Origin of the sequence: Methylophaga sp. UBA2513 (assembly GCF_002341285.1) — a bacterium.
In the GTDB taxonomy this organism is placed as follows: domain Bacteria; phylum Pseudomonadota; class Gammaproteobacteria; order Nitrosococcales; family Methylophagaceae; genus Methylophaga; species Methylophaga marina.
The window spans coordinates 90,635-141,596 of record NZ_DDNT01000019.1 but is presented as its reverse complement, the minus strand read 5'-3'; the positions used below and the strand labels follow the sequence as shown (position 1 = coordinate 141,596).

At 43.3% G+C, this 50,962-nt stretch carries 46 protein-coding genes, 1 tRNA gene and 2 pseudogenes; 35 read left to right on the top strand and 14 right to left on the bottom strand.

Going from position 1 to position 50,962, the window contains the following annotated elements:
• Positions 1 to 32: 32 nt before the first annotated feature.
• The 7 genes and pseudogenes from B3V56_RS11705 to B3V56_RS11675 all read left to right on the top strand — a co-directional run.
• Positions 33 to 125: pseudogene (locus B3V56_RS11705) on the top strand (copper-binding protein); the annotation flags it as partial.
• Positions 126 to 262: 137 nt separating this feature from the next.
• Complete coding sequence (locus B3V56_RS11700; RefSeq protein WP_273152475.1) at positions 263 to 550, top strand: hypothetical protein; 288 nt, start codon at positions 263 to 265, stop codon at positions 548 to 550.
• A 516-nt stretch (positions 551 to 1,066) separates the two neighbouring features.
• The gene (locus B3V56_RS11695) at positions 1,067 to 1,390 is read left to right on the top strand and encodes a hypothetical protein (RefSeq protein WP_008290369.1); all 324 of its coding nucleotides are present in this window, start codon (positions 1,067 to 1,069) and stop codon (positions 1,388 to 1,390) included.
• Between the two features lie 64 nt (positions 1,391 to 1,454).
• Complete coding sequence (locus tag B3V56_RS11690; RefSeq protein WP_289284322.1) at positions 1,455 to 2,753, top strand: TolC family protein; 1,299 nt, start codon at positions 1,455 to 1,457, stop codon at positions 2,751 to 2,753.
• 5 nt (positions 2,754 to 2,758) lie between these two features.
• Complete coding sequence (locus B3V56_RS11685) at positions 2,759 to 3,907, top strand: efflux RND transporter periplasmic adaptor subunit (protein ID WP_273152484.1); 1,149 nt, start codon at positions 2,759 to 2,761, stop codon at positions 3,905 to 3,907.
• A gap of 13 nt (positions 3,908 to 3,920) precedes the next feature.
• The gene (locus B3V56_RS11680; RefSeq protein WP_289284321.1) at positions 3,921 to 7,034 is read left to right on the top strand and encodes an efflux RND transporter permease subunit; all 3,114 of its coding nucleotides are present in this window, start codon (positions 3,921 to 3,923) and stop codon (positions 7,032 to 7,034) included.
• A 97-nt stretch (positions 7,035 to 7,131) separates the two neighbouring features.
• Positions 7,132 to 8,019: a cation diffusion facilitator family transporter gene (locus B3V56_RS11675; RefSeq protein ID WP_286304709.1), complete on the top strand. Its 888-nt coding sequence runs from the start codon at positions 7,132 to 7,134 to the stop codon at positions 8,017 to 8,019.
• Between the two features lie 14 nt (positions 8,020 to 8,033).
• Here B3V56_RS11675 and B3V56_RS11670 read toward each other — a convergent pair whose 3' ends face one another.
• Together B3V56_RS11670 and B3V56_RS11665 are read right to left on the bottom strand one after the other, a co-directional pair.
• Positions 8,034 to 8,867, bottom strand: a complete 834-nt coding sequence (locus B3V56_RS11670) for a cation transporter (RefSeq protein ID WP_036310922.1) — start codon at positions 8,865 to 8,867, stop codon at positions 8,034 to 8,036.
• A 198-nt stretch (positions 8,868 to 9,065) separates the two neighbouring features.
• Positions 9,066 to 9,680 (bottom strand): SHOCT domain-containing protein, encoded by a 615-nt coding sequence (locus B3V56_RS11665; protein ID WP_008290363.1) that lies wholly within the window; start codon positions 9,678 to 9,680, stop codon positions 9,066 to 9,068.
• Positions 9,681 to 9,830: 150 nt separating this feature from the next.
• On the opposite strand from B3V56_RS11665, the gene cadR reads away from it, so the two are divergent.
• Together cadR and B3V56_RS14755 are read left to right on the top strand one after the other, a co-directional pair.
• Entirely contained in the window at positions 9,831 to 10,235 is a 405-nt protein-coding gene (gene cadR / locus B3V56_RS11660; RefSeq protein ID WP_008290384.1) for a Cd(II)/Pb(II)-responsive transcriptional regulator, read from the top strand.
• Between the two features lie 492 nt (positions 10,236 to 10,727).
• Positions 10,728 to 10,855 (top strand): annotated as a pseudogene (locus tag B3V56_RS14755) (IS3 family transposase); the annotation flags it as partial.
• Positions 10,856 to 10,870: 15 nt separating this feature from the next.
• Here the strand turns inward: B3V56_RS14755 and B3V56_RS11655 are convergent.
• The 7 genes from B3V56_RS11655 to B3V56_RS11625 all read right to left on the bottom strand — a co-directional run bounded on the left by B3V56_RS11655 (position 10,871) and on the right by B3V56_RS11625 (position 20,524).
• Entirely contained in the window at positions 10,871 to 11,248 is a 378-nt protein-coding gene (locus B3V56_RS11655) for a TnsA endonuclease N-terminal domain-containing protein (protein ID WP_286304706.1), read from the bottom strand.
• Positions 11,249 to 11,623: 375 nt separating this feature from the next.
• A complete protein-coding gene (locus B3V56_RS11650; RefSeq protein ID WP_286304705.1) occupies positions 11,624 to 12,220 on the bottom strand; it encodes a TnsA endonuclease N-terminal domain-containing protein in 597 nt (198 codons plus the stop codon).
• Positions 12,221 to 12,675: 455 nt separating this feature from the next.
• Positions 12,676 to 13,842: a ribonucleotide-diphosphate reductase subunit beta gene (locus tag B3V56_RS11645; protein ID WP_289282690.1), complete on the bottom strand. Its 1,167-nt coding sequence runs from the start codon at positions 13,840 to 13,842 to the stop codon at positions 12,676 to 12,678.
• The gene (locus B3V56_RS11640; protein ID WP_289284320.1) at positions 13,842 to 16,745 is read right to left on the bottom strand and encodes a ribonucleoside-diphosphate reductase subunit alpha; all 2,904 of its coding nucleotides are present in this window, start codon (positions 16,743 to 16,745) and stop codon (positions 13,842 to 13,844) included. The genes B3V56_RS11645 and B3V56_RS11640 overlap by 1 nt, the downstream gene beginning before the upstream one ends.
• Positions 16,746 to 17,097: 352 nt before the next feature.
• Positions 17,098 to 17,625: a hypothetical protein gene (locus B3V56_RS11635; protein ID WP_289282693.1), complete on the bottom strand. Its 528-nt coding sequence runs from the start codon at positions 17,623 to 17,625 to the stop codon at positions 17,098 to 17,100.
• 98 nt (positions 17,626 to 17,723) lie between these two features.
• A complete protein-coding gene (locus B3V56_RS11630; RefSeq protein WP_289284319.1) occupies positions 17,724 to 19,847 on the bottom strand; it encodes a methyl-accepting chemotaxis protein in 2,124 nt (707 codons plus the stop codon).
• Between the two features lie 209 nt (positions 19,848 to 20,056).
• Positions 20,057 to 20,524, bottom strand: a complete 468-nt coding sequence (locus tag B3V56_RS11625; RefSeq protein WP_286304701.1) for a peroxiredoxin — start codon at positions 20,522 to 20,524, stop codon at positions 20,057 to 20,059.
• 119 nt (positions 20,525 to 20,643) lie between these two features.
• Between B3V56_RS11625 and dapA the strand changes: the two genes are divergently transcribed.
• The 5 genes from dapA (at position 20,644) to B3V56_RS11600 (ending at position 25,180) form a co-directional block, all read left to right on the top strand.
• Positions 20,644 to 21,522: a 4-hydroxy-tetrahydrodipicolinate synthase gene (gene dapA / locus B3V56_RS11620; protein ID WP_286304700.1), complete on the top strand. Its 879-nt coding sequence runs from the start codon at positions 20,644 to 20,646 to the stop codon at positions 21,520 to 21,522.
• A gap of 24 nt (positions 21,523 to 21,546) precedes the next feature.
• Positions 21,547 to 22,578, top strand: a complete 1,032-nt coding sequence (bamC, locus tag B3V56_RS11615; protein ID WP_289282695.1) for an outer membrane protein assembly factor BamC — start codon at positions 21,547 to 21,549, stop codon at positions 22,576 to 22,578.
• Positions 22,578 to 23,345 carry an MBL fold metallo-hydrolase gene (locus tag B3V56_RS11610; protein ID WP_286304698.1) on the top strand — a complete coding sequence of 256 codons (768 nt, stop codon included), beginning with the start codon at positions 22,578 to 22,580 and terminating at the stop codon, positions 23,343 to 23,345. Before bamC ends, B3V56_RS11610 begins: the two co-directional genes overlap by 1 nt.
• 10 nt (positions 23,346 to 23,355) lie before the next feature.
• A complete protein-coding gene (gene purC / locus B3V56_RS11605; RefSeq protein ID WP_289245314.1) occupies positions 23,356 to 24,066 on the top strand; it encodes a phosphoribosylaminoimidazolesuccinocarboxamide synthase in 711 nt (236 codons plus the stop codon).
• Between the two features lie 151 nt (positions 24,067 to 24,217).
• Positions 24,218 to 25,180 (top strand): GGDEF domain-containing protein, encoded by a 963-nt coding sequence (locus B3V56_RS11600; protein ID WP_289284318.1) that lies wholly within the window; start codon positions 24,218 to 24,220, stop codon positions 25,178 to 25,180.
• 1 nt (position 25,181) lies between these two features.
• On the opposite strand, the gene pyrC is transcribed toward B3V56_RS11600, so the two are convergent.
• Positions 25,182 to 26,231 (bottom strand): dihydroorotase, encoded by a 1,050-nt coding sequence (gene pyrC, locus B3V56_RS11595; protein WP_289282699.1) that lies wholly within the window; start codon positions 26,229 to 26,231, stop codon positions 25,182 to 25,184.
• A gap of 165 nt (positions 26,232 to 26,396) precedes the next feature.
• On the opposite strand from pyrC, the gene B3V56_RS11590 reads away from it, so the two are divergent.
• The 10 genes from B3V56_RS11590 (at position 26,397) to argF (ending at position 36,015) form a co-directional block, all read left to right on the top strand.
• Positions 26,397 to 28,139: an acetolactate synthase 3 large subunit gene (locus tag B3V56_RS11590; RefSeq protein WP_289282700.1), complete on the top strand. Its 1,743-nt coding sequence runs from the start codon at positions 26,397 to 26,399 to the stop codon at positions 28,137 to 28,139.
• A 2-nt stretch (positions 28,140 to 28,141) separates the two neighbouring features.
• On the top strand, positions 28,142 to 28,636 hold the full coding sequence (ilvN, locus tag B3V56_RS11585; protein WP_286304693.1) for an acetolactate synthase small subunit: 495 nt from the start codon (positions 28,142 to 28,144) through the stop codon (positions 28,634 to 28,636).
• 48 nt (positions 28,637 to 28,684) lie between these two features.
• Positions 28,685 to 29,698, top strand: a complete 1,014-nt coding sequence (gene ilvC, locus B3V56_RS11580) for a ketol-acid reductoisomerase (RefSeq protein WP_289282739.1) — start codon at positions 28,685 to 28,687, stop codon at positions 29,696 to 29,698.
• 113 nt (positions 29,699 to 29,811) lie between these two features.
• Entirely contained in the window at positions 29,812 to 30,561 is a 750-nt protein-coding gene (pssA, locus tag B3V56_RS11575; RefSeq protein ID WP_289245318.1) for a CDP-diacylglycerol--serine O-phosphatidyltransferase, read from the top strand.
• Positions 30,562 to 30,595: 34 nt separating this feature from the next.
• Positions 30,596 to 32,128 carry a 2-isopropylmalate synthase gene (locus B3V56_RS11570; RefSeq protein WP_286304691.1) on the top strand — a complete coding sequence of 511 codons (1,533 nt, stop codon included), beginning with the start codon at positions 30,596 to 30,598 and terminating at the stop codon, positions 32,126 to 32,128.
• On the top strand, positions 32,128 to 32,589 hold the full coding sequence (locus B3V56_RS11565) for a DNA polymerase III subunit psi (protein WP_289282701.1): 462 nt from the start codon (positions 32,128 to 32,130) through the stop codon (positions 32,587 to 32,589). The genes B3V56_RS11570 and B3V56_RS11565 overlap by 1 nt, the downstream gene beginning before the upstream one ends.
• A gap of 11 nt (positions 32,590 to 32,600) precedes the next feature.
• The gene (gene rimI, locus B3V56_RS11560; protein ID WP_289282702.1) at positions 32,601 to 33,071 is read left to right on the top strand and encodes a ribosomal protein S18-alanine N-acetyltransferase; all 471 of its coding nucleotides are present in this window, start codon (positions 32,601 to 32,603) and stop codon (positions 33,069 to 33,071) included.
• 98 nt (positions 33,072 to 33,169) lie between these two features.
• The gene (gene sodB, locus B3V56_RS11555) at positions 33,170 to 33,751 is read left to right on the top strand and encodes a superoxide dismutase [Fe] (RefSeq protein ID WP_289245321.1); all 582 of its coding nucleotides are present in this window, start codon (positions 33,170 to 33,172) and stop codon (positions 33,749 to 33,751) included.
• A gap of 156 nt (positions 33,752 to 33,907) precedes the next feature.
• Positions 33,908 to 35,107 carry an aspartate aminotransferase family protein gene (locus B3V56_RS11550; RefSeq protein WP_289282704.1) on the top strand — a complete coding sequence of 400 codons (1,200 nt, stop codon included), beginning with the start codon at positions 33,908 to 33,910 and terminating at the stop codon, positions 35,105 to 35,107.
• A 2-nt stretch (positions 35,108 to 35,109) separates the two neighbouring features.
• On the top strand, positions 35,110 to 36,015 hold the full coding sequence (gene argF, locus B3V56_RS11545) for an ornithine carbamoyltransferase (RefSeq protein ID WP_289282705.1): 906 nt from the start codon (positions 35,110 to 35,112) through the stop codon (positions 36,013 to 36,015).
• A gap of 1 nt (position 36,016) precedes the next feature.
• On the opposite strand, the gene murU is transcribed toward argF, so the two are convergent.
• Together murU and B3V56_RS11535 are read right to left on the bottom strand one after the other, a co-directional pair.
• The gene (murU, locus tag B3V56_RS11540) at positions 36,017 to 36,688 is read right to left on the bottom strand and encodes an N-acetylmuramate alpha-1-phosphate uridylyltransferase MurU (RefSeq protein WP_289282706.1); all 672 of its coding nucleotides are present in this window, start codon (positions 36,686 to 36,688) and stop codon (positions 36,017 to 36,019) included.
• Entirely contained in the window at positions 36,685 to 37,683 is a 999-nt protein-coding gene (locus B3V56_RS11535; RefSeq protein ID WP_289282707.1) for an aminoglycoside phosphotransferase family protein, read from the bottom strand. Before B3V56_RS11535 ends, murU begins: the two co-directional genes overlap by 4 nt.
• A 190-nt stretch (positions 37,684 to 37,873) precedes the next feature.
• Here B3V56_RS11535 and B3V56_RS11530 point away from each other — a divergent pair, with 190 nt between their 5' ends.
• Positions 37,874 to 38,287, top strand: coding sequence for a hypothetical protein (locus tag B3V56_RS11530; RefSeq protein ID WP_289282708.1), 414 nt, complete (start codon positions 37,874 to 37,876; stop codon positions 38,285 to 38,287).
• Between the two features lie 13 nt (positions 38,288 to 38,300).
• Here B3V56_RS11530 and B3V56_RS11525 read toward each other — a convergent pair whose 3' ends face one another.
• Both B3V56_RS11525 and B3V56_RS11520 read right to left on the bottom strand, forming a co-directional pair.
• Positions 38,301 to 38,891 (bottom strand): Maf family protein, encoded by a 591-nt coding sequence (locus B3V56_RS11525; RefSeq protein WP_289282741.1) that lies wholly within the window; start codon positions 38,889 to 38,891, stop codon positions 38,301 to 38,303.
• 15 nt (positions 38,892 to 38,906) lie between these two features.
• Positions 38,907 to 40,541, bottom strand: coding sequence for an alpha-D-glucose phosphate-specific phosphoglucomutase (locus tag B3V56_RS11520; RefSeq protein WP_289284317.1), 1,635 nt, complete (start codon positions 40,539 to 40,541; stop codon positions 38,907 to 38,909).
• Between the two features lie 81 nt (positions 40,542 to 40,622).
• Between B3V56_RS11520 and B3V56_RS11515 the strand changes: the two genes are divergently transcribed.
• From B3V56_RS11515 to B3V56_RS11470, 10 genes are all read left to right on the top strand, one after another.
• Entirely contained in the window at positions 40,623 to 41,516 is an 894-nt protein-coding gene (locus B3V56_RS11515; RefSeq protein ID WP_289282710.1) for a cation diffusion facilitator family transporter, read from the top strand.
• Between the two features lie 130 nt (positions 41,517 to 41,646).
• The gene (locus B3V56_RS11510) at positions 41,647 to 42,180 is read left to right on the top strand and encodes a nuclease-related domain-containing protein (RefSeq protein ID WP_289245328.1); all 534 of its coding nucleotides are present in this window, start codon (positions 41,647 to 41,649) and stop codon (positions 42,178 to 42,180) included.
• Positions 42,181 to 42,183: 3 nt separating this feature from the next.
• Positions 42,184 to 43,095, top strand: a complete 912-nt coding sequence (locus B3V56_RS11505; RefSeq protein WP_414673344.1) for a 5'-nucleotidase — start codon at positions 42,184 to 42,186, stop codon at positions 43,093 to 43,095.
• 6 nt (positions 43,096 to 43,101) lie between these two features.
• The gene (locus B3V56_RS11500; protein WP_289284316.1) at positions 43,102 to 44,535 is read left to right on the top strand and encodes an HDOD domain-containing protein; all 1,434 of its coding nucleotides are present in this window, start codon (positions 43,102 to 43,104) and stop codon (positions 44,533 to 44,535) included.
• Between the two features lie 70 nt (positions 44,536 to 44,605).
• A tRNA-Leu gene (locus B3V56_RS11495) sits at positions 44,606 to 44,690 on the top strand.
• A gap of 62 nt (positions 44,691 to 44,752) precedes the next feature.
• On the top strand, positions 44,753 to 46,054 hold the full coding sequence (gene tig / locus B3V56_RS11490) for a trigger factor (RefSeq protein WP_289245330.1): 1,302 nt from the start codon (positions 44,753 to 44,755) through the stop codon (positions 46,052 to 46,054).
• An 88-nt stretch (positions 46,055 to 46,142) separates the two neighbouring features.
• Positions 46,143 to 46,775: an ATP-dependent Clp endopeptidase proteolytic subunit ClpP gene (gene clpP, locus B3V56_RS11485; protein WP_289282714.1), complete on the top strand. Its 633-nt coding sequence runs from the start codon at positions 46,143 to 46,145 to the stop codon at positions 46,773 to 46,775.
• 49 nt (positions 46,776 to 46,824) lie between these two features.
• A complete protein-coding gene (clpX, locus tag B3V56_RS11480; RefSeq protein ID WP_286304675.1) occupies positions 46,825 to 48,096 on the top strand; it encodes an ATP-dependent Clp protease ATP-binding subunit ClpX in 1,272 nt (423 codons plus the stop codon).
• A gap of 176 nt (positions 48,097 to 48,272) precedes the next feature.
• Positions 48,273 to 50,654 carry an endopeptidase La gene (gene lon / locus B3V56_RS11475; protein WP_320167384.1) on the top strand — a complete coding sequence of 794 codons (2,382 nt, stop codon included), beginning with the start codon at positions 48,273 to 48,275 and terminating at the stop codon, positions 50,652 to 50,654.
• A gap of 18 nt (positions 50,655 to 50,672) precedes the next feature.
• Positions 50,673 to 50,962 (top strand): hypothetical protein (locus B3V56_RS11470; protein WP_289284314.1); only part of this gene is annotated, 290 nt, incomplete at its 3' end.

Below are 50,962 nucleotides of genomic sequence, written 5' to 3'. Positions count from 1 at the left end.
TCCGGGATCAGTAAACCACTACAGTTAAAGATGAGGCTTTACTCACTAAGCTTAAGGTGGGAGAAACTGTTGATTTCGAGTTTATGAAAGTAGAACAAGGTTATGTCATCACTGAAGTCAAGTAACTGACAATATGCAGGGCTGATTAAAAAATCAGCTCTGCATTAATTAATGCACACACTACGGAATGAGCGATTAAAAATAATTGTCTAAAAGAATAGGAAAACTGGGTCTTGCACCCATTAACTCGAGGTAAATAACCATGAAAACACAGTTTAAATATTGGGCTGGAATGTTCTTAGGTATTTTATTGACGATGTCTTACAGTATTGTCAATGCTGACACTTCACGCAGCTCATCGACAAATTCTGACAAAGTAATTATTCAACCTGCCGAGGCAAAACATAAGCATCCGTATGGTCCACCCGGGAAAGGTCCCCGCCGTTACATGGAACACAAAACTGAAAAGGGCCAACAATCAAAATCTGACGCCAAAACCAAGAGTATTAGGCGTGGCCCCCCAGGTAAAACACCTTATAGAGGGCGTTGAGCAGTTGAATAAGTGCCGTGGTCTTAGAAATGTGTTCCACACTGAGGTGCCGGAATGGGTGGCTTGATCATTATTGGTGCTCCAGTAAACCTTAAACAAATCAAAAATGCCGATGCCAAGGGCGCTGCCGACCGACTTGCCAGAAAAGCAATCAAAGCAGCTAAATAGCGCTGAGCAAGTCATGAAGCTTAAAAATTCGGACTTGGCTGAGCACCATTCCTGATGGTGCTCAGTCTTGTATCCCTGTAGGAGTTCAATCAGCACCAACCTGACTCATAACAATGTTCAGCGGCTATTTTTATTGACGTATATTAATGAAAAGCAAAGTGTGTCGTAAATAGCATGATTCGATTACAAACTAGCGTATTAGCAAAAAAACCTAGACAAGCAGAGAAAAATCAAAAAAGTTGTATTCATAGTTGGAACTGATTCATAATAGGCATGTCGTAGAGATAATTGTGATCATAAATAGCTAAACTAATGTCAGTCCATTCTTTCGTAAAAGTGCTTATTCTGATGATTGTCATTCAATCAGGCATTGTTGCGGCTGACGTTCACAATGTTGTGCCAGAGCATGCATCTGAGCAACACCTTAGCAATAATGAATTCAATGACAGCCACCAAGACCAGGTTCAACTCGGCGGTGAACACAATTCACCCTCTTCTGATCCTGCTGAGAGTTGTGTTTTGTGTATGCACTGCCACTGCTCACACTTTATCGCTATAAACACCAATTCAAACATCGAAGTTTATCCGAGTCCGGAAAACTTTTATTATCCCTACCAGCTAGCTTCTGTCACTGACTTTTCAGTCAGTATGTACCGCCCTCCTAAATCCTGATCTGCTGACATTTCACGCGGACTCGATCTGAGTCCGTTGTTCACAGATATACAGGATTTCTTTCATGAAAAAGCAATATGATTGCGTGCAGAGTTCACGTAAGCCCGTTGTGCTTGCTTTGGTTTGTTACTTGCTCCCAGCAGCGATGGCGCCGCTTACCTATGCTGATGCCGGGCAACAAGAAAAGGCATTGGGTCTGAGGGAAGCGATGCAACAAACGCTACAACAGCATCCTTCCTTACAGGTTTTTCCTCTACGACAACAAGGTCTGGAAGCGCAGAAAAAAACTGCCAACCTTAAACCGGCTTATGTGGTCGGTGCTGAAGTCGAAAATGTCGCCGGAACAGGGGAGCTAAGCGGTATCAAAGCCCTTGAAACACGGGTCACATTATCATCTGTTTTGGAGCTAGGCGATAAACGCCAGTCACGTGTCGATTTGGTTGAACAACAAAGCGATGTTGTTCGTGTCGATCGCAAAGTCAAAGCACTGGATTTACTGGGGCAAGTGACAAGAAGATTCATCAACGTGCTCAACAGCCAGGAGCGAGTAAAACTAGCAGAAGTAGGACTGGAACTCGCGCAAACGACATTAAAAGAAGTCAACCGGCGTGTCAGTGCTGCTGTGGCGCCTAAGGCCGACCTGGGCCGTGCTGAAGCTTCAGTTCAACAAGCAGAGTTGACCCTGCTTGCAGAGCAGCGACAGTTTGAGTCGCACCGAATGGCACTGGCTAACTTGTGGGGCAGCTACCAGCCTGCTTTCGATGAGGTATCAGGATCACTCTATTCCTTTAATGAAGCGATGCCGTTCGATGCCTTATTCTCTAAAGCACAACAAAATCCACAGATCGAAATGTTTGCTGCCGAGGCGCGGGTTCGTGATGCCGAAGTCCGACTGGCTCGCACCCAGCAAGTTGCTGATCTGACCTGGTCAGTCGGGATACGACGAGATGAAGGTATTGATGATTCAGCCCTGGTTGCAGGCATTTCTATGCCCCTGTTCAGCCAGGAGCGAGCTCAGAGCAGGATAGAAGCAGCACTGGCGGCCAGAAATGAAGTGACCTATCGGCGTCAGGACGTGTTGCTGCAACTTCATACGGAATTGTATCGCGCCTATTCAGGGCGTAGTCAGGCCATTACCAGCATTCAGAGGCTGCAACAACACATCATCCCTAAACTTAATACCAGCCTGGAGCAGACACGCGTCGGTTATCAGCGTGGACTCTATAGTTATTTGGATTTACTCACTGTCAGGCAGGATTTGCTCAACGCCAGACGAGCTGTTATCGAGGCTGCCACAGCAGCGCTCAAATACGAAGCTGAAATTGAGCAACTGACAGCAGAGCCACTGGCTAAAACGGAGTAAACAAAATGTATCAGAACAAAATGTTTGAAAAACGATGGATTAACTTTTCCTTGAACAGCAGTCTATCAATTCTGTCGGCACTATTGCTGATAATTCTAGCATCACCTGTTATCGCTCAAAACGAGCATGAACATGGTGATAAGCAAACTGAACAACACAAATCAGAAGATGCCCATAAGCATGATTCAGCGTCTGAAAGTTCTATGCACAAAGAAGACGACTCGCATAGTACCGACCAGCATCAGCATGACGAACAAACGCATAATTTAACTGAATCTCAGAGTGAGCAGACGTCACCCGCGAACGCTAATGAGGATGAGCACGGGCACGGGCATGAAGGTGAAGACGAAAACCACGTCGAAATTGATGATGAGATGGCTCGTCAACAAGGCCTCGCTACTGCGAAAGCCCTGGCCGGAGAGGTATCACTGACGACCAAGCTTTATGGCAGGATTGTACTTTCACCTGATCAGGTGAGTCAGGTCAGAGCCCGTTTTCCTGGCCGAATTACCCGCGTTAATGTGAACTTTGGTGATGAAGTTAAAAAAGGGCAGTTATTGGCGAGTGTGGAATCCAATAACAGTTTGCAGAGCTACAATTTGCATGCCCCTATCTCTGGCACTATTACAGCAAAAGAAGCCAGCACAGGCGAGGTTGCCAATGATCAAGCCCTATTCACCATCACCAATACTAATTCACTGTGGGCGGAGCTTAAAGTGTTCCCTGAGCAGGCCTCTGAAATAAAAGCTGGGCAGAAAGTTCAGTTGCTCAACGGCGATCGAAAGTTTGAGTCCAGCATCAAGCAACTGTTGCCAAATAATCAGGCCCAGCCTTACCGAATTGCCCGTGTTCCCATTGAAAGTACTGAAGCAACCCTATTTCCGGGCTTATTAGTGGAAGCACAAGTCATTATCCAGCAAGAAACCGTAGACATCAGAATCCCCAACAGTGCCATTCAACGTTATGAAGGCTCACAAGTTGCCTTTCTCAAAGCGGATGGAAAATATCAGGTCAAACCTTTGAATTTGGGTATTTCTGATGGCAGATATAGTGAAGTGTTATCCGGACTCCGGCAAGGCGATGAAATCGTCGTAGAGAACAGCTATCTCATCAAAGCTGATCTGGAAAAAGAAGGCGCGGCACACGCCCACTAATACGGAGTTAAACATGCTAAATAACATTCTATCGCTCTCAATTGAGAGACGGGGCCTGATGTTGTCCCTGATATTACTCATCATCGGTCTGGGTGTATGGAGTTACCAGAAACTGCCGATTGATGCGGTACCTGACATCACCAATGTACAAGTACAAATCAATACCAAAGCGCCCGGCTACTCGCCACTTGAAGCAGAGCAGCGGATCACTTACCCGGTAGAAAGGGCGATTGCCGGCCTGCCAAATCTTGATTATACCCGCTCAATATCGCGTTATGGGTTATCACAGGTCACCGTGATATTCGAGGAGGGAACAGATCTCTATTTCGCTCGTAATTTAATCAATAATCGTCTAGCGGTCATCAAAGGCTCATTACCCGCAGGGCTAGAACCTGAGATGGGACCTATCGCGACGGGGCTGGGTGAGATTCTGATGTACACGGTGACAGCCGAGCCGGGGGCCAAGCAGGATGATGGCTCACCTTATAACGCCACCGAGTTGCGCGTCATTCAGGACTGGGTAATTAAGCCGCGTCTGGAGCGCGTTAAAGGTATCACTGAAGTGAATACCAACGGTGGCTTCGACAAGCAATACCATGTTCAGCCAGACCCTACGAAACTACTGAACTTTAGTGTCAGTCTCAGTGAATTGAAACAGACATTGATGCAAAACAATGATAATCGAGGAGCTGGTTATATTGAGCGCTTCGGTGAACAAATTCTGGTTCGGTCACCTGGACAACTCAAGACTATCGACGATATTCGCCATGTGGTGGTGAAAAATATTAATGATCGGCCAGTATTAGTCCAAGATGTTGCCGATGTCGTCATCGGCAAACCACTACGCAGCGGTGCAGGGACTCGCGATGGCAAAGAAGCCGTTGTAGGTACAGTGATGATGCTAGTCGGTGAAAACTCACGCGCAGTTTCTGAAAGGGTCGCAAAGGAACTTAAATCGATTCAATCCTCATTACCGGAAGGTGTCATCGCGGAAGCGGTCTATAACCGCACAACACTGGTCGACAAGGCCATCAAAACGGTGCAAAAAAACCTGCTGGAAGGCGCTCTGCTGGTCATCGTCGTATTGTTTTTGCTACTGGGGAACATCCGTGCTGCATTAATTACTGCGGCAGTTATACCCCTGGCCATGATGGCAACATTTACCGGTATGGTCCAAGCGGGCATTTCTGCCAACCTCATGAGCCTAGGGGCGCTCGACTTTGGTTTGATTGTCGATGGTGCTGTGATTGTGGTTGAAAACGCGATTCGCAGGCTCTCTATTGCACAAAGACAGGCTGGGGGAATATTACCCTTAAAAGATCGACTACAGGTCGTTTTTGAAGCCACTAACGAAGTAATACGGCCCAGTCTGTTTGGGGTGGCGATTATTACCGTCGTCTACATCCCCTTGTTTTCACTCACCGGTGTTGAAGGGAAGATGTTTGAACCGATGGCTGCAACAGTCATTATTGCCCTGGTTTCTGCCATGATCTTCACCCTTACCATTGTGCCGGCCGCTGTGGCGACATTCATGGGCGGCAGTGTAAGGGAAAAGGAAAGCCTTATTATCAGTGGGGCAAAATGGCTTTACCGTCCTGTCTTGCTACTCAGTCTGAAATTGCGCTGGGTTGTTCTCCTCGTTGCGGCTATTTTGGTTACGGTATCAATCAATATGGCCAGCAAAATGGGCTCTGAGTTTATCCCACAACTTAATGAAGGGGATATAGCACTGCATGCACTGCGTAGTATAGGTACCAGTCTTGAACAATCCATTAAGATGCAGGGACTGCTCGAAAAACGGTTAAAGGAATTTCCGCAGGTCGATAAAGTCTTTGCTAAATTGGGCACGCCGGAAGTCGCCACGGATCCTATGCCTCCTAATGTGGCTGACACTTTCTTAATACTTAAACCAAGGAGTGAGTGGCCTCAACCGGAATTACCCAAAAGCGAACTCTTAGCTCAAATTGAAGCTGTGGTTAAACAATTGCCAGGCAATAATTATGAGTTTACCCAACCGATCGAAATGCGGTTTAACGAGCTAATTTCAGGGGTTCGTGCTGACTTAGGCATTAAGGTATACGGTGACGATTTAGACTTGCTTAAGCAAAATGCAGAAGCGGTTCTCGCCGTCGTGCAGCAGATCCCAGGTAGCGCGGATGCACGTCTTGAGCAGGTTGATGATATGCCCATGCTGACGGTCGAGCCTAAACGGATGGCAATGTCACGTTATGGTCTCAATGTTGATGATCTGCAGAATATGGTTTCCACAGCTGTGGGCGGCGGTATGGCCGGCCTCATTTATGATGGCGATCGGCGCTTCAATCTTGTGGTACGTCTCCCGGAGAAGATCAGGGAAGATATTGAGGCACTGTCAGTGCTTCCGGTCAGTCTGCCGGATGGTAATTATGTCCCACTCTCTGAAGTAGCCAAAGTCGAATTGACCCAGGCTCCCAGCCAGATTTCCAGAGAAAATGCCAAACGACGAGTTGTTGTGACCAGTAATGTCAGAGGGCGTGACCTTGGGTCATTCGTTGAGGAGGCACAGCAACAGATTGCAGAGCAAGTTGAGCTTCCAGCTGGTTACTGGGTTGAATATGGCGGCACTTATGAACAGCTGCAGTCAGCCAGTCAAAGACTGTCTATCGTAGTCCCTGTAACGCTACTGATCATCATGGGCTTACTGGTGACCGTGTTGGGCTCGTTTCGTGATGCAGCCATTATTTTTACCGGTGTGCCACTGGCGCTAACGGGGGGCGTAATGGCGCTTCTGCTCAGAGATATGCCGCTGTCGATTTCAGCCGGTGTCGGATTTATCGCCTTGTCAGGGATTGCAGTGCTTAACGGCCTGGTGATGCTGGCATTTATCCGCGACTATTGGCATAGCCACGGAGACTTGCATAAAGCGATTGTCGAGGGCGCGATGACGCGGTTGCGGCCCGTACTGATGACGGCTTTAGTGGCAAGTCTGGGGTTTGTTCCTATGGCGCTTAATACCGGTACCGGCGCTGAAGTACAAAGACCGCTGGCGACAGTCGTGATTGGGGGCATTATTTCCTCAACGTTATTGACGCTGGTTGTGTTACCCGCACTTTATAAGTTGATTCATAGTAGAGATAAAAAAAGCTAGCCGGCGATGCTGAGTCCGTTGCTGGTCATGATATGACCAGCAACGGTGTATCTCATCACAAGAAATTGCTGTGTTGTTGAGTACATTGGAGTGTTTTATGCATAATCACAACAGTCAGGACGAGACGAGTTCACGACGTATTGGCCTGGTGTTTTTGCTGAATTTGGGCTTCACGATCATTGAGTTTATTGGCGGGCTGCTGACCAACAGTACCGCGATTATGGCCGATGCGGTACATGATCTGGGTGATAGTCTCTCTCTTGGCAGTGCCTGGTTGTTATCACGCTGGGGGCAGAAAACGGCTAATAATGAGTTCACCTACGGTTACCGCCGCTTAACCTTATTTGGTGCCTTTTTAAACAGTATTGTGCTTATTGCCGGTTCCATTTGGGTGATCACTCAGGCCATACCCCGTATTTCTGATCCTGTGATGCCCGTCACTGAAGGTATGCTCGCATTAGCCATATTGGGTGTGACCATTAATGGGTTTGCGGCTTATCGTATTAGCAAAGGCAGCACGATGAACGAAAAAGTGCTGAACTGGCATTTGCTGGAAGACGTGTTGGGATGGGTTGCTGTGCTGGTTGTGTCGGTGATCCTGCAATTCGTGGACTGGCCAATACTTGATCCATTGCTATCAGTCGGATTTACCTTGTTTATCTTATTCAATGTGATTCGTAACTTCTGGGCAACCGGCAAGATTTTTCTACAGGCAGTGCCCGACAAGAACCTGCATGATGAGATCCGACACAAACTCTTACACATCGATGGTATCAGTGACATTCATCATCAACACCTTTGGTCGCTCGATGGTGAACAGCATGTCCTGACGGCTCATCTCGTGATTGAGGGCAGCCTTGAAAACGGGCGATACAACAGCATCAAAGATTCCGTAGCCGAGACTTTAAAACCATTCAGTCTGGCTCATACCACCATCGAGATCGAGTTAAAACAAGAATACTGCCGTGATGAATCCGCTCACTAATTAACGTTGAGGGACTAGTGACGCAGTTGTAATATGCGTCGGGCCCCATTCATCACAATAAGTCCTATCACCAAACCGATGATTAAGTCGGGGTAGTGTGAACCTGTCCATGAAACCAACAAACCTGCCAAGATAACGCCAGAATTGGCTATGACATCATTGGCGGAGAAAATCCAGCTGGCTTTCATATGAGCGCCGGCATGGCGTTTTTTTGCAATAAGAAGTAAGCAGGTCACATTAGCAGCGAGAGCGATTAGTCCCATCATGATCATAATGCTGGATAATGGTTCACTGCCATAGAGGAATCTTCGCAGGACTTCAGCTAGGACACCAACGGCAAGTATCAACTGCAACCAACCGGAAAAGTGCGCAGCACGCAGTTTCTTATTAGCGCTATACCCAACGGCATAGAGGGAGACGCCATAAACTGCGGCGTCTGCAAACATATCAAGAGAATCCGCAATCAACCCGGTTGATTCTGCCCACCATCCTACAAATAATTCAGTCACGAATAAGATGGCATTGATGGCCAGTAACCATTTTAGAATGCCCGCTTCTTGCTGTGAGCTTGTTTCTTCTGCATCCAGTACGTTGGTAAGTTCTTCATCTAGTACGGGCTCAGTTTTTTCAAGCGTTGCACCTAGATCCAATGATTGCATCCGCGACTCAATCGTTGTTGCATTGTCTCCGTGGAAGATGCGGACTTTACGATTAGGTGTGTCAAATTCAAGTATGACGCCGGGTTCAATCCCATCCAATGCCATGCGGATCATACCTTCTTCAGAAGGGCAGTCCATTTTTGGAACTTTGTATTCACTGACATAACTATATTCAGTCATATGACACATTACTCATCGGTGTATAGATAATAGTTATAAACTCTTGGGATTATTTGTACATTTACACTGCTTTGATAACCATTTTAAATGGCTTTAGAGGCTATACCAAGTGAGCAGCAATTCAATATGAATCGTGGGATGAACGCTGAAGGCCTTATTTCACACTGAGCAGAATAGCCAATATCGCTCACGAAAATACCGTCCTCACTAACGTTTATTCAAATCTTCGAGCATGCGTAAGTATTCCTTACGGTCGATTTCTCCCCGTGCATAACGGTCCTTGAGAATTTCGATAGCTGATTTCCCTGGGACAAGGGGTTCTTGTGGCCCTTGTGTATTTGCATCCGATGGCTGTGCAGCATGCTTTTGCAGGTAGGCTGTGATTGTGCGCAGCTCGTTTTCTGTAGGCGCCTTGATATTCATTGCTTTATTATTGCTGCTCATCCATTGCATGCGCGTATTCATGCGAGCCACGATGGTCGGCCAAGCTGGAGCCGTATGCTGTTTAGGGGTTGGTGATGCATGGCACTGCATGCAGTACTGCTTAATCAGCCGCGCCCCGGCCGAGTTCAGTTCAGGTAATTCCACCGTACCAGAGGCATTAGGCATCATCCCTCCCTTCATACCACCGCAGCGTCCTTCCCAACTTCCACCACAGGTACCACACATAGCTTGGGCGATTTTTTGACCATTATCGGCAGGGCGTTGAATCTCACGCGATTCAAAGGGGGTCTTATCAGCTGACATGACAGGTAATGCAGTTAGTGAAGTAGCCATTACGGTTACCGTACTGCCAAGTAACATACGATTGCGCTTATTCATGAGTGTTTACCTCTAGTAATGTTGAACTCTGTAGCACCTGAAATCTATTTTGACCTTCGTATTCAGTAAATGAAGCTTGATGAAGAATATTAAAAACCATATAGTTACTATAAGGTCAATAGAGAAAAATAAATGTTGGGGGGCCGGGAGATGCGTATTGGACAATTGGCGCAGTTGGTAGGGATCGAAACACAGACAATCCGCTTCTATGAACAGCAAGGATTGTTGTCACCGCCTGATCGACAAGAGAACGGTTATCGTAGTTATACGAAGATGCATGGAGAGCAGCTCACCTTTATACGGCGCTGCCGAAAACTGGATCTGTCACTCGTAGAAATTCACGAACTCCTAAGCTACCAGAAACATCCGCATCAACCTTGTTCCGCAATTAATAGCTTGCTCGATGACCACATATCTGACGTGCGAACCCAGATAACTTCTCTGCAAGCGCTTGAGAATCAACTTGTTTCACTAAGAGCGAGTTGTAGCAATGAGCGGGAAATTGAGACGTGTGGTGTTCTTGCTGAAATTAGTGATCCAAAGATACATTCCTAATTAGTTGTCGTTATTCCTACGCAGCTGACAGACAGAGATTTGTCAGATCAGATTCAGGTTTCATTTAGATTCTTAGCAGGTAATAAATATCGCAACGTTTTTCTAGGGCTTGTTGATCATTGATGTTCAAAACTCAATCAACCCGCACAGGCAGCTACATGATGCTGAAAGCAAGCATAAGCATGCCGTGATAATTACGCTAAATCTTGTCATAACGCATTGCAATAGCCTGAAAATGTTTGATTCTCGCAAAGACATTTCCAATCAGGTGTCTAGCGGTACAACACCGCTCCATACCCTGATTGCCAATACGATTATTTTAAAATCGTGAGGTTACTGGCCTCAGATTATGGCGCTTGACTTGATGCCTTAATGCTTCGCTATGATAGCCTTTGTCGGCAGTGACATTTTCGGCGGTGAGAGCGCATGCAATTAGGCTTTGAGCATAAACCACATCATTGACCTGACCGCCTGATAATTGTGCATGGACAGGAAGCAAGTAGCGACATCTTCGGTTACATCAAGATGCTTTACAACTCAAGACGACTATAAAATTTTAATAATCAACTGTCGCCTATCGAGTTTGAAAACCGATTTTCAAACGGCTGATAAATGTCTAGAAAATCGGTGGCTATTCACTGTGAGTCGGTCACAACACTATAGTCAAAACCATCAGTGTGCATTTGAGCTTTGATTGCGGCCGTTTTCTCAATGAATTCGGTCTTCTTAGTAACATGCAAAGGTTTTATTTCGACGAACTTACGCTTAGGTGTCGAATATCGAAATATTTCAAAATCTGGAAAGTGATATTTGTATTTGTCTTCCCGAGTGTACCGGTAGCGGATGGGCTGTGATGTATAGCCCCTTACATCATCATCAAACTCCAAATAATACATAAAGTCGCGTTCTATCTGCGATTCCCACTCCACAAGAACCTGCATCTTGGCACTCATAAAGCTACCAATAACGTTTTTGCGACCTTTTTTATGAATTGACCTTGCCGGCTCACTCATTATTCATACTCCCTCATCCCAACATCAGGCTATAACATCGGCTATGAGGGAGCAAGAATAATCTATTTTATGGTCGTTTTTTTACAAGTTATGATCGTACCTACACGGCTGCTCAAAGTATTCAACCACGTCATCATCAAACTCTAGGTAATAAAGGAAGTCACGCTCGATTTGTGAATCCCACTTGACCATTCTGCCAAGTTTAAAGCTGGGAAATGAGCCCACAACTCGGTTTGGTCCTTTATTGTTAATCTCTCTCGCTAATTCACGCATAAAAAATCCCTCACATGACTAACTATAACAAAGTCATCAGGTGAGGGATATTTATGACCACATATTTAAAGGTTTATGCCCATAATTTTAAGAATTATGCCATTACCTACAATCTATATCGAAACTGAAAACTTGATTGGCTATCAACACATAGCAGTCGTATTTATCTAGATACTCAAAAGAGGCTAATTCCCCAAGAGTTAAAAAAGATGAAAAAGAGTTTTCAATATCTCGTTTTACTCTTCCAATTAACACTGGGCAGGCTTTGTCTCTATAGTATTTGTTTAATAATTTGAGGTTAGAGAAGCGTGGTTCTTCTCGAAGTGATTTCTCTGTAATTATTTCAAAATCATGACCTGCCTCGTCCATGGCAGTGGCGATTGTTTCGTATTTCAGTCTGATTTCATTTTTAAGTAACTCGGATTCTGGTTTAAGCTCTACATACTTGAGCTTGCTTGTAGATTTTCTCCGAATCTCATAATCAGGGAAGTAATAATGATATGTATGATTGTGAAGGTATTTGAATTTTATGGGTTGTTCAAAATATTCAATTACATCATCATCAAACTCAAGATAGTAAAGGAGATCACGCTCAATCTGCGAGTCCCATTTGATCATTCTGCCAAGTTTTACACTTGGGAATGAGCCTACTACGCGGTTGGGCGCTCTATTATTAATTTTTCGCGACAATTTGTGCATAAACCCCCCTTCACCAAAGCTGAGTATAACAAAGCATTAAGGTGAAGGGGTATTTACAGGCATATATTTAAAGGCTTATGCCATTAATTTAAAGACTTATGCCATTCCCTACACTAACGAAGATTAAATATTTATTTAGTGTTTATTTGCGATCGATACTATAAATATCTTACATAACCTTCGATTTTAGTTTTTCTCATTTTAAATGTTATTTTTACTCATTCTCAATGTTAAAAACTCAAAATTAATGTTACTCAATGGCATTTTTATCTCGAAGCGTATTAGATGCAAGAAACGAGATGTCTTTCGTAGTTCCTTTATTATTACTTGCCATATTCAGAATCAACCTCGTTTCAGTTAAAAAACTTTGGAATCAAATAACCATAAGCGAATGAGACTTATTATCAGGGTCGCTTATGGTTACATTTCGGTCACTGAATCAGTTACGCGACACATCAGTCCCATTTCAAACCACCACCGGTTTGATACTCGGTGACTTTGGTTTCGAAGAAGTTTTTCTCCTTCCGCATATTGGCTTGTTCATCAAGCCAAGGTAGGGTGGCTTCGGCACCTGGGAAGGGCTCTTCAAAGCCTAGTTGTTTCGCACGACGGTTCGCGGTGTAACGGAACTGGCCGTGATGCACTTCTTTTGAGTAACCTAAAATTGGGTCACGCAGAATGTAGCCTGCATAAGTTTCTTCTGCGGCGTCGGCTTCTTCAAACATCTGTTGGACTTTTTTCGGGTCCAAGGTGACGTTTTCTTCTTTCATGATTTGCTTACAAACGCGAATACCGAAAGAGGCGTGCATGACTTCGTCACGCATAATGTATTGCAGCTGTTCGGCGGTGCCTTTCATCAGACCACGACGTTGCAGAGCAAAAATCGGGCTGAAGCCGTTGTAGAACCATGAACCTTCAAAAATGCCAGCAAAGAAAGCATAGGACATGATGAAGTTTTCCAGTTCATCAGGATCGCGTAAATCAATATCACTACGCATGACAGTATTTAAACGGTCATTGGCCAGTTTAATTTTTTGGTAAATCTCTGGCACCACACGGTAGCGGTTATAGATTTCTGACTGATCAAGACCAATGGTTTCGATACAGTGCTGGTATGTCCATGTGTGTAATGATTCTTCATACACTTGGCGAGCCTGATAGATTTGCAGTTCAGGCGCGGTCATTTTTTCCATGACCGCCAGACCAATATTACGCATCGCTAAGATGTCTGAGGTGGTCAGGTATGACAGTACGTTTTCATAGACATGGCGTTCTTCCAGCGTCAGTTTATGACGGTAGTCATGAACGTCTTGCGCCATGTTGATATCCAGCGGTGTCCAGTGATTCTTGTTGGCATTCAGGAAGTAGTTCCATGCCCAAGGGTATTTGAACGGCGCTAACTGGTTAATATCCGCTTCACCATTGATAACGCGTTTGTCGTCAGCATTGACGGGCTTGGCGTTTGATAATGGCATTTGCTTGACCTCAGCCGAAGCGGGTGCTTCGCTGAGATCATTAGCCGCTGGTGCAGCAGGTTGTTCTGCTGCTTTTTCTTCGCTTTGTTTTTTTGCTTCCGCAGTACCGGCTATCGGTGCTGAGAATGGATCATCCCAATTCAACATTACTGACATGCCTCACAATCTGGTTCTAAAATTGAACACGCTTTTGGCGCTTCCATACCTTCACCTAGAACTAAATCGTCCATACTTGCTGATGAGCTGGCAACCGGCGCTTGCGTGCTCGCGGCGGCAACTGCTGTAGGCTTGCTTGGTGCAGGCGCTTCAGTTGCTGTTGTTGGTGCTGTGCTGGTTTTTTCTGCACCTGTTGCCCCCATAGAGCGGAGGTAATAGGTGGTTTTCAAGCCACGTACCCAAGCCAGTTTATAAAGGTTGTCCATCTTCTTACCTGATGGTTCAGCCATATATAAGTTAAGGCTTTGAGCTTGATCCAGCCATTTTTGGCGGCGTGATGCGGCTTCAATTAACCAGCGTGCATCCATTTCAAATGCGGTGGTGTAGAGTGATTTCAACTCAGCTGGAATACGGTCGATGCCTTGAAGGCTGCCATCGAAGTATTTCAGATCGTTAATCATCACGTCATCCCACAGATTACGTGCTTTCAAGTCTTCAACCATATATGGGTTGATAACAGTGAACTCACCTGACAGGTTCGATTTCACAAACAGGTTCTGATAGGTAGGCTCAATCGATTGACTGACACCACAGATGTTTGAAATCGTCGCTGTTGGGGCAATCGCCATGGTGTTTGAGTTACGCATGCCTTGACGTTTGATCTTGTCACGCAGCATGTCCCAATCCATAGTTTTGCTTTCGTCTTGTTGCAGATATTCACCACGCGCTTCTTTCAATAGTTTGATTGAATCGATTGGCAGGATACCTTTGCTCCATAAGCTACCTTCGTAGGTTTGGTATTTGCCACGTTCTGCAGCTAAATCAGATGAGGCGTCGATAGCGTAGTAGCTGATTGCTTCCATTGATTCATCAGCAAATTGAACGGCTTCATCAGAGCTGTAGGGAATACGCAGTTTGTATAGCGCATCCTGGAAGCCCATCAGACCTAAACCGACAGGACGGTGCTGTAAGTTTGAGTGGCGTGCTTGCGGTACGCTGTAGTAGTTGTACTCGATAACGTTATCTAACATACGCATCGCGGTACGAACGGTTTTTTGCAGTTTTTCTTTGTCGAGCTGACCGTTTTCATCAATATGTTTCACCATATTGACGCTGCCTAAGTTACACACCGCAATTTCTTTGTCTGATGTGTTCAGGGTGATTTCTGTACACAGGTTTGAGCTGTGAACCACACCAACGTGCTGTTGTGGGCTACGCAGGTTACATGGATCTTTAAATGTGATCCAAGGGTGGCCTGTTTCGAACAGCATGCCTAACATTTTGCGCCATAGGTCTGTCGCAGGCAGTTGTTTGAAGTTACGAATATCGCCACGAGCCGCTTTTTCTTCATAGGCTTCATAGGCTCTTTCAAAATCAAGACCCGTTAAGTCGTGTAAGTCCTCCACTTCTTCTGGAGAGAACAGGGTCCATTGACCTTCTTCAGCCACACGCTTCATGAATAAGTCTGGAATCCAGTTAGCGGTATTCATATCATGCGTACGACGGCGATCATCACCGGTGTTTTTACGCATATCCAGGAATTCTTCGACGTCGATGTGCCATGTTTCTAAATAAGCACAAACCGCACCTTTACGTTTACCACCTTGGTTAACAGCAACAGCAGTGTCGTTAGCCACTTTCAGGAACGGTACAACACCTTGTGATTTACCGTTAGTACCTTTGATGTGAGCGCCCAGACCACGAACACGTGACCAGTCATTACCCAGACCACCGGCATATTTTGATAACAGCGCATTATCACGCATCGCGTTATAAATACCGCTCAGATCATCCGGTACGGTGGTCAGGTAGCATGAAGATAATTGTGGACGCAGTGTGCCTGAGTTGAACAGGGTAGGCGTCGAGCTCATGAAGTCGAAGCTTGATAACAAGTTATAGAACTCGATAGCACGCTCTTCACGATTTAACTCATTGATTGCCAAGCCCATGGCGACGCGCATATAGAAGGCTTGCGGTAATTCAAAGCGCGTGCCATCGAAGTGAATGAAGTAACGGTCATATAACGTTTGCAGACCTAAGTAGGTGAACTCAAAGTCTAATTCTGGTTTAAGTGCATTACCCAGTCGATCTAAGTCAAACAAACCTAATTCAGAGTCAATCAGTTCTTTTTCAATCGCTGTTGAGATGTAGGTTTTGAAATAGTCACTATACAAATCACCCATTTCTTGTTGGGATGCTTGTTTTGGCATTTTGTAAACAAATGTCAGTGCTTCACGACGAATACCATCCATCAGCAGGCGAGCAGCCAGTGTGCTGTAGGCAGGATCTTTTTCGATGAAGGTACGTGCAGCCATAACCAATGCTTTTTCGACGTCAGCCTCTTTAACGCCGTCAAACAAGTTACGTTGTGTGTCGCGTAAAATAGCATCACGATTAACTTCTGCCAGACCTTCACAGGCTTCTGTAATCAGATTGTGTAAACGGTCAATGTCTAGAGGTTGACGAGAGCCATCAGCTGCTGTGACGTGCAGGGGAGATTCGTTAGCAGGCTGGGGATGTTTCTTTTCTTCTTCAGCACGTTTTTCTGATTGTTTTTCACGATATACAACGTAAGAACGAGCGACTTTGTATTCGCCTTCACGCATCAGGGCCAATTCGACCTGATCTTGAATATCTTCGATGTGAACGGTGCCACCGTCATCAATACGACGTAAAAGGTTGTCGGTAACTTGTTTGGTCAGTTTCGCCACTGTGTCGTGAATACGACGACTGTCTTTTGCTGAATCACCTTCAACAGCCAAAAAGGCTTTAGTAATAGCGACAGCAATTTTGCTGCTATCAAACTCGGTGACTTTACCGTTACGACGGATAACGCTGTATCCACTTTCGGATGCTGATGAGGTATAAACGGGTTGTGCTGTTTCGCTCGCCATAATTGAAATCCCTGCAATAATGTTTAAATAATCAAAAAAACATAAAACCACTAGAGGTTGTGGTTTTGAAATGATTGAACCACAAGATAGTGTGTTTTTGAAGGCTTGGCAAGTGGAGATTTTGCACATAAATTGTGCACTTTTTGTGGATAACTTGCTGTGGGTTTAGAGCTAAGTCAGCGCCTATGCGGGATCACAGCTTTTGTTACTTTTTGGTGCTCGAAAAAACTTTTTTTATTACGGTAAAAAATGCAAATTTTGCCGTGTCTGCTCCAAGGGGGACGGGCATCATACTGGTACTGATTGTTTTGTTCAACCAGCACCAGAAGACTTTTTGCTAAACGCTTAAGAACTAGAATGTTTCTGTGACAGAGACGGCTGACGGGTGCATCAGTTGATGTGCTTTCTTAAGATTCTTGCGACCATCTGTCTGTACAATCAGCGTCCATAGATTCTGACGCTTTGCGGAAACCGTATCGTTGATTAGCGGATCGTGATCGGGGCGTAATGAGACTAATCCGGCCAATAACATGCCAACAAATGTACCGACAACCGCGAGTGCGATATAGGTATAGAGTGGGCTGGACTGGGTCATCATTGGGCCAGATGCCACCAGAGCACTGGCGATGGCCAAGCCAACTAATAATCCGATACCACCAAAGATAAAGTGAGAACGGGCGATAAAACGTGCAATCGCTTTGGATTCAGGTTCGATTTTTTCACTGGTATGGTTGTCTTTGGGCTGAATCATTTCGATGTCTTGCTGTTTGAAATGACCGTCATTTACCAGAGTTTGTTTGGCTTCTAACGCTTTTTGTTCATCATCAAATACAGCAGCCAGCTTGCTTGGTTTACTTTCTTGGTTGATTTGCATATCCATAAGGCAATCTCCTTTTTTGGGGTAAACACAATATAGGAGACAATAGAAACGAAGCAGATATCCTTATCTGCTTATATTTTTTGGAATTTATCAGGAATTTATCGTGTACTGACGCTGAAAACACCAACGAGCTGACTGAGTTTTTGTGCGGTATTTTTTACCATGACAGAGCGATGCTGTAACGCATCAATGGCCTGTGTCATCAGGCTAGCTGATTGACCGACGTCTCTCGCGGTTACACCGTGTAACTGGCTATTTTGATCCAGTTGCTTGATGGTGGAAAACATTTGCTCAACAAGTTGATGAAGTTGCGTATTTTCTGACGAGGCTTCTTCTGTTTTCTTTAAGCTACGATCGACATTCTCCACACCAGACTCCATGAATTTATACGCATCTAAGGTTTCCGACTGGATGGTTTCAATCATTTGTCGAATTTCATCTGCTGATGTAGCTGTTCTCTGAGCAAGATTTCTCACTTCGTCAGCCACAACTGAAAATCCTCGGCCATGATCACCGGCACGAGCTGCCTCGATAGCAGCATTAAGTGCGAGTAAGTTGGTTTGATTAGTAATTTCAGTGATGACGCCAATGATATTGCCAATTTCTGCTGTCCTACTATGCAGTGATTGTACGGCTTTAGCAGAGGTTTCCACGACATCACGTATTTCTTGTGTACCACTTCGTACGGACTCGTATTGCACTCTGGCTTCATGAACGACTTCATCCATGGCTTTTTTCATGGACTCAGCAGTGGTTGATGCATTCCCAATATCGCGCATTTGCTCTTCTAACAATTGCAGCATTCTTTCTATTGCTGTCGCGACTTCATTAGAAACATGAAGCGCTTCTCGGTTTGTTTCGAGCATGGCTTCATTGGTGTGACTGACATTGGTGCTGGTTATAATGACTTGGCCAACTATACCATCAAGATTATCAATGAAACTATTAATCCAACGTCCCATATCACCGGTCTCATCATTGACAAATGTGGTGTTATCAAGCCTTTGTGCAAGATTACCTTCACCTTCAGCGATGGTTTGAATAACGTGGGTCATTTCATCAAGACGATTGGCGAGTGGGTTGGTTGTCAACTTTTTGTACATAACTGCAATGACACCGATCATGGCTATAGATATGGCATTGACACCAATTACAGGCATTGTGGTGAAGGCGTGTAGTGCCATATTGGTACCTAGCAAAACAAACATTGATGTGACAAAACCTTCCATTAGGCTGACATTGACCGAGCGGCGTCTGTAGACTTCTTCTAAATCACCCTCACACATCATGCCCCAGCGATCTGGCGAACCTCTAAGCTGGAAAGTAACGCCTTTCCCAATGACCGGAATATGACGATAATCAGAATAACCAGGATAGGTAACAAATAAGTTTTCACCGTTACGAATAGTTTCACGGACACCGGGATGAAGTTCGTTGGTAGCCGGATCGGTAAAGCGAATTTCAAATTCAGTGTGGCGTTGGATTTTTACTGTACCGAAGCCTGTATGAATCCCACTTTTCAGGTTTTCCCCATGGGAAAATGTATCATCCTCAAACCGAGAGCGAGATAGGGCAATGCCTTGTTGTAACCCAGATTCGAACTTGGATTCCACCATAAAGATGTAGTTATCGCCAGACTCGGGATAGATGTGACCCGCTTCCCGTTGAATAAGGTCTCCTAATACATCATTAGGAACACGTCCACATACAGCCCCAACGGTTTCCCCATCGGTAATCAATGGATGATAGAACATGAGCGTGACTTCATCATGAAACTTCGAACTTGAAGGACCAATATCTAGCGTTAATTTATCGATGTAAGGTCCATGTAAAAACTGACTGCTAATACCTTGTTTTATTGCCTCAGAAGACAAGTCGGATTTGTTGATATGAGGTGAATAGGTTGATTGAGTGACCGTACCATGGATATCAATCGTGAATATTTCAGAGAAATCAGGCGCTGCATGGAGCCTATCCAGTAATAATGATGAGGGTAATTCTGGATAACATGCTGTCAACTGTTCTGCGAGAAAGGCCATTTGATTCCAATGATTGTCTGCCCATTGGTGGAGAATCTTGACGCGTGTTGCCGCAATTCCCTCAAATGTTTTTTCTACTTTTTGGCAGTTATGTCGATTAAGTCGGCATGACCAGGACATGGCCAGTTTCCCGGTCGGGCCGAACCAAGGTAACCACGTTTTTTCTTTGTGGCTTAGATTCATTGAAGTACTTCGTAATGGACTTATTGTTACCCCTAACAGTGTTATTCATTACTGCCAGAGCAAAAAACAGACCAATACGAATAGTATCTATTTTGGTATACCTACAAAGAGGTAGTAATAATAAAAAGCACGAATTAAGTGCGAACGAGCTATGAAAGCGATCCATTGTGGCGCTGTAGAGATATGGCCAAGTCCTCTGATGGATGAGTTTATAAGTTCGATATGGCGTCTTTAACCTCATCAAGGTGTTGTTTGACCTTTACATTGCGCCACTCTTGCTGAAGTACACCATTTTCATCAATGAGAAATGTACTTCTTACGATGCCCATGTGTTCTTTACCGTAGAGTTTTTTGAGCTTGATGACATCGAATAAGCGGCAAGCTTCCTCTTCAGAGTCTGATAATAAGTCGAATGGAAATGATTGTTTGGTTTTGAAGTTTTCATGCATACGAAGACTGTCGCGTGAAATACCAAAAATGATGGTGTTGTGCTCAGTGAAGAAGTCGATATTATCGCGGAAATTTTGACCCTCGAGTGTACAGCCGGGCGTATTATCTTTCGGATAAAAATAAATTAAGACGCGTTTGCCTTTCATGGCTGAAAGTTGGAAAGTTTTATCGCCTGTGCTTGGCAATGTAAAGTCTGGGACAGCTTCACCTACTTTAACTTGTGTCATCTTAGTCGTCCTGTTTGATTAGATTGAGAAAGAAAAGTACCTTACACAATTCAGTCGGATCTTGTCATCAACAGGCAGGCAAAGTACCATGCCTGTTATTTTTTCGGAGTCATTTAAATATGTTTAGCGGCAGTATGGTAGCTCTTGTCACACCCATGCAGGCAGATGGTGCCTTGGATGTTGACAGCCTGCGAAAGCTGGTCGAGTTTCATATCAGCCAGGGCACAGATGCCATTGTCGCTGTTGGTACGACCGGTGAATCTGCAACCTTGAGCGTAGAAGAACACTGTGACGTGATTCGTCTGGTGGTGGAACAAGTGAATGGGCGTATCCCCGTGATTGCCGGTACTGGTGCCAACTCGACTTCAGAAGCTATTGAACTGACTCAATCAGCAAAAGATCTTGGTGTTGATGCTGTTTTGCTTGTTGCGCCTTATTACAACAAACCGACTCAGCAGGGCATGTATCTCCATTTCAAAGCCATCGCTGAAGCAGTCAATATTCCACAAATCTTATATAACGTGCCAGGTCGCACTGCATCTGATTTGCTACCTGAAACGGTTGGAAGGTTATCAGAGCTTTCCAATATTATTGGCATCAAAGAAGCTACTGGCGATGTTTCTCGTGTTCAGCAAATTAAACAATTATCACGAGAAGGCTTTGCTCTTTACACTGGTGAAGATGCCAACACTGTCGATTTCATATTGGCAGGCGGTCAGGGGGTGATTTCTGTCACCGCAAATGTCGCGCCTAAACTCATGCATGAAATGTGTCAGGCTGCTTTAGCTGGGAATGAGACTTTGGCTCGCGACATTAATTCAAAATTAGTGGCTCTGCATCAATTCTTGTTTGTCGAGTCAAATCCCATACCCGTAAAATGGGCTTTGAACGAAATGAGACTTATTTCTAGTGGCATTCGTTTGCCAATGACGGTATTGTCTGAGAATTATCATCAATCTGTGCGTGATGCATTGAACACTGCCGGTGTTCTCAACTAAATTCAAGTGAGTGAACTGTATTAAATGAACGTAAAATTATTTAAACAAACATCGCTGGTTGTCATGATGACGACTGCTCTAACTGCTTGTGGTGCTTTCTCATCATTAGATGAAGTGGTTCCAGATAACACACAGAAATACCGTAAAGCTGAAACTATGCCACCTCTCGATGTGCCGCCCGATTTAAGCACTAGTCGAATTAAAGATGACATCTCTGGTAAGCAGACAAATACAGCGACATACTCTGAATTTGAAGAAGCGGCAACCAACCCATTAGCTGCAAAATACAACATTACGCCTGAATCCAAACCTGCATTATCAGGTGAAGGTGCAGACCGTCATCTTGTTGTGCCTGGTGACCGTGAAGTGACTTGGCAACGTATCATCGATTTTTGGGCGACTAAAGATTTAGGGATTGCACGTGCTGATGACCGTATTGGTCTGATGGATACCACAGCTGATGCAGATGGTTATGTTTACCGCATCCGAATGGAACGTGGTGATACCTCTAAGATGGCCAATATCTATTTAGGAAGTGCCGACAGTGAACAAGCTAATAACCAGAAAGATGAAGCGATGCTTCGTCAATTAGCTGATTATTTAGGCACGCTGTACCAGCAAGATATGGAGCAATTCAAACTGGCAACCCCAGCGCCACCACCTGAAGAAACAGCTCGTGTATTACTGATGGATGATAGTAATGGTCAGCAAAGTTTATTGATCGAGCAGGGTTTCTCAACCGTTTGGGGGCGTGTAGGACGTGTCCTTGATAGCAAAGGCTTCTCAGTTGAAGATCGTGATCGTAGCAAAGGTCAGTATTTTGTCCGCTACATTGATCCATTCAAGCAAGCCGAAGAAGATGATGAGGGCATGCTGGATAAACTGGCCTTCTGGCGTGATGATGTAGAGAAAAAACCAAACGAATACTACTACATTAAGTTGCTGTCAGATGCTGATCAAACACGTGTAATGGTATTAGACTCAAATGAAGTACGTACTTCTGATGACTCTGCCAAACGTTTGTTAGATCTGATTCAGGAACAACTTGCACCATAATGCGATTTGCTTCCCTTGGAAGTGGTAGTCGAGGTAATGCGACACTGGTAACAGCTGGAAAAACCACAGTCATGATTGACTGTGGTTTTTCTGCTCGTGAAGCTGAGAAACGTTTACGGAAACTGGGCGTCGATCCTTACCAGCTATCTGCTTTATTAGTTACACATGAGCATGCCGATCATATGGCTGGTATACGTGTGATGGCTCGAAAATTTCGTTTGCCTGTCTATACCACACCGGGTACGGCCGGTTGTTTGCCAGTTGATATCGCAGCGCATATTAAGACATTCAATTGCCATGAAACATTCAGCATTAATGATTTAGAAGTTGAACCATTTCCTGTGCCACATGATGCACGAGAGCCTAGCCAGTTTGTTTTTGGTAATGGTCAACACCGCTTAGGTTTGCTGACGGATGTCGGCTCCATCACACCGTTGATTGAGGAAACATTATCTGGCTGTAATGCCTTACTGTTAGAGGCCAATCACGATATGATGATGCTGGAGCAGGGGGAATATCCTGAACATCTTAAGCGGCGTGTTGGTGGCAGACTGGGACATTTAAATAACGTGCAATCCGCCTCATTACTTGAGAAAATTGACACCACAAACTTGCAGCATATTATGGCAATGCATATTTCAGAAAAAAACAATTGTCCATCGCTTGTTGTGCCGTTACTAGCTGACGCACTGGCTTGTGAACATGATTGGATTGGCATTGCAGACCAAGAGGCCGGTTTTGACTGGCGTGAAATAACTAACCGCTAAGAGATAGCTGATGCAAAAGAAACAAGAATTGTATTCTGGTAAAGCCAAAAGTGTTTTTGCTACAGATAATGAAGATTATGTCGTACTGAGCTTTCGTGATGATACGTCTGCATTTGATGGTGAAAAAGTCGAACAGTTAAATCGTAAAGGCATGGTCAATAACAAGTTTAATGCGTTCATCATGCAATATTTGGCTGATAAAGGCATTCCAACTCACTTCGAAGAGCTGTTGAACGATACGGAATCCTTGGTTAAAAACATGCAAATGGTGCCGGTTGAATGTGTGGTACGGAATGTGGCCTCTGGTAGCTTGGTTCGTCGCCTTGGCGTCGAAGATGGACTTGCGCTCAATCCTCCCGTGTTTGAATTTTTTCTTAAGAATGATGCGTTACATGATCCGATGATCAACGAGTATCACATCGAAACATTCGGCTGGGCTAAAGCTGAAGATATAAGCAAAATGAAAGAGTTAACGTTTAAAGTTAATGAACATTTACAGAAGCTATTTGCCGATGCCGGCATGATTTTAGTGGACTATAAACTAGAGTTTGGCTTGTTCAAAGGTCAGATCTTTTTAGGTGATGAGTTTAGTCCAGATGGCTGTCGTCTGTGGGATGCAGAAACACGTAAAAAACTGGATAAAGACCGTTTTAGACAAGGTCTGGGTGGTGTCATTGAAGCCTATGAAGAAGTGGCACAACGTATCGGTGTGACGCTATAGAATAAAGTCATTCAAGGTTCATTTCGTTGTATGCGAAATGAACCTTTTTCCAAATATATATTTCCGATGCATGAACAGCCAAGCTGTTTGTATACACAAGCTTGTGTACTCATTTATGATGTTTCTGTTTCTATAAAAACTGGAGTTTTGAATGAAAACACCAGATTTACCTCAAAATGAACAAGAAAGGTTATCGACATTACAATCGTTGACTATCCTTGATTCGGCTCCCGACGAACGCTTTGATCGTCTCACAAGAATCGCCATTAAGTTATTTGATGTGCCAGTTGCGCTCGTCAGTATTGTTGATAAAAATCGCCAATGGTTTAAGTCCTGCCAGGGATTAGATATTACTGAGACGCCACGTGATCTGTCTTTTTGTGGACACGCGATTTTGGGCGATGGCGCCTTTGTTGTTGAAGATACGCATAAGGATGAACGTTTCATCGACAATCCGCTATTAATTGGTCAAAAGCATATACGCTTTTATGCTGGCTATCCCATTCGTTATCTTGATGGCAGTAAGCTAGGTACGTTGTGTATTAAAGATGTGAGGCCAAGACATTTCAGTGACGAAGATCGAGCACTACTTAAAGACCTAGCAACCATAGTTGAACACGAGATTCAAGCCGTTGAGTTGGCGACCATGGATGAGCTAACAGGCATATTAAACCGTCGAGGTTTTAATATGTCTGCCGCAAAATCTCTGAGTATATGCAGACGTGGTGGACTACCCGTTGCCCTGGCTTTTCTTGATCTGAATGAATTTAAACCCATCAACGATAAGTTTGGTCATGCAGAGGGGGATAAGGCACTACGTCAATTTGCAACGATCTTAGATGATGTTGGCAGAGATTCAGATATCGTCGCGAGAATGGGCGGAGACGAATTTGTTATTCTGCTGGTTGATGCTGATCAAAAAGCGGTTGATGAAGTGATGAAACGTTTTTCAAAGCAAGTTGAAGCATCTAATAAACAGCGCGAACTTGGCTATGACATTACTTTTTCATACGGTGTCGTATTGATGGACTCAGACAAACATCAAGGTATTGAAGATTTACTTTCTGAAGGTGATGTCTTGATGTATAAACGCAAACGCAAGCAAAGCCGTTAGATTAACTAACGACTTTCCAAGCTATCTGATTTCCCGCCCGCATGGGTACCAATGAACTGTCTGCAAAAGGTAATGTTTGAGGAACGTCCCAGCTTTCTTTTACTAACGTTATTTGAGTCTGATTTCTAGGTAAGTGATAGAAATCAGGTCCATTAAAGCTGGCAAACATTTCTAATTTATCTAATGCATTTGCTGCCTCAAATGCTTCTGCATACAACTCAATCGCGGCATGAGCGCTATATATGCCGGCACAACCACAGCTTGATTCCTTACCTGCTCTAGGATGAGGCGCGCTATCCGTGCCTAGAAAGAATTTCTTACTGCCACTGGTCGCTGCTTTAATCAAAGCCTGTTGGTGTGTATTTCTCTTTAATACAGGTAAGCAGTAGTGGTGTGGCCTTATACCTCCCACCAGAAGATCATTTCTATTTAACAGTAAGTGATGAGGGGTGATAGTTGCAGCAATATGGTCAGCAGCGCTAGCAACAAACTCAGCGGCATTGGATGTCGTGATATGCTCAAAGACGATTCTCAGTTCAGGAAAATCTTTTATCAGAGGGATTAATATCTGATCGATAAAAACTTTCTCGCGATCAAATACATCTATCTCGGGCGAAGTGACTTCACCATGCACAAGTAGTGGTATGCCGAGGTTTTGCATCGCCTCTAATGCCTGATAGCAATGACTAAGTTCAGTGACACCCGCATCTGAATTTGTCGTGGCACCTGCTGGATATAATTTGACACCATGAACGATTCCACTCTCGTGAGCACGATAAATTTCATCGGCAGAGGTGTTATCGGTGAGATACAATGTCATTAAAGGTTCAAACTGACTGTGTTCAGGCCTGTTTTCTATTATTCTGGCTCTGTAATCAGCGGCCAATGCAGTCGTCGTTACAGGTGGTTGGAGATTTGGCATGACGATGGCACGGCCAAAGACTCGAGCTGTGTCAGAAACTGTGCGTTTTAGTGCCAGATCATCGCGCAAGTGTAAGTGCCAGTCGTCAGGACGAGTTAATGTAATTTGCTTAGATTTTAATTGTGTCATAGCGTTAAATTATGCCACAGCAAATGCATTAAGGATAAATAGATCTTTTATGGGCAGAAAAGGCGACAGACCTTATTCTTGACCTTATCACGCATTACAAGTAACTTTACACGTTTACAATTTTTTAGCTCACTAAAAAGAACGGCATACATATAAGGGGAACACGTGGAATTAAGTGGTGCCGAGATATTAGTTCAATGTCTCAAAGACGAAGGTGTTGAATACCTTTTCGGGTATCCTGGTGGTGCAGTGCTGCATATCTATGATGCGCTATACAATCAGGAAGATGTCAAACACATTCTGGTTCGACATGAGCAAGCTGCAACGCATGCTGCAGATGGCTATGCTCGTGCCACAGGTAAACCAGGTGTGGTCTTAGTCACATCTGGTCCCGGCGCTACAAATGCCGTCACCGGTATTGCGACGGCCTATATGGATTCTATTCCAATGGTGGTTATCACTGGACAGGTAAGCACTGCAGTTATCGGTAGTGATGCCTTCCAGGAAGTCGATGCGGTTGGCATAACTCGTCCCTGCGTAAAACATAACTTCTTAGTTAAAGATATTAATGATCTTGCGGAAACAGTAAAAAAAGCATTTTATGTCGCTTCTACTGGTCGTCCTGGCCCTGTCGTTGTTGATGTACCTAAAGACATTACTGATCCAGCTGTGAAGGTGCCATATCACTATCCCGATAAAGTGAATATGCGTTCTTATCAGCCAACAGTGAAAGGCCACACAGGTCAGATTAAGCGTGCTGTTGATTTGATGCTATCAGCCAAAAAACCGATGATTTACACTGGTGGTGGTGTAGTCCTAGGTAAAGGTTCAGATGAGTTACGTCAATTTGTTCGTCATCTAGGTTTTCCTATCACTAGTACCTTGATGGGCTTAGGTGCTTATCCTGCCAGCGACAAACAGTTCCTTGGCATGTTGGGTATGCACGGTACTTACGAAGCGAACATGGCGATGCATGATTGCGATGTCTTGATTGCTATCGGTGCACGTTTTGATGACCGGGTGACAGGTAAAATTGCCGAGTTTTGCCCGCATGCTCAAATCATTCATGTCGATATTGATCCGTCTTCAATATCCAAGACAATTACTGTTGATATTCCTATTGTTGGAAGTGTTCCTGATGTATTACAGGAAATGAACCACTTACTCAAAAACAGCAATAAAAAGCCACAGAAAAAAGCGGTGGAAGAGTGGTGGAATATCATTGAAGGTTGGCGTTCGAAGCAATGCATGAGTTATGACCGCAATAGTGACAAAATTAAGCCACAAGCGGTTGTTGAGTTACTTCATGAAATCACGAAAGGCGAAGCTTATGTCACCTCTGATGTAGGCCAACATCAAATGTGGGCTGCTCAGTATTATGGATTTGATGAGCCAAACCGCTGGATTAACTCGGGTGGTCTAGGCACGATGGGATTCGGTTTGCCTGCTGCTATGGGCGTTCAGTTAGCATACCCTGAGAGTACGGTGATTTGTGTGACTGGCGAAGGTAGCATCCAGATGTGTATTCAGGAATTATCTACCTGTCTGCAGTATGGCCTTCCCGTTAAAATTGTTGCACTGAACAATCGTTATTTGGGAATGGTTCGTCAATGGCAGGAGTTTTTCTACGAAAATCGCTATTCGCACTCCTACATGGAGTCGCTGCCTGATTTCGTGAAGTTAACAGAAAGCTATGGTCATGTCGGTATTCGTATCGAGAAACCGGAGGACCTTAGAGCTGAGTTGGAACGTGGTTTTGCGATGAAAGATCGTCTGGTGTTCTTTGATATCGTTACTGACCAAACAGAAAACGTATACCCAATGATTGCTCAAGGTAAGGCGCATAATGATATGCATATGTCACCCTATAGCGCACCTGCACAAGATTCAGAAAGGGAGCTGTCGTAACCATGCGTCATATTATTTCTATCCTGATTGAAAATGAAGCAGGGGCCTTATCTCGTGTGGCAGGGTTGTTTTCTGCGCGTGCATATAACATCGAATCATTAACGGTGGCGCCAACAGAGGATCCATCATTATCCCGTATGACCATTGTCACGACAGGCACTGATCGCATCATCGAGCAGATTGTGAAGCAATTGAATAAATTGATCGATGTGGTAAAACTAATGGATCTGACCGAGGGGCCTCACATTGAACGTGAAATGATGCTGATTAAAGTCAAAGCAGCCACCATGGCTCAGAGAGAAGATGTAAAACGTCTGTGTGATATTTTTCGAGGTCACATTATCGATGTGACTTCATCGACCTATACCATTGAATTGACAGGTGCTGTAAGCAAATTGGATTCTTTTATTGAAGCACTTGCTGAACATAAAATTATTGAAACTGTCCGTTCGGGTGTCACAGGAATTGCTCGCGGCGAGAAAAGCTTGCACCTGTAAACTGAATTTATATTCGTTCAAGAAAATCTAAGGAATTCAATCATGAGTTTGAACATTTATTACGATAAAGATTGTGACTTGTCTATTATCCAAGGCATGAAAGTGACAATCGTTGGTTATGGTTCACAAGGCCATGCCCATGCCTGCAACCTGAAAGACTCAGGTGTGGATGTCACTGTTGCTTTACGTGCTGGCTCTTCATCTATTGCTAAGGCTCAAGCTGCTGGGCTGACTGTTTCTGACAATGTCGGTGAAGCAGTGAAAGGTGCTGATTTGGTGATGATTTTGACACCAGATGAGTTCCAATCTCAATTATACAAACAAGAAATCGAACCTAACCTGAAAAAAAGCGCTGTTTTAGCTTTTGCTCACGGTTTCGCTATTCTTTACAACCAGATTCTGCCGCGTGAAGATCTTGATGTCATCATGATTGCACCAAAAGCACCTGGCCACACTGTACGTAGTGAGTTTGTTAAAGGTGGTGGTATTCCTGACTTAATCGCTGTAGAGCAAGATGCTTCAGGCAAGGCGAAAGATATTGCTCTATCATACGCATCAGGTGTAGGCGGCGGTCGTACTGGCATCATCGAAACAACATTCCGTGATGAGACTGAAACAGACTTATTCGGTGAACAGGCAGTCTTATGTGGTGGCGCTGTTGAGCTTGTCAAAGCAGGTTTTGAAACGCTGACTGAAGCAGGTTATGCACCAGAAATGGCTTACTTCGAATGTCTGCATGAGTTGAAACTCATTGTTGACCTGATGTACGAAGGCGGTATCGCTAATATGAATTATTCGATCTCGAATAATGCTGAATATGGTGAATACGTCACAGGTCCACGTGTCATTAACGAAGAAAGCCGCTGGGCAATGCGTGAAGCATTGAAAAACATCCAGGAAGGTAAATACGCAAAACAATTCATTCAAGAAGGTCAAAGTGGCTATCCTGAAATGACAGCCATGCGTCGTATCAATGCTGAGCACCCAATCGAACAAACAGGTGCAAAATTGCGTTCAATGATGCCTTGGATTCAAAAAATTGTTGATAAGTCTAAAAACTAATCAGCATATTGATTGAAAAAAGACGGGGGCGGTTGTGAAAACAATCGCCCCCGTTTTGTTTGTGTGCCTTAGCTGTCATAATGTAGAACCGAAACAATAGGAGCGTGTTAGTTATGGTTAATAGTGAAAAGCCACAAAATCGTGGTATCTATCTACTACCGAATTTATTCACGACAGCGGGGCTCTTTGCTGGATTTTATGCCATTGTTGCCGGCATTCGTGGTGACTTTGAGACAGCTGCTATTGCTATATTTATTGCGATGATCATGGATGGATTAGATGGTCGTATCGCCAGAATGACCAACACTCAAAGTGCATTTGGCGCAGAATATGACAGTCTAGCCGATATGGTCTCATTTGGTATGGCGCCTGCCTTGGTGATTTTTCAGTGGTCTCTGACTGATATGGGCAAGTTCGGCTGGATGGTTGCGTTCATATATGCAGCCTGTGGTGCATTGCGACTAGCCAGATTTAATACCCAGATAGGTACACAAGATAAACGTTATTTCCAAGGTCTACCAAGTCCTGCTGCGGCCGCCATCATTGCTGGTTGGGTATGGGCAGGCACGAGCAATGATTTCAGTGAGAGCATGATTGCTATTTTCACCATACCAATTACTTTCGGAGCGGCTATACTTATGGTCAGCTCAATGCGCTATCACAGTTTTAAAGAGCTTGATTTACGAAACCGAGTACCTTTTGTTGTAATGCTGGTACTGGTACTTATTTTTGCTCTGGTGGCTATTGACCCACCTACCATTTTGTTTAGCGTATTTTTAATTTACGGTTTATCCGGTCCTGTTTTTACATTGCTTAAACTGCGTCAACATCGTTCTGAGCGTGCGCAGGCTAAAGAAGACTAATAAATAATAATTTAATAATCTGGTTCACACATTTATGACTGACAAGCTAATAATTTTTGATACGACATTACGTGACGGTGAGCAAAGCCCTGGCGCATCGATGACAAAAGATGAGAAAGTCCGCATTGCCAAAGCACTTGAGCGTATGCGTGTAGATGTAATTGAGGCTGGATTTCCTATCGCCAGCACAGGTGACTTTGAAGCTGTACAAGCTGTAGCTAAAGCAGTTAAAGATAGTCGTATTTGTGGTCTGTCCCGAGCATTAGATGCCGATATCGACAGAGCCGGTGAAGCGCTTAAATTAGCTAATGCGTCACGCATTCATACCTTTATTGCAACATCACCTATTCACATGAAAATGAAACTGCGTATGGAACCTGAACAGGTAATAGAAAATGCAGTTCGCGCAGTCAAGCGTGCTCGTCAATATACCGACGACGTCGAGTTTTCTCCTGAAGATGCCGGTCGAAGTGAAACAGACTTTCTGTGCCAAATCCTTGAGGCGGTCATTGATGCTGGGGCATCCACACTAAATATACCCGACACAGTAGGGTACAACTTGCCACATCAATTTGGCTCATTGATTTCAACATTACGTGAACGCATACCAAATGCAGACAAAGCCATCTTCTCCGTGCATTGTCACAATGATCTGGGCTTGGCTGTTGCAAACTCGTTGTCAGCAGTGATGAATGGTGCACGTCAAGTTGAATGCACTATCAATGGTTTGGGTGAACGGGCTGGTAATGCTGCCTTAGAAGAAGTCGTGATGGCAGTCAGAACGCGTCAGGATATGTTCCCATGTGATACTGGTATTGATACGCAGCATATTTTATCGGCATCACGATTAGTGTCGGGTATCACAGGGTTTGTTGTACAACCAAACAAAGCTATCGTTGGCGCCAATGCTTTTGCTCATGAATCAGGCATCCATCAAGACGGTGTTCTGAAAAATCGTGAAACCTATGAAATCATGCGCGCAGAAGATGTCGGTTGGAATACCAATAGAATGGTACTTGGCAAGCACTCTGGACGAAATGCTTTCCGTAGCCGTCTACAAGAACTGGGTATTGAGTTAACCTCCGAAACTGATTTAAACGCCGCATTTACTCGTTTTAAAGAATTAGCGGATAAAAAGCATGAAGTATTTGATGAGGATATTCAGGCACTGGTTAGTGATACCGTTGCGACTGCAGATGAGCGTGTCAGTCTAATTTCATTGAAGGTCTGTAGTGAAACAGGTGAAACCCCATTTGCCACAGTCACATTGTCCGTTGATGGTAGAGAAGTGCAGACACAAATGAGTGGTGGAGGCCCTGTTGATGCTGCTTATAAAGCGATTGAGTCAATTGTGCAAAGTCAAACAGAATTACAGCTCTATTCAGTGAATAGTATCACTACCGGTACTGATGCTCAGGGCGAGGTCAGTGTAAGACTTGAGAAAGGTGGACGGATAGTCAGTGGGCAAGGTGCGGATACGGATATCGTTATTGCATCCGCCAAAGCTTACCTGAACGCTTTGAACAAAATCTTAAGTCCTGTTGATAGAGCGCATCCTCAAGTCTAATGGCACTGTCTGAATATCAATACTCAGTCTTGACTGAAATGGGTATACCCGTTTGGACAAAACGTCAGAGAAAAAGTACTCAGGATATAGCGTCTACTGAGACCATACCTTCAGACACTCTACAGACTCAGGAGCAGAAAATTCCTGATGATGTGCAAGTCGTTCTTGTCGTTGAAGCGACGGCATTAAACGCTGTAGAACGACGTTTATTAACAAGCATTCTAAAATCAGTGGGGCTAGATAACAGACGTCAATACATAATTGCCTCATCAGAAGTCCTGAGATTGAGTCCAGATGAGCTTAATAGCAAAATAATTCTCACAATGATGAAGAGTGAACAGCGTTTGCCTGAAGGTATTGATGCTGTTCAACTTCCATCCTTAGAAGCTATGATAAGGCAGCCTTCATTGAAAGCGGTTGCCTGGCAACAGCTAAAAACTCACGGTAACGCTTTAAATTAACGGACAAGGCTATGGTTTCTCCAAGAGTAATGACGGGTAAGGATTTGCAACTTGTCCATAATATAGAGTGCTCTGCAAATCAGTTTCCGTGGACGCTTAAGAACTTTTCGGATAGTCTTGATGCCGGACATTATGCATGGGTCTATTCTGATACGTATGATGTGGTATTGGGCTACGCCATTTTGCAGTTAGTCCTCGATGAAGCACATCTTCTGAACCTTTGTGTCAGACCAGATATGCAAAGACAAGGATATGGTCGTTTCATTTTAGAACATATCATTGATTTTTCTAAAGCACGATCAGCTTCGATTGTGGTTTTAGAAGTTAGAGAGTCAAATAAAAAAGCACAAAATCTCTATGAGCAGTTAGGTTTTAACGAAATGTCTGTCCGCAGAGGTTATTACCCGGCTGAAAATGGTAGAGAAGATGCAATATTGATGGGGTTGGATTTATCCATGTTATCGATTTTCGGTGATGTGTAAGTAAACTCAAACGGGTAGCACTTGATATCATCTGAGTGCTCTTTTAGAATAATTGACTCAATTACTCGGTTATTTTTCACATATTAGGAGATAAAAATATGGCTTATGAATTGCCACCACTTCCGTATGCTAAGGATGCATTAGAACCAACCATTTCAGCAGAAACGCTTGAATATCACTATGGTAAACATCACCAAACTTATGTGACTAACTTAAATAACTTGGTACCGGGTACTGAATTTGAAGGTAAGTCATTAGAAGAAATTATCACAAAAGCTTCTGGCGGTATCTTCAACAACGCTGCACAAGTTTGGAACCACACTTTTTACTGGAACTGCATGACACCGAATGCGAAAGGCGCACCTGAAGGTGACCTCGCTGCAGCTATCGACAGTACGTTTGGTTCGTTTGATGAGTTCAAAGAAACTTTCAGTAAATCAGCTGCAACAAACTTCGGCTCTGGCTGGACTTGGTTAGTAAAAAATGCTGATGGTAGTATCGCTATTGTTAATACAAGCAATGCCGGTTGCCCATTAACTGATGGTCAAAAACCACTATTGACTGTCGATGTTTGGGAACACGCATATTACATTGATTTCCGCAATGCACGTCCTAAATACCTGGAAGCTTTCTGGGGATTAGTAAACTGGGACTTTGTCGCAGAAAACTTTGCTAACTAATAAGTCGTGATTTAGAGTAAATTTGTTTATTACTCTATAACATTATAAAATACACGATTTTTGATAAATGGCAGTTTCATTTGAAACTGCCATTTTTCGTTTATTGGCCTTAAAAAGCCGTTTTTTTTAATGCCGTCAGGGCAAGGAGTACAAGCCATGACAGAATCGGTCATGCCCACATACGGACGTCTAGACGTCACTTTTAGTGAAGGTAAAGGCGCTTGGTTAACTGATACAGATGGAAAACGCTATCTCGATGCGTTAAGCGGTATTGCTGTATGTAATCTGGGGCATTGCCATCCTGCGGTGACGCGAGCTATTCAGCATCAGGCTGAAACATTAGTGCACACCTCTAATATGTACCATATCGCGTTACAGGAAAAACTGGCTGATAAGTTGACCTCTTTGTCTGGAATGGAGCAGGTGTTTTTTTCTAACTCTGGTGCAGAAGCCAATGAAGCTGCCATAAAAATTGCCCGTAAATATGGCCACAGTAAAGGTATCGATAAGCCTGTAGTAATAGTAATGGATGGCAGTTTCCATGGACGCACCATGGCAACATTGTCGGCTACAGGCAATGCAAAAGTCCAAGTAGGTTTTGATCCACTCGTTCCTGGATTTGTTCGTGTTCCATATAACGATCTTGATGCTTTACGAATGGCAATTGGTCATTGGCCTGAGGCTGTAGCGGTCTTGCTTGAGCCTGTTCAGGGTGAGGGTGGTATCAAAATTCCTGATGCTGAGTATTTGGCAGGTGTGAGAGCCATCTGCACTCAACGCAAACTCTTAATGATGCTGGACGAAGTCCAAACAGGTATCGCGAGAACCGGGAAGTGGTTTGCCTATCAGCATAATGATGGCTTAATACCGGATGTGATGACCTTGGCCAAAGGTCTAGGTAACGGTATGCCAATTGGTGCTTGCCTTGTTGCTGGTAGTGCTGTGGGGATTCTACAGGCTGGTAACCATGGTTCTACGTTTGGCGGTAATCCTCTTGCATGTAGTGCAGCATTGAGTGTTTTAGATACGATTGAACAAGAAGGGGTGTTAGGTCATGTGAATGACCTAGGCAAGCAAATGCTGACGGCTTTCCAAAAACAACTTGTCGGTAAGCCTGGCGTAAAGGACGTACGTGCTCATGGTTTTATGTTAGGTATAGAGTTAACTATGCCTTGTGCTGAATTAGTTAAAAAAGCGTTAGCCGATGGATTATTAATCAATGTCACCGCTGATTCAGTTATTCGTCTACTACCACCACTCATCATTAACTCTGAAGAAGCATCCATGATTGTGGAAAAAGTAAGTAAGTTTGTACTCGATTTTTTATCATCACAACAGGTTGAGAGTGTAGCCTAGCAATGAGACATTTTTTGACATTAAAAGACCTGACTTCAGAAGAGCTACAAGCATTAATCAATCGCGCATCTGAACTCAAAAAAATGCAGCATCAAGGCGAAATTTATCAGCCTTTAAAGAATAAAGTGCTAGCGATGATATTTGAAAAATCATCTACTCGCACACGCGTATCGTTTGAGTCAGCCATGATTCAGTTTGGCGGTGGCTCTATTTTCTTGTCGCCAGATGACACTCAGCTTGGACGAGGTGAACCAGTAGAAGACTCAGCACGCGTGATTTCTTCTATGGTTGATGCGGTGATGATACGTACATTTGAACACGCCAAGCTAGAAACATTTGCAAAGTATTCTTCAGTCCCTGTTATTAATGCGTTGACTGATGATTTCCACCCATGCCAATTACTAGCTGATATGCAAACTTATCAGGAACATCGTGGTTCCATCAAAGGTAAGAAAGTGGTCTGGATTGGGGATGGCAATAATATGTGTCATTCATACATTAACGCTGCACAGCAATTTGGGTTTGAATTACATATAGCAACGCCAGCAGGATACGAGCCTAAGTCTGAAGTTGTGTCTGCTGTTGAAGCGAAAATCGAGTTATTTAACAGTGCTGTTGAGGCTGCTAAAGATGCCGACCTGGTCGTCACTGATGTGTGGGCGAGCATGGGACAAGAGGAAGAGCAACGCAAACGAGAGCAAGCCTTTGCCGATTACCAAGTGAATAACGACATTATGAAAGTAGCTGCAAAAGATGCTTTATTTATGCATTGTTTGCCAGCTCATCGTGGTGAAGAAGTGACCGCTGAAGTGATTGATGGTGATCAAAGTGTTGTCTGGGATGAAGCTGAGAATCGTCTGCATGCACAAAAAGCATTATTAGAATTTTTATGTGCGGATAGAGCTTAGTTTAACTAAGCTCTTTTTCTAAGGCTGTCAGTCGCTCCAGTGTGCCAATATCTGACCACTGCCCTTTATAGAGTTCTCCAGTCATCCTGTTATCTTGTATCACTTTCTCGAAAATAGGCTTAAGTGCTTTACGTTCAACCGGTAAGTGTTTAAATAATCTTGGATGGTAAAGTCCCATTCCACTAAACGTGAACTTTTTATTTCCTGAAAGCATCACACAGCCATTTTCGGCGAGTGCAAAATCGCCATCAGGATTGTGCTCTGGGTTATTGACCATGACTAAATGGCAGTCACAATTTTGCTGAAGTGAATACTTTGCCAAGTTAGAAAAATCATAGTCAGTCCATATATCACCATTGACTACGATAAATGGCTCATCCCCTAATAAAGGTAATGCCTGAGCTATACCGCCTGCAGTTTCTAAACTACCTTCATTTTCCGGTGAATAGGTGATGCGACAACCATAGCATTCACCAGTTCCTAGAGCGGCAGGGAACTGCTTGCCCAGATGAGCATAATTAATCACAATCTCATCAATACCAGCTGCCACTAGATTTTCAATAAGGTATTCAATCAGTCTTTTTTTTCCTGCTTTTACAAGCGGTTTAGGAGTGTGATCTGTTAATGGTCGTAAACGTTCACCGCGACCAGCTGCTAAAATCATTGCTTTCATTTAATTGCCACTATTTCTGGGGTGTTACTCATAAATTCATATAAAGGAGCAAGCGCTTCATATCGTTCACAGACGTCAAAAACATATTGAAGAGTTAATGGTAAGTCATTGAGGTAATTAGCTTTACCATCACGATAGTTTAGGCGGCAAAAGATACCAAGCACCTTAAGGTGACGCTGTAAACCTGTCATATCGAACCAACGTTGCAAGTGATGATTTTCCTCATAATTTAGCAACTTAGCCCTAATGGCCACTGATTTATAATACTCAAGCCATGACTGTTGTTGTTCATACGGCCACTGAATGTAGCAATCTTTTAGTAATGAGACGAGATCATAGCTAATGGGACCAATTACGGCATCTTGAAAGTCTATAATGCCAAGTGACTTATCATTACATACCATCAGATTTCGACTGTGATAATCACGATGCACAAAGCACACTGGCTGTTGTTTAATTTCTTCGATTAAAAAATCGTAGATAATTGATAATGATTCCGGTGCTTTTATGGACAAGTGTCTATCTAAAAACCAAACTGGAAACAGTGACATTTCATCACGTAATTTTTTTTCATCGTATAGCGGTAATCCAGCCGTTGCCTCTTGTGGCCTGGACTGTTGCATTTTAACCAGTTCATCAATCGCTGCACGATAGAGTGTGTCTGAATTCCCGTGTGCTAGTGCTTTCAAAAATGAAACATCACCCAGATCACTCAGCATCAGAAAACCGTTATCTTCATCCTTGTGGAAAATGTGGGGCACTGCAACATCAAACTTTGCAAGAAACTCATCAATATTGATAAAACTACTTATATTTTCATGCTCGGGTGGGGCGTCCATCAGAATATATGTATCGTTAACTGTGTGTAGCCGAAAGTATCGTCTAAAGCTGGCATCACTTGAAGCAACAGTAATGCTGAATGGCTCATCAGGGAATAGTTTTTTTACCCAATCAGTAAGCTGATTAAGTCGGTTATCATCGGTTGTGTTAATCATTTAATGTTTTACTCGAATATATGACACAGTTTTTTTGAGTGAATCAGGTATTGAATTGCACTTTATTTAGCTGTGTAAAAGTCATGCATGAAAATTATGCTGTTCTGGCGTATTATCGGGAATTATTTCCTGCTGGTTGAGTCAATCAATATTCATAACTCAACATAGTATTTGCAACAATGGAGTCGCCATGAAAAAAATTTTAGTATCTGCTTTATTAATAACAGCCTCATCAGTTGTCCTTGCACAAGAGTATGTCACACCTGCTGATATGCCAGAACAAGCACAAACAAAAATGTATTCTATTTTGACTGACTACAATAAATGTATGATGCAAGGACATCTAACTAGCAACTATCAAGGCAACAATCCACAAGAAGCCGCACAAAATATTTTGCAGAGTTGTGAAACACACCTTGATGAATTGAAAACGCATTTATCATCAAATAATGTTGAAACAAGTCTTGTTGAAGGTATGGCCAAATCGATGCGCTCTAAAGCAGCTCGTCAACTGATGACAAAAACAATGAACAACTATGCGGCTCAGGCATCAGCAATGGCAAATGCTGAAAAACTGAAACAACAATCAGAGAACCAAGAATAATTGCTATCCACTACTACTCATTGGGTTGAAGAATATCGACACCTTCGTTACTCAACAACTCAATGAGTTTTATGAGTGGTAGACCTATCAAGCTATTAGGATCATCACCCTCTAAACGACTGAATAAACTGATCCCGAACCCTTCGGATTTAAAGCTGCCCGCACATTGGTATGGTTTTTCTTGATTCAGATAGTATTCAATCTGCTTTTCCGTTAACTCTCTAAAATGCACAGTGAATGGTTCAACAATATGCTGCATTGTCTGATTTTCTGCATTGTACAAGGCAAGGCCAGTATAAAAAGTGACGGATTTTCCTGAAGCCATCATTAATTGCTGAATCGCTGTCTGATGGTTACCTGGCTTACCCAAAATATTGCCACCTGCAACAGCAACCTGATCTGAACCGATAATGAGTGCTTGCGGATAGGTTTCAGCAATGAGCCGTGCTTTTTCTTGAGCCAGTCGCTCGACTAATGCCGGTGCTGACTCACCTTCCAGCTGTGTCTCGTCAATATCAGGCGAATGCTGAATGAAATTAATCTGCAGCTTTTTAAGTAGTTCAGCTCTGAAAGGTGAGCTTGAGCCAAGAATAAGAGTTTGTATCATGATTATAAAATTTTAAGTGATAACGGTTGGCGCTGTTCTGCCTGTCAGTTCAGTAATTTTGGCTAGTTCATCAGCGAGTTGAATAAGGTCAGCTAGTGCGAATTGCGTGTCAGTGTTTAATTGTTCAGGATCATCTTGATAGGACTCAATATAAACCCGTAATGTGGCACCCTCAGTACCTGTACCGGATAGACGGAATATGATTCTGTCACCACCCTCAAAACCAATACGAATGCCTTGTTTTTCTGCAATACTATCGTCAATTGGGTCATGGTAGCTGAAGTTATCTGCATAACTCACGATACGCTCACCAAGCTGCTGTTTAGGTAATGTCGTTAGTTGAAGCTGTAGGTGTTCAATCAGGGCTTCTGCTTGTTCAGTGGGTACACCTTCATAATCATGTCGAGTGTAGTAATTACGTCCAAATGTTAACCAATGTTGATTAACTAATTCCGCCACCGATTGTTGTTTCACGGCCAGAATATTGAGCCAGAAAAGTACAGCCCATAAGCCATCTTTTTCACGAATGTGATTAGAACCTGTGCCAAAGCTCTCTTCGCCACATAAAGTCACGCGGTTTGCATCAAGCAAGTTACCAAAGAATTTCCAGCCAGTCGGCGTTTCAAAGCACTCAACCCCTAATTTTTCGGCTACGCGGTCTGCGGCCTGACTGGTTGGCATGGAACGAGCAATACCAGTGATACCATTTTTATATGCTGGTACGAGCTGAGCATTGGCCGCAAGAATAGCCAAGCTGTCAGAAGGGGTCACAAAAAATTGTTTCCCCAGGATCATATTGCGATCACCATCGCCGTCTGAGGCAGCACCAAAATCCGGGGCGTTATCTGAGAATAACTCGGTCACAAGTTCTTCAGCATAGGTTAGGTTCGGATCTGGGTGGCCATTACCAAAATCAGGTAATGGAATGCCGTTTATGACAGTCCCTTTAGGTGCACCCAGCAAGTTTTCTAATATCTCAATGGCGTAAGGTCCGGTGACCGCATGCATTGCATCAAATCGCATTGAAAAATCGCTTGTGGTTATAAATGTTTTGATTTTTGGAAAATCAAAAATAGACTGCATTAACTGTGCATAATCTGAGACGGGATCAATCACTTCAACTGTCATTGAGCCCAGCGTTTGCTGCCCTAATTTGTGAAGTGCAATATCGGCTGCATTAGAGATTTTATATTCAGTAATTTCAGCAGAATGTTCATAAATTTTACCAGTAATTGATTCTGGTGCAGGCCCACCATTACTGGTGTTAAATTTGATACCAAAGTCACCATCAATACCTGCCGGATTGTGGCTTGCCGACAAAATCAAACCGCCAAACGCTTTATATTTCCGGATAACACATGACGCGGCAGGTGTAGAGAGAATACCATTCTGACCCACCCAAACATGCGAAAAACCATTAGCTGCGGCCATTTTTAGAATGATTTGTATCGCCGTTTGATTGTAATAGCGACCGTCACCACCAACCACTAAGGTTTTACCCTCACAATCACCTAGCGCATTAAAAGTGGATTGAATAAAGTTTTCCAGATAATGAGATTGCTTAAAGACACTGACTTTTTTTCGTAAACCTGAAGTGCCCGGTTTTTGTCCTTCGAATGGGCTGGTATTGATCGTCGAGATTGGCATAAAGCTTTCCTAAAATGAGTTATGTGAGCATCATAAATACTAAACTCACGTTACTTGAATTGAATCCACTATACTAAGTCCATGAATAAGCCTCAACACATTGATAAAGCCCGATTGATGCGTATAGCCACCTATGCATCTGTTGTTACGGCTATTACTCTGATAATCGTTAAGCTATTTGCTTGGTTTCTCACTGACTCGGTTAGCATTCTGGCTACACTTGTTGACTCGAGTCTTGATGTGCTCGCATCTGTTTTGAATATGATTGCTGTGCATCATGCGTTACAGCCCGCAGACAGAGAACATCGTTTCGGACATGGCAAGGCAGAGTCTCTGGCCGGACTGGGCCAATCTATGTTCATTGCAGGCTCAGCCGGCATACTGCTTCTTCAGGCTATAAACCGATTGTTTAAACCTGAAGCTATGGAGCAGGGTATGACCATCGGAATCGCTGTGATGGTGTTTTCTATCATCGCCACGTTTGCGTTGATGGTATTCCAGAACTACGTGATAAAACAAACGGACTCGACGGCAATCAAAGCTGATGCCTTACATTACAAAACCGACTTACTGGTTAATGGTGGTGTTATTCTGGCGCTTGTATTGAGTCTGAATGGTTGGACATTATCAGATCCGCTTATCGCTATTGCTATTGCCTTATTCATATTACACAGTGCATGGGGGATTGTAAGAGAGTCGATTGATTTACTAATGGATCATGAGTTGCCTGATAATGAACGAGAAAAAATTAGTGCTCTGGTTTTAAAACATCCTCAAGCGCGTGGCTTACATGATCTTCGTACACGACGATCGGGGACAACAGTGTTTATTCAACTTCATCTTGAATTGGATGAAACATTGAGTTTGAGGCAAGCTCACGACATTGCGGATGCACTCGAACGAGAGATAGCTGATTTGTTTGATGAAGCGGAAGTCATCATTCATGAAGATCCTATTACACATTTACCGCTGTAGCCTTAACATAAAGCGAATACAATACAACGATGATTTCGTATAATTAGTACACAACAATATTGAGGCCAGTACGATTATTAATTTAGATTTATCCATTCAAGTAGCCATTGCTACAGCGATTTTTTTCCTGTTGTGTATTGCACTCATCATTAGACGTAAAAGAAAGCGTTCTTTTTACTCTCGCAAATTAGAGCGTGCATTACAGACTGTCAAAAAAGAAGAAGCAAAATCGATAATCATTCCTGACGGGTTGGGGGGAATGATTGAAATTGAACGTTTAGTATTGATTGAACAAGGATTGTTAATTATTGAAACTTATCCCATGTCAGGTCACTTGTTTGGGGCTGATCATATCGATCAATGGACCCAGATCATTGATGGCAGAAGTTTTAAATTTACAAACCCACTGCATAGAATCTATAACTCCAAACACGCACTTCAGACACTGGCACCGAAGATTCCTATTTTTTGCCGAATCGTGTTTTCTGAAAATAGTAACTTTCCAAAAGGCAAACCCGAGGAGGTGTCTGTCATTGATAGTTTGAGTGACGACCTCAAAAGTCTTTCTGAATATCCCAGTATAAATCAACAAGGGCAGATTGCCTGGGAGCGTATTATCCGAGTTGCACGGACTGATGGACAGTCATTATTAAGGGATGTTTGAACCATGATGGATACAAAACCGCTTGTTCTCGCTATTTCATCTCGCGCCTTATTTGACTTGGATGAAAGTCATCGCATCTATGAAGATCAGGGCACAGAAGCTTATTGTCGCTATCAAATAGAAAATGAAGATGTCCCCTTAGCGCCAGGCGGTGCCTTTAGTCTGGTACGTAAATTACTCGCGTTAAATGACAACAACCCAAACACACCCAAGGTTGAGATTATTTTATTGTCTCGCAATAGTGCTGATACGGGGCTTCGTGTTTTTAATTCTATTCAACATCATGGATTAGCCATTACCCGCGCAGTATTTACATCTGGAAGCAGTCCGTATCGTTATGTGGCGCCGTTTAATGCACATTTATTTTTATCAACCAGTCCTGAGGATGTCGGAATGGCGTTAGAAGCAGGTATTGCTGCTGCGACAATTCTGCCTTCACACATTAGGAATAATAATGATAGCGATCAACTTAGAATTGCATTTGATGGTGATGCCGTTCTGTTCTCTGACGATTCGGAGCGAATTTTCAAAGAAAAGGGATTAAAAGCATTTACTGAAAATGAACAACAGACCGCACATGAACCCCTCCCTGGTGGGCCGTTTAAAGATTTTTTAATGGCGCTAAATCAAATTCAGACGGAATATGGCGAAAATGCTTCACCGATTAGAACAGCACTGGTAACTGCGCGATCTGCACCAGCACATGAACGTGTTATCAGAACGCTAAGGGCTTGGGAGATCCGTATCGACGAAGCAATATTTCTAGGTGGCATGGACAAAGGACCATTTTTAAAATCATTTGGCGCTGACATATTTTTTGATGATCAAGAAAAGCATTGTCAATCAGCGCTTGAGCACGTCGCTACAGGCCATGTGCCACATGGTGTAGCTAATCAGAAAAAGTCTTTGGATTAATCTTGAATGGAAAACGCTGCACTTTCTAATTGGGTCAAACAACTTAGTGGAGTGGATATGCCGATCTTTTCGGGAACGGTTGCCAACGTCACAAAAGCTCTAAATAGTGGAAAAAGTTCAGCGTCAGATGTCGCCAATATTATTCTTCAAGATGCCTCTTTGACCAGCCGGGTTTTAAAAGCGGTTAATACTGTTCATTTCAATCCAACCAAGCACAGTATCAGCACGGTATCTCGTGCAGTCATGGTCATGGGCTTTGAGCAAATCAAGGTCTTAACCCTGTCAATGGCCCTGATTGACAATTTACAAGCAGGTGAACAGCGTACACAACTGATACAAGAAATGGCATTTGCTTTTCATGCTGCTACTCAGGCACGAGAATTTGCTAAGCATTTAAAGCGCAATGATGCTGAAGATATCTTTATAGCAACGTTACTTTCGCGTCTGGGCTATATGGCTTTATGGGCATTTGCTGATAAAGAAAGTCAGGTCTTACTCAATGATTTACAAAAAGACAATGAATCCACCCAAGCAGAACTGAAGGTCTTAGGGTTCAGGATTGTCGACTTAACCAAAGCTTTGTGTCATGACTGGGCTTTAGGCGATTTGTTGAATGATTATCTCAATAATCGATTATCAGAAAAAAATAACCAGCTTATTTCATTAGCTATTGATGTGGCTGAATCAGCCCAGCATGGCTGGAATGAAGCTGAGCTTGAGCTTGTCGCGAAACAGGCTTCAAGTATCTGTGAGCTTTCAATTGAAAAAGCGAAAAACCTGATTCTATTAAATGTCAATAAAGCAAAAGAACTTACTATTTTATACGGTAGCGAGCAAATAAGCCGTGCTATACGGCTCCCAGATTACTTAGATGAGCATCATGAAAAGACAGATGTGCCCGACGTTAACAATCATGATAAAAAGTTGGAAGCTGATTTTGATTACCTGATGAAAGTATCTCAGGAAATGGTACAAGCCCTTGAAGACATACCATTACCCTCGGTTAATATCATGCTTGAGATGACTCTAGAAGGATTGATTCGTGGCTTAGCCATGGATCGAGCCATATTCATGATATTGAATGAGGCTAAAACTGACTTAATTTGTAAGTCAGTTTTAGGTGAGCAGACAGAACATCTCAAACAGCGATTAACCATCACTTTAGACAAGAATCCAGCTTTTAGTCTATGCGTAGAGCAGCGTCATGCCATATTTTTATCAGTTGACGAAGCAGGTCAGCTTTCCAAGCAGATACAAACCACATTAGGTAATCCGCCGCATTTGCTTATGCCTGTCGTGGTTAAAAACAAAGTTATTGGTATTTTTATGGCTGATCGACATCAAACTCAGCGAGAAATTTCTCAACAAGAATTCATTGCATTTCAGCAGTTTTGCCAACAAACAAACATGGGAATTAGTTTTTTAGCAATTCAAGGCTAGTTTTATCGGAATGTTATCGCTATAATAGCCGACTTCTTTCAGGCATCAGGCATGTCTGATAAATAAATATGCGAGAGTGGCGGAATTGGTAGACGCGCTGGATTTAGGTTCCAGTAGGGTAACCTGTGAGAGTTCGAGTCTCTCCTCTCGTACCATTACTACAAATAGGCGGATGGCGAAACCGCCATGCCTAAATCCCCATGTTTGAGGTTAGAGAATGCAAGTTACTGTAGAAAACGTGAGCGAACTTGGTCGCCGTATGACCGTCACAGTCGAAGATGCCAATATCGAACAAGCAGTACAGGATCGCCTTAAGTCAATTAGACCTAATGTGAAAATGGCCGGTTTCCGTCCAGGTAAAGTACCGATGAACATGGTCGCGAAAACACACGGTCCATCAGCTCGTCGCGAAGTAATCGACTCTCTTGTACAAGAAAGCATGCGTGAAGCCTTCACTCAAGAAGGAATCAACCCAGCAAGTCCTCCTCATATAGATAGCATGGATGAAAAAGGCAGCAACTTCATCTATACACTCAACTATGAAGTCTTCCCTGAAGTAGACAATGTCAAACTAGACGATATCAACTTGGAAAAAACAGTTGCTGAAGTCACTGATGAAGACGTTGACCGTATGCTTGAAACATTACGCGAACAACGTATGACATGGGAACCTTTAAAACGTGGTGCAAAAGATGGTGATGGCGTCACCATTGATTTTGTTGGCACTATTGATGGTGAAGAATTCCAAGGTGGTAAAGGCCAAGATGTACTTCTTGAGCTTGGTCAGGGCCGTATGTTGCCAGAGTTTGAAGAGCAATTGATTGGCAAAAAAGCGGATCAAGAAGTCGATGTGACATTGACATTCCCTGAAGACTACCGCGCTGAGCATTTACAAGGTAAAGAAGCTAAGTTCGCAGTGACAGTTAAACAAGTCGCTAAGAAAAAGCTACCTAAACTAGATAAAGAATTTGCAGCACTATGCGGTGTCGAAGAGGGTATTGCCGCATTGAAAAAAGAAGTTCGCGCTAATATGGAACGTGAACTTAAGTCTGCACTAAAAACACTAAACAAACGCAAAGCGATGGATTCGATAGCAGAAAATAATGACATTGCTCTGCCATCAGCGCCAGTAGAGCGTGAAGCTCAATATCTAGTAGAACAAGCAAAGAACAATCTCCGCAATCAAGGCGTAAATGTTGAAGGCTTGCCATTTAATCCAGATAATTTTAAAGATAATGCAGAAAAACGCGTTAAGTTAAGTCTTTTGATTGGTAAGATTATTTCGGATAACGAAATTCGTCCTGATGAAGATCGCGTTAAAGAGGCTATTGACGCAATTGCTGCAAGCTATGAAGATCCAGAAGAAGTGGTTACTTTCTACATGAACAATCAAGAAAGATTGTCTGAAATTCAAATGACAGTCGTTGAAGACATGGTGGTTGAATGGATTTACGACCATGTTAAAGTAGAAGAGAGTACATCAACATTCTCAGACGTCGTTAATGCAGTGTCTAACTAATTAACAACGCTGATACTGAATGCAGCCCGTACTCATGTGAAATGGGTATGGGCTGTTTTTTTATTGGGACCTTGAAATTAGGATGGTTATGACAAATAAATTTTCTGGTGATGAGACCAGTATGATTCAGAATGCATTGGTACCTATCGTTGTAGAGCAAACATCTCGTGGTGAACGCTCGTATGACATCTTTTCTCGCTTATTAAAAGAACGTGTCATATTTTTAGTTGGTCCGGTAGAAGACCAAATGGCTAATTTGGTTGTTGCACAGTTACTATTTCTTGAATCGGAAAATCCTGATAAAGATATCCATCTATACATTAATTCACCTGGCGGCGCTGTTACAGCTGGCTTGGCAATTTACGATACGATGCAATTTATTAAACCCAATGTCAGCACATTGTGTATCGGACAAGCAGCCAGTATGGGGGCAGTATTGTTAGCCGGTGGTGCTGAAGGCAAACGTTACTGTCTACCTAACTCTCGAATTATGGTTCATCAACCATTAGGCGGATTCCAAGGACAGGCGTCTGACTTTGATATTCATGCAAAAGAGATTCTGAGTATTCGTGATCGTCTAAATGGAATTCTTGCAAAACATACTGGTCAAGATATAGATGCTATTCGCAAAGATACTGATCGTGATAACTTCATGAATGGTGAACAAGCTGTTGAATACGGCCTAATTGACTCAGTATTGACAAGCCGACCTACAGAATAAGTAGTATTGGTCGATAAAATTTATAGATGACGCGTAAGGTAGTAAAAATATGAGTGACGACAAAAATAACGATGATAAATTGCTTTATTGCTCTTTTTGTGGAAAAAGCCAGCATGAAGTCAAGAAATTAATCGCTGGTCCATCCGTATTTGTGTGTGATGAATGCGTCGAACTATGTAATGACATCATCCGTGAAGAAATGCAGGAAATGGCCACTGAAGAGGCTGAATCAAAACTGCCAACGCCACGTGAAATTAACGAAGCACTTGATAACTATGTTATTGGGCAAGAAAGAGCGAAGCGTTATCTTTCTGTTGCAGTCTACAATCACTACAAGCGTCTCCGTACGGCGCACAAGGGAAGTGATGTTGAGCTTTCTAAAAGTAATATACTTTTAATTGGCCCCACTGGTAGTGGTAAAACATTGCTAGCAGAAACATTAGCAAGACAGCTAAATGTGCCTTTCACTATGGCTGATGCAACGACCCTCACTGAAGCGGGCTATGTCGGTGAAGATGTTGAAAATATCATTCAAAAGCTTCTACAAAAATGTGACTATGATGTCGACAAGGCTGAAACAGGTATCGTTTATATCGACGAGATAGATAAGATATCTCGCAAATCTGATAATCCATCTATCACACGTGATGTTAGCGGTGAAGGTGTACAACAAGCACTTCTCAAGCTGATTGAAGGCACTATTGCTTCTGTTCCTCCTCAAGGCGGAAGGAAACATCCTCAGCAAGAATTTTTGCAAGTTGATACCAGTAAAATCTTATTTATCTGTGGCGGCGCTTTTGCTGGTCTTGATAAAGTGATCAGAAACCGCACTCAGAAAGGTGGCATAGGTTTTTCTGCTGAAGTGAAAAGTGTTGACGATAATAGACCTTTGAGCGAGTCATTACGAACTGTCGAGCCTGAAGATCTGATTCAGTATGGGCTTATTCCTGAATTTGTAGGTCGCTTACCTGTTGTTGCCACACTGGATGAGCTTGACGAAAAAGCCTTAGTTCAGATTTTGACTGAACCGAAAAATGCGCTAACCAAGCAGTATCAGCAATTATTCAATATGGAAAATGCTGAGCTTGAGTTCAGAGATGATGCATTACGTGCGATTGCAAGGAAAGCAATGGAGAGAAAGACAGGTGCACGTGGGCTCCGTTCGATTATCGAAAATGTCTTACTTGATACCATGTTTGAGCTACCATCAGCCGATAATGTCTCAAAAGTGGTGATTGATGAGAGTGTCATCGCGGGTGAAAATGCACCAATTTTGATTTATGAAGATCAAAATACGGACTTAGCATCCGGCGACAAATAATCGGTCAAACGAACCATTCTGTTTACACACTAAATCAAGCATATTTCTCAATATGCTTGATTTTTTATTGTCTGTCCCCATATTAATTTTATGTTGAAAATTGGGTGTCGACAGACACATGTATGAGGTTTGCCTTAATGGAAAATGAATTAACCACCACTTCTAGCGATAACAGTATGAAGGTTGTCCCCGTTTTACCACTTCGTGATGTTGTCGTATATCCCTATATGGTAATACCGCTTTTTGTAGGGAGAGATAAATCTATCAAAGCCCTCGAACAAGCGACTGACGAGAGTAAACAGATTCTACTGGTGGCTCAGAAAGATTCTTCTGAAGATGCACCTGACACCGACGGTTTATATGAAACCGGCACACTCGCGAATATTTTACAATTATTAAAACTGCCTGACGGAACAGTTAAAGTTTTGGTTGAAGGTGTTCAGCGTGCCAGTGTGGCCTACTTCACTAACCATGAAACTCACATAGAGGCTGAAGTCGCGCCATTCTTGGATGAAGTTGATGACGATAGAGAAGCCGATGTTTTAATGCGGACCTTGCTAGGACAGTTTGAGCAGTACGTAAAACTGAACAAAAAAATACCACCAGAGGTTATTTCGTCGCTTTCCAGTATTGAAGATGTTTCGCGGATGTCTGATACCGTCGCAGCACATATGACGTTAAAACTTGAAGACAAGCAAGCCTTGCTTGAAATGAGTGACGTTAAAGCCAGAGTCGAAAAGTTGATGGCTTTCCTTGAAGGTGAAATCGATATTCAACAAATTGAGAAACGTATTCGTAACCGCGTTAAAAAGCAGATGGAAAAAAGCCAACGCGAATATTATCTTAATGAGCAGTTAAAAGCGGTTCAAAAAGAACTCGGTGAAATTGACGAGGCTGGTAACGAAACTGACGAACTGGCTGCGAACATTGAGAAGGCAGGAATGCCGGCAGAAGCACGCGCTAAAGCTGATGCTGAACTTAAAAAGCTTCGAATGATGTCACCGATGTCTGCAGAAGCAACTGTAGTCAGAAACTATATTGAATCTTTGTTAGAAGTCCCTTGGAAAAAACGTTCTAAAGTGACCCTTGATTTAAACAAGGCTGAAAATGTCCTAGATGAAGATCACTATGGTCTGGAAAAAGTCAAAGAACGAATCGTTGAATACTTGGCTGTACAAAAGCGTGTCAAAAAATCAAAAGGTCCGATTCTTTGCCTGGTTGGCCCACCTGGTGTGGGTAAAACATCTATTGCTCAATCAATAGCCAGAGCCACTAATCGTAAATTTACAAGAATGGCTTTGGGTGGTGTTAGAGATGAGGCTGAAATACGCGGGCACCGTAGAACTTATATCGGCTCTATGCCAGGTAAAGTGATACAGAATATCTGTAAAACGGAAGTTAAAAACCCATTATTTCTATTAGATGAAATTGACAAAATGGCGCAAGACTTCCGTGGTGATCCTGCTTCTGCATTATTAGAAGTGTTAGATCCTGAACAAAACTCGACATTTGCTGATCATTATTTAGAAGTTGAATATGATTTATCTGATGTCATGTTTGTCTGTACAGCCAATACACTTAATATTCCTGACGCTTTGCGTGACCGTATGGAAATCATACGCCTTGCGGGTTACACAGAAGACGAGAAACTTAATATCGCGATGAAATATCTCTTGCCGAAAGCGATTAAAGATAACGGTCTTAAAGAGAAAGAAGTTGATATCAGAGAAGATGCGGTAATGGAAATTATCCGCCGATATACGCGTGAAGCTGGTGTGCGTAACTTACAGCGTGAAATCTCAAAAATCTGTCGCAAATTAGTTAAACAGATTTTGACGGAAAAGCCAGAACAACAAGTTGTCGTCACTGCTGAAAACATTGAAACCTACCTTGGTGTCTATCATTACCGTTACGGAATGGCCGAAGAGAGCGATCGTGTAGGTCAAGTAACCGGTCTGGCTTGGACAGAAGTTGGCGGTGAGCTCTTAACCATTGAGTCAGCGGTTATGCCGGGCAAAGGTAAGTCTGCCTATACCGGTAAACTGGGTGACGTTATGCAAGAATCCATTCAAGCAGCGACCACCGTTGTACGCTCACGTTCTGCTGACTGGGGGATAAGTGATGATTTCTTGCAAACACATGATCTGCACGTACACGTACCGGAAGGCGCAACACCAAAAGATGGACCTAGTGCTGGCATCGGTATGTGTACAGCACTTGTTTCAGCGATTACAGGTATTCCTGTCAAAGCCAATGTGGCTATGACCGGCGAAATCACACTACGTGGGGAAGTCTTAGCCATTGGTGGTTTAAAAGAAAAATTACTTGCTGCCCATCGCGGTGGTATCGATACAGTTCTGATACCTCACGATAACATCAAGGATTTAAAAGAAATTCCTGAAAATGTAAAACAAGGATTGACTATTACACCGGTGAAATGGATTTATGAAGTGCTGGACGTTGCTCTGCAGCATATGCCATCACCTTCCGATGATGCGGGCGTGATTACCAGTGATAAAAATAAGTATCATGAGGTAAACTCACCTAATCATCATTAAGTAATGGAGTAGCAGGTAATGACACTAGTACAAAAGCAACGCTTAATTGGCGCCGCCTTATTAGTTTTAGTGATTGGTGTCATTGCCTGGTTCTTATTAGCATCCGTTGCAAAAAAAGATATAGAAGATATCGTTGAAAAGCCTATTCCTTTTGACTCTGTTATCGAACCATTAGATGATGAGCCAGAGCGAGACGAGCCAATTACCGAAGTCGATGCTAGCCTAACTGACGAAGGCGAAAAAATAGCAGAAAAAGATACACCTCTGCCAGAAAAACAAGATACTGCTCCAGCTCCAGCTCCAGCTCC

Excerpts from the sequence above, each read along its gene's own strand:
- B3V56_RS11700 (WP_273152475.1), top strand. The coding sequence starts at position 263 with ATGAAAACACAGTTTAAATATTGGGCTGGAATGTTCTTAGGTATTTTA.
- B3V56_RS11695 (WP_008290369.1), top strand. The coding sequence starts at position 1,067 with ATGATTGTCATTCAATCAGGCATTGTTGCGGCTGACGTTCACAATGTT.
- B3V56_RS11690 (WP_289284322.1), top strand. The coding sequence starts at position 1,455 with ATGAAAAAGCAATATGATTGCGTGCAGAGTTCACGTAAGCCCGTTGTG.
- B3V56_RS11685 (WP_273152484.1), top strand. The coding sequence starts at position 2,759 with ATGTATCAGAACAAAATGTTTGAAAAACGATGGATTAACTTTTCCTTG.
- B3V56_RS11680 (WP_289284321.1), top strand. The coding sequence starts at position 3,921 with ATGCTAAATAACATTCTATCGCTCTCAATTGAGAGACGGGGCCTGATG.
- B3V56_RS11675 (WP_286304709.1), top strand. The coding sequence starts at position 7,132 with ATGCATAATCACAACAGTCAGGACGAGACGAGTTCACGACGTATTGGC.
- B3V56_RS11670 (WP_036310922.1), bottom strand. The coding sequence starts at position 8,867 with ATGTGTCATATGACTGAATATAGTTATGTCAGTGAATACAAAGTTCCA.
- B3V56_RS11665 (WP_008290363.1), bottom strand. The coding sequence starts at position 9,680 with ATGAATAAGCGCAATCGTATGTTACTTGGCAGTACGGTAACCGTAATG.
- cadR (WP_008290384.1), top strand. The coding sequence starts at position 9,831 with ATGCGTATTGGACAATTGGCGCAGTTGGTAGGGATCGAAACACAGACA.
- B3V56_RS11655 (WP_286304706.1), bottom strand. The coding sequence starts at position 11,248 with ATGAGTGAGCCGGCAAGGTCAATTCATAAAAAAGGTCGCAAAAACGTT.
- B3V56_RS11650 (WP_286304705.1), bottom strand. The coding sequence starts at position 12,220 with ATGCACAAATTGTCGCGAAAAATTAATAATAGAGCGCCCAACCGCGTA.
- B3V56_RS11645 (WP_289282690.1), bottom strand. The coding sequence starts at position 13,842 with ATGTTGAATTGGGATGATCCATTCTCAGCACCGATAGCCGGTACTGCG.
- B3V56_RS11640 (WP_289284320.1), bottom strand. The coding sequence starts at position 16,745 with ATGGCGAGCGAAACAGCACAACCCGTTTATACCTCATCAGCATCCGAA.
- B3V56_RS11635 (WP_289282693.1), bottom strand. The coding sequence starts at position 17,625 with ATGGATATGCAAATCAACCAAGAAAGTAAACCAAGCAAGCTGGCTGCT.
- B3V56_RS11630 (WP_289284319.1), bottom strand. The coding sequence starts at position 19,847 with ATGAATCTAAGCCACAAAGAAAAAACGTGGTTACCTTGGTTCGGCCCG.
- B3V56_RS11625 (WP_286304701.1), bottom strand. The coding sequence starts at position 20,524 with ATGACACAAGTTAAAGTAGGTGAAGCTGTCCCAGACTTTACATTGCCA.
- dapA (WP_286304700.1), top strand. The coding sequence starts at position 20,644 with ATGTTTAGCGGCAGTATGGTAGCTCTTGTCACACCCATGCAGGCAGAT.
- bamC (WP_289282695.1), top strand. The coding sequence starts at position 21,547 with ATGAACGTAAAATTATTTAAACAAACATCGCTGGTTGTCATGATGACG.
- B3V56_RS11610 (WP_286304698.1), top strand. The coding sequence starts at position 22,578 with ATGCGATTTGCTTCCCTTGGAAGTGGTAGTCGAGGTAATGCGACACTG.
- purC (WP_289245314.1), top strand. The coding sequence starts at position 23,356 with ATGCAAAAGAAACAAGAATTGTATTCTGGTAAAGCCAAAAGTGTTTTT.
- B3V56_RS11600 (WP_289284318.1), top strand. The coding sequence starts at position 24,218 with ATGAAAACACCAGATTTACCTCAAAATGAACAAGAAAGGTTATCGACA.
- pyrC (WP_289282699.1), bottom strand. The coding sequence starts at position 26,231 with ATGACACAATTAAAATCTAAGCAAATTACATTAACTCGTCCTGACGAC.
- ilvN (WP_286304693.1), top strand. The coding sequence starts at position 28,142 with ATGCGTCATATTATTTCTATCCTGATTGAAAATGAAGCAGGGGCCTTA.
- pssA (WP_289245318.1), top strand. The coding sequence starts at position 29,812 with ATGGTTAATAGTGAAAAGCCACAAAATCGTGGTATCTATCTACTACCG.
- B3V56_RS11570 (WP_286304691.1), top strand. The coding sequence starts at position 30,596 with ATGACTGACAAGCTAATAATTTTTGATACGACATTACGTGACGGTGAG.
- B3V56_RS11565 (WP_289282701.1), top strand. The coding sequence starts at position 32,128 with ATGGCACTGTCTGAATATCAATACTCAGTCTTGACTGAAATGGGTATA.
- rimI (WP_289282702.1), top strand. The coding sequence starts at position 32,601 with ATGGTTTCTCCAAGAGTAATGACGGGTAAGGATTTGCAACTTGTCCAT.
- sodB (WP_289245321.1), top strand. The coding sequence starts at position 33,170 with ATGGCTTATGAATTGCCACCACTTCCGTATGCTAAGGATGCATTAGAA.
- B3V56_RS11550 (WP_289282704.1), top strand. The coding sequence starts at position 33,908 with ATGACAGAATCGGTCATGCCCACATACGGACGTCTAGACGTCACTTTT.
- argF (WP_289282705.1), top strand. The coding sequence starts at position 35,110 with ATGAGACATTTTTTGACATTAAAAGACCTGACTTCAGAAGAGCTACAA.
- murU (WP_289282706.1), bottom strand. The coding sequence starts at position 36,688 with ATGAAAGCAATGATTTTAGCAGCTGGTCGCGGTGAACGTTTACGACCA.
- B3V56_RS11535 (WP_289282707.1), bottom strand. The coding sequence starts at position 37,683 with ATGATTAACACAACCGATGATAACCGACTTAATCAGCTTACTGATTGG.
- B3V56_RS11530 (WP_289282708.1), top strand. The coding sequence starts at position 37,874 with ATGAAAAAAATTTTAGTATCTGCTTTATTAATAACAGCCTCATCAGTT.
- B3V56_RS11520 (WP_289284317.1), bottom strand. The coding sequence starts at position 40,541 with ATGCCAATCTCGACGATCAATACCAGCCCATTCGAAGGACAAAAACCG.
- B3V56_RS11515 (WP_289282710.1), top strand. The coding sequence starts at position 40,623 with ATGAATAAGCCTCAACACATTGATAAAGCCCGATTGATGCGTATAGCC.
- B3V56_RS11505 (WP_414673344.1), top strand. The coding sequence starts at position 42,184 with ATGATGGATACAAAACCGCTTGTTCTCGCTATTTCATCTCGCGCCTTA.
- B3V56_RS11500 (WP_289284316.1), top strand. The coding sequence starts at position 43,102 with ATGGAAAACGCTGCACTTTCTAATTGGGTCAAACAACTTAGTGGAGTG.
- tig (WP_289245330.1), top strand. The coding sequence starts at position 44,753 with ATGCAAGTTACTGTAGAAAACGTGAGCGAACTTGGTCGCCGTATGACC.
- clpP (WP_289282714.1), top strand. The coding sequence starts at position 46,143 with ATGACAAATAAATTTTCTGGTGATGAGACCAGTATGATTCAGAATGCA.
- clpX (WP_286304675.1), top strand. The coding sequence starts at position 46,825 with ATGAGTGACGACAAAAATAACGATGATAAATTGCTTTATTGCTCTTTT.
- lon (WP_320167384.1), top strand. The coding sequence starts at position 48,273 with ATGAAGGTTGTCCCCGTTTTACCACTTCGTGATGTTGTCGTATATCCC.